The organism is Psychrobacillus sp. FSL K6-1267, assembly GCF_038003265.1.
Lineage (GTDB): Bacteria > Bacillota > Bacilli > Bacillales_A > Planococcaceae > Psychrobacillus > Psychrobacillus faecigallinarum.
Genome location: NZ_JBBOOR010000001.1, coordinates 4,094,137 through 4,151,807 on the forward strand (window position 1 = coordinate 4,094,137; position 57,671 = coordinate 4,151,807).

Annotated in this window: 58 protein-coding genes and 1 riboswitch (2 of these 59 only partly in view); of the genes, 13 read left to right on the forward strand and 45 right to left on the reverse strand. The window is 36.1% G+C overall.

Annotation, left to right across the window (positions count from 1 at the left end):
- On the reverse strand, positions 1-235 hold the 5' end (the start) of the coding sequence (locus MHB55_RS21035) for an MFS transporter (protein WP_340863928.1). The gene continues 965 nt to the left of window position 1, outside the view; only the first 235 of its 1,200 coding nucleotides appear in the window; its start codon is at positions 233-235; the stop codon falls past the left edge of the window.
- Positions 236-715: 480 nt separating this feature from the next.
- Here MHB55_RS21035 and tatC point away from each other — a divergent pair, with 480 nt between their 5' ends.
- Both tatC and tatA read left to right on the forward strand, forming a co-directional pair.
- Positions 716-1,480, forward strand: a complete 765-nt coding sequence (tatC, locus tag MHB55_RS21040; protein WP_144540129.1) for a twin-arginine translocase subunit TatC — start codon at positions 716-718, stop codon at positions 1,478-1,480.
- 102 nt (positions 1,481-1,582) lie between these two features.
- Positions 1,583-1,786 (forward strand): twin-arginine translocase TatA/TatE family subunit, encoded by a 204-nt coding sequence (gene tatA / locus MHB55_RS21045; RefSeq protein ID WP_144540131.1) that lies wholly within the window; start codon positions 1,583-1,585, stop codon positions 1,784-1,786.
- A gap of 55 nt (positions 1,787-1,841) precedes the next feature.
- Here tatA and MHB55_RS21050 read toward each other — a convergent pair whose 3' ends face one another.
- Together MHB55_RS21050 and MHB55_RS21055 are read right to left on the reverse strand one after the other, a co-directional pair.
- The gene (locus tag MHB55_RS21050) at positions 1,842-2,840 is read right to left on the reverse strand and encodes an EAL domain-containing protein (protein ID WP_313955912.1); all 999 of its coding nucleotides are present in this window, start codon (positions 2,838-2,840) and stop codon (positions 1,842-1,844) included.
- A 208-nt stretch (positions 2,841-3,048) separates the two neighbouring features.
- Positions 3,049-4,215 carry a TraB/GumN family protein gene (locus MHB55_RS21055; protein WP_144540133.1) on the reverse strand — a complete coding sequence of 389 codons (1,167 nt, stop codon included), beginning with the start codon at positions 4,213-4,215 and terminating at the stop codon, positions 3,049-3,051.
- Between the two features lie 326 nt (positions 4,216-4,541).
- Here MHB55_RS21055 and MHB55_RS21060 point away from each other — a divergent pair, with 326 nt between their 5' ends.
- The gene (locus tag MHB55_RS21060) at positions 4,542-4,880 is read left to right on the forward strand and encodes a heme oxygenase (protein WP_144540135.1); all 339 of its coding nucleotides are present in this window, start codon (positions 4,542-4,544) and stop codon (positions 4,878-4,880) included.
- Between the two features lie 53 nt (positions 4,881-4,933).
- Here the strand turns inward: MHB55_RS21060 and MHB55_RS21065 are convergent, their stop codons facing one another.
- The 7 genes from MHB55_RS21065 to safA form a co-directional block, all read right to left on the reverse strand.
- Positions 4,934-5,647, reverse strand: coding sequence for a GNAT family N-acetyltransferase (locus tag MHB55_RS21065; protein WP_144540137.1), 714 nt, complete (start codon positions 5,645-5,647; stop codon positions 4,934-4,936).
- Positions 5,648-5,658: 11 nt separating this feature from the next.
- Positions 5,659-6,633: a sensor domain-containing diguanylate cyclase gene (locus MHB55_RS21070; protein WP_144540139.1), complete on the reverse strand. Its 975-nt coding sequence runs from the start codon at positions 6,631-6,633 to the stop codon at positions 5,659-5,661.
- A 16-nt stretch (positions 6,634-6,649) separates the two neighbouring features.
- The gene (locus MHB55_RS21075) at positions 6,650-7,453 is read right to left on the reverse strand and encodes an alpha/beta fold hydrolase (protein ID WP_144540141.1); all 804 of its coding nucleotides are present in this window, start codon (positions 7,451-7,453) and stop codon (positions 6,650-6,652) included.
- Between the two features lie 164 nt (positions 7,454-7,617).
- Complete coding sequence (locus MHB55_RS21080) at positions 7,618-8,352, reverse strand: ATP-binding cassette domain-containing protein (RefSeq protein WP_144540143.1); 735 nt, start codon at positions 8,350-8,352, stop codon at positions 7,618-7,620.
- Between the two features lie 17 nt (positions 8,353-8,369).
- A complete protein-coding gene (locus tag MHB55_RS21085) occupies positions 8,370-9,131 on the reverse strand; it encodes an amino acid ABC transporter permease (protein ID WP_144540145.1) in 762 nt (253 codons plus the stop codon).
- 112 nt (positions 9,132-9,243) lie between these two features.
- Entirely contained in the window at positions 9,244-10,080 is an 837-nt protein-coding gene (locus tag MHB55_RS21090) for a transporter substrate-binding domain-containing protein (protein WP_154312025.1), read from the reverse strand.
- A gap of 128 nt (positions 10,081-10,208) precedes the next feature.
- Positions 10,209-10,391, reverse strand: a riboswitch (Lysine riboswitch).
- 907 nt (positions 10,392-11,298) lie between these two features.
- Positions 11,299-11,907: a SafA/ExsA family spore coat assembly protein gene (gene safA / locus MHB55_RS21095; protein ID WP_340845125.1), complete on the reverse strand. Its 609-nt coding sequence runs from the start codon at positions 11,905-11,907 to the stop codon at positions 11,299-11,301.
- Between the two features lie 300 nt (positions 11,908-12,207).
- On the opposite strand from safA, the gene pgeF reads away from it, so the two are divergent.
- Entirely contained in the window at positions 12,208-12,969 is a 762-nt protein-coding gene (gene pgeF, locus MHB55_RS21100) for a peptidoglycan editing factor PgeF (protein ID WP_191697355.1), read from the forward strand.
- 278 nt (positions 12,970-13,247) lie between these two features.
- Here the strand turns inward: pgeF and splB are convergent, their stop codons facing one another.
- The 5 genes from splB to MHB55_RS21125 all read right to left on the reverse strand — a co-directional run bounded on the left by splB (position 13,248) and on the right by MHB55_RS21125 (position 16,293).
- The gene (splB, locus tag MHB55_RS21105; protein WP_340863929.1) at positions 13,248-14,276 is read right to left on the reverse strand and encodes a spore photoproduct lyase; all 1,029 of its coding nucleotides are present in this window, start codon (positions 14,274-14,276) and stop codon (positions 13,248-13,250) included.
- Positions 14,277-14,290: 14 nt separating this feature from the next.
- The gene (locus tag MHB55_RS21110) at positions 14,291-14,512 is read right to left on the reverse strand and encodes a transcriptional regulator SplA domain-containing protein (protein WP_144540155.1); all 222 of its coding nucleotides are present in this window, start codon (positions 14,510-14,512) and stop codon (positions 14,291-14,293) included.
- 107 nt (positions 14,513-14,619) lie between these two features.
- Positions 14,620-15,129 (reverse strand): QueT transporter family protein, encoded by a 510-nt coding sequence (locus tag MHB55_RS21115; protein WP_225216060.1) that lies wholly within the window; start codon positions 15,127-15,129, stop codon positions 14,620-14,622.
- 132 nt (positions 15,130-15,261) lie between these two features.
- Positions 15,262-16,017: a 3-oxoacyl-ACP reductase gene (locus MHB55_RS21120; RefSeq protein ID WP_144540157.1), complete on the reverse strand. Its 756-nt coding sequence runs from the start codon at positions 16,015-16,017 to the stop codon at positions 15,262-15,264.
- Between the two features lie 51 nt (positions 16,018-16,068).
- Positions 16,069-16,293 (reverse strand): DUF2829 domain-containing protein, encoded by a 225-nt coding sequence (locus tag MHB55_RS21125; RefSeq protein ID WP_144540159.1) that lies wholly within the window; start codon positions 16,291-16,293, stop codon positions 16,069-16,071.
- A 314-nt stretch (positions 16,294-16,607) separates the two neighbouring features.
- Here MHB55_RS21125 and MHB55_RS21130 point away from each other — a divergent pair, with 314 nt between their 5' ends.
- Positions 16,608-18,023: a LysM peptidoglycan-binding domain-containing protein gene (locus tag MHB55_RS21130; protein ID WP_144540161.1), complete on the forward strand. Its 1,416-nt coding sequence runs from the start codon at positions 16,608-16,610 to the stop codon at positions 18,021-18,023.
- A gap of 139 nt (positions 18,024-18,162) precedes the next feature.
- On the opposite strand, the gene MHB55_RS21135 is transcribed toward MHB55_RS21130, so the two are convergent.
- The 3 genes from MHB55_RS21135 to ahpC form a co-directional block, all read right to left on the reverse strand.
- Positions 18,163-19,722, reverse strand: coding sequence for a malate:quinone oxidoreductase (locus MHB55_RS21135; protein WP_154312021.1), 1,560 nt, complete (start codon positions 19,720-19,722; stop codon positions 18,163-18,165).
- A 462-nt stretch (positions 19,723-20,184) separates the two neighbouring features.
- Positions 20,185-21,747: an alkyl hydroperoxide reductase subunit F gene (gene ahpF, locus MHB55_RS21140; RefSeq protein WP_340863930.1), complete on the reverse strand. Its 1,563-nt coding sequence runs from the start codon at positions 21,745-21,747 to the stop codon at positions 20,185-20,187.
- Between the two features lie 263 nt (positions 21,748-22,010).
- The gene (ahpC, locus tag MHB55_RS21145; protein WP_144540167.1) at positions 22,011-22,574 is read right to left on the reverse strand and encodes an alkyl hydroperoxide reductase subunit C; all 564 of its coding nucleotides are present in this window, start codon (positions 22,572-22,574) and stop codon (positions 22,011-22,013) included.
- A gap of 185 nt (positions 22,575-22,759) precedes the next feature.
- Between ahpC and MHB55_RS21150 the strand changes: the two genes are divergently transcribed.
- Positions 22,760-23,959: a hypothetical protein gene (locus MHB55_RS21150; RefSeq protein WP_340863931.1), complete on the forward strand. Its 1,200-nt coding sequence runs from the start codon at positions 22,760-22,762 to the stop codon at positions 23,957-23,959.
- Between the two features lie 208 nt (positions 23,960-24,167).
- Complete coding sequence (locus MHB55_RS21155) at positions 24,168-24,758, forward strand: hypothetical protein (RefSeq protein ID WP_191697351.1); 591 nt, start codon at positions 24,168-24,170, stop codon at positions 24,756-24,758.
- Positions 24,759-24,889: 131 nt separating this feature from the next.
- Here MHB55_RS21155 and MHB55_RS21160 read toward each other — a convergent pair whose 3' ends face one another.
- The 4 genes from MHB55_RS21160 to MHB55_RS21175 form a co-directional block, all read right to left on the reverse strand.
- Positions 24,890-26,449: a polysaccharide deacetylase family protein gene (locus MHB55_RS21160; RefSeq protein ID WP_340863932.1), complete on the reverse strand. Its 1,560-nt coding sequence runs from the start codon at positions 26,447-26,449 to the stop codon at positions 24,890-24,892.
- 145 nt (positions 26,450-26,594) lie between these two features.
- Positions 26,595-27,467: an RsiV family protein gene (locus MHB55_RS21165; RefSeq protein WP_313955913.1), complete on the reverse strand. Its 873-nt coding sequence runs from the start codon at positions 27,465-27,467 to the stop codon at positions 26,595-26,597.
- Positions 27,467-27,964 carry an RNA polymerase sigma factor gene (locus tag MHB55_RS21170; protein WP_144540175.1) on the reverse strand — a complete coding sequence of 166 codons (498 nt, stop codon included), beginning with the start codon at positions 27,962-27,964 and terminating at the stop codon, positions 27,467-27,469. The genes MHB55_RS21165 and MHB55_RS21170 overlap by 1 nt, the downstream gene beginning before the upstream one ends.
- An 879-nt stretch (positions 27,965-28,843) precedes the next feature.
- Positions 28,844-29,650 (reverse strand): SDR family NAD(P)-dependent oxidoreductase, encoded by an 807-nt coding sequence (locus tag MHB55_RS21175; RefSeq protein ID WP_340863933.1) that lies wholly within the window; start codon positions 29,648-29,650, stop codon positions 28,844-28,846.
- Between the two features lie 267 nt (positions 29,651-29,917).
- Between MHB55_RS21175 and MHB55_RS21180 the strand changes: the two genes are divergently transcribed.
- Positions 29,918-30,463 (forward strand): ECF transporter S component, encoded by a 546-nt coding sequence (locus tag MHB55_RS21180; RefSeq protein WP_144540179.1) that lies wholly within the window; start codon positions 29,918-29,920, stop codon positions 30,461-30,463.
- Positions 30,464-30,638: 175 nt separating this feature from the next.
- Positions 30,639-31,253 carry a hypothetical protein gene (locus tag MHB55_RS21185; protein ID WP_144540320.1) on the forward strand — a complete coding sequence of 205 codons (615 nt, stop codon included), beginning with the start codon at positions 30,639-30,641 and terminating at the stop codon, positions 31,251-31,253.
- A gap of 325 nt (positions 31,254-31,578) precedes the next feature.
- Here MHB55_RS21185 and MHB55_RS21190 read toward each other — a convergent pair whose 3' ends face one another.
- Complete coding sequence (locus MHB55_RS21190; protein WP_340863934.1) at positions 31,579-32,268, reverse strand: SDR family NAD(P)-dependent oxidoreductase; 690 nt, start codon at positions 32,266-32,268, stop codon at positions 31,579-31,581.
- A gap of 136 nt (positions 32,269-32,404) precedes the next feature.
- Here MHB55_RS21190 and MHB55_RS21195 point away from each other — a divergent pair, with 136 nt between their 5' ends.
- On the forward strand, positions 32,405-32,821 hold the full coding sequence (locus tag MHB55_RS21195; protein WP_340863935.1) for an Rrf2 family transcriptional regulator: 417 nt from the start codon (positions 32,405-32,407) through the stop codon (positions 32,819-32,821).
- Positions 32,822-33,051: 230 nt separating this feature from the next.
- Here MHB55_RS21195 and MHB55_RS21200 read toward each other — a convergent pair whose 3' ends face one another.
- Together MHB55_RS21200 and MHB55_RS21205 are read right to left on the reverse strand one after the other, a co-directional pair.
- Complete coding sequence (locus MHB55_RS21200) at positions 33,052-33,894, reverse strand: aldo/keto reductase (protein WP_340863992.1); 843 nt, start codon at positions 33,892-33,894, stop codon at positions 33,052-33,054.
- 22 nt (positions 33,895-33,916) lie between these two features.
- The gene (locus MHB55_RS21205) at positions 33,917-35,110 is read right to left on the reverse strand and encodes an MFS transporter (RefSeq protein WP_340863993.1); all 1,194 of its coding nucleotides are present in this window, start codon (positions 35,108-35,110) and stop codon (positions 33,917-33,919) included.
- Between the two features lie 202 nt (positions 35,111-35,312).
- Here MHB55_RS21205 and MHB55_RS21210 point away from each other — a divergent pair, with 202 nt between their 5' ends.
- Entirely contained in the window at positions 35,313-35,684 is a 372-nt protein-coding gene (locus tag MHB55_RS21210; protein ID WP_340863936.1) for a winged helix-turn-helix transcriptional regulator, read from the forward strand.
- 437 nt (positions 35,685-36,121) lie between these two features.
- On the opposite strand, the gene MHB55_RS21215 is transcribed toward MHB55_RS21210, so the two are convergent.
- From MHB55_RS21215 to MHB55_RS21225, 3 genes are all read right to left on the reverse strand, one after another.
- Complete coding sequence (locus tag MHB55_RS21215) at positions 36,122-36,778, reverse strand: zf-HC2 domain-containing protein (protein WP_154312015.1); 657 nt, start codon at positions 36,776-36,778, stop codon at positions 36,122-36,124.
- Positions 36,765-37,256, reverse strand: coding sequence for an RNA polymerase sigma factor (locus tag MHB55_RS21220; protein WP_191697342.1), 492 nt, complete (start codon positions 37,254-37,256; stop codon positions 36,765-36,767). Before MHB55_RS21220 ends, MHB55_RS21215 begins: the two co-directional genes overlap by 14 nt.
- A 286-nt stretch (positions 37,257-37,542) precedes the next feature.
- A complete protein-coding gene (locus MHB55_RS21225) occupies positions 37,543-37,983 on the reverse strand; it encodes a cell wall hydrolase (protein ID WP_154312013.1) in 441 nt (146 codons plus the stop codon).
- Positions 37,984-38,190: 207 nt separating this feature from the next.
- On the opposite strand from MHB55_RS21225, the gene MHB55_RS21230 reads away from it, so the two are divergent.
- On the forward strand, positions 38,191-38,820 hold the full coding sequence (locus MHB55_RS21230) for a TetR/AcrR family transcriptional regulator (protein ID WP_340863937.1): 630 nt from the start codon (positions 38,191-38,193) through the stop codon (positions 38,818-38,820).
- A 112-nt stretch (positions 38,821-38,932) separates the two neighbouring features.
- Positions 38,933-39,667 carry a glucose 1-dehydrogenase gene (locus tag MHB55_RS21235; protein WP_340863938.1) on the forward strand — a complete coding sequence of 245 codons (735 nt, stop codon included), beginning with the start codon at positions 38,933-38,935 and terminating at the stop codon, positions 39,665-39,667.
- A 155-nt stretch (positions 39,668-39,822) separates the two neighbouring features.
- Here MHB55_RS21235 and MHB55_RS21240 read toward each other — a convergent pair whose 3' ends face one another.
- The 17 genes from MHB55_RS21240 to ssb all read right to left on the reverse strand — a co-directional run.
- Entirely contained in the window at positions 39,823-40,323 is a 501-nt protein-coding gene (locus MHB55_RS21240; protein WP_340863994.1) for an MBL fold metallo-hydrolase, read from the reverse strand.
- Positions 40,320-40,799, reverse strand: coding sequence for a 23S rRNA (pseudouridine(1915)-N(3))-methyltransferase RlmH (gene rlmH, locus MHB55_RS21245; RefSeq protein WP_144540239.1), 480 nt, complete (start codon positions 40,797-40,799; stop codon positions 40,320-40,322). Before rlmH ends, MHB55_RS21240 begins: the two co-directional genes overlap by 4 nt.
- A gap of 69 nt (positions 40,800-40,868) precedes the next feature.
- Complete coding sequence (locus tag MHB55_RS21250; protein WP_340863939.1) at positions 40,869-41,054, reverse strand: CxxH/CxxC protein; 186 nt, start codon at positions 41,052-41,054, stop codon at positions 40,869-40,871.
- Between the two features lie 167 nt (positions 41,055-41,221).
- Complete coding sequence (locus MHB55_RS21255; protein ID WP_151111912.1) at positions 41,222-42,442, reverse strand: S1C family serine protease; 1,221 nt, start codon at positions 42,440-42,442, stop codon at positions 41,222-41,224.
- A 497-nt stretch (positions 42,443-42,939) separates the two neighbouring features.
- Positions 42,940-43,728 carry an MBL fold metallo-hydrolase gene (locus tag MHB55_RS21260; RefSeq protein WP_154311990.1) on the reverse strand — a complete coding sequence of 263 codons (789 nt, stop codon included), beginning with the start codon at positions 43,726-43,728 and terminating at the stop codon, positions 42,940-42,942.
- 12 nt (positions 43,729-43,740) lie between these two features.
- Entirely contained in the window at positions 43,741-44,547 is an 807-nt protein-coding gene (locus MHB55_RS21265; protein WP_144540247.1) for a two-component system regulatory protein YycI, read from the reverse strand.
- Complete coding sequence (locus MHB55_RS21270) at positions 44,534-45,886, reverse strand: YycH family regulatory protein (protein ID WP_186318237.1); 1,353 nt, start codon at positions 45,884-45,886, stop codon at positions 44,534-44,536. Before MHB55_RS21270 ends, MHB55_RS21265 begins: the two co-directional genes overlap by 14 nt.
- The gene (gene walK / locus MHB55_RS21275; RefSeq protein ID WP_144540251.1) at positions 45,883-47,700 is read right to left on the reverse strand and encodes a cell wall metabolism sensor histidine kinase WalK; all 1,818 of its coding nucleotides are present in this window, start codon (positions 47,698-47,700) and stop codon (positions 45,883-45,885) included. The genes MHB55_RS21270 and walK overlap by 4 nt, the downstream gene beginning before the upstream one ends.
- Positions 47,701-47,704: 4 nt before the next feature.
- Positions 47,705-48,409: a response regulator YycF gene (yycF, locus tag MHB55_RS21280; protein ID WP_144540253.1), complete on the reverse strand. Its 705-nt coding sequence runs from the start codon at positions 48,407-48,409 to the stop codon at positions 47,705-47,707.
- 406 nt (positions 48,410-48,815) lie between these two features.
- The gene (locus MHB55_RS21285; RefSeq protein ID WP_154311989.1) at positions 48,816-50,291 is read right to left on the reverse strand and encodes a M23 family metallopeptidase; all 1,476 of its coding nucleotides are present in this window, start codon (positions 50,289-50,291) and stop codon (positions 48,816-48,818) included.
- 345 nt (positions 50,292-50,636) lie between these two features.
- Positions 50,637-51,923, reverse strand: a complete 1,287-nt coding sequence (locus tag MHB55_RS21290) for an adenylosuccinate synthase (protein WP_154311988.1) — start codon at positions 51,921-51,923, stop codon at positions 50,637-50,639.
- Positions 51,924-52,061: 138 nt separating this feature from the next.
- Positions 52,062-53,417, reverse strand: a complete 1,356-nt coding sequence (gene dnaB / locus MHB55_RS21295) for a replicative DNA helicase (RefSeq protein WP_144540259.1) — start codon at positions 53,415-53,417, stop codon at positions 52,062-52,064.
- A 12-nt stretch (positions 53,418-53,429) separates the two neighbouring features.
- A complete protein-coding gene (rplI, locus tag MHB55_RS21300; protein WP_154311987.1) occupies positions 53,430-53,879 on the reverse strand; it encodes a 50S ribosomal protein L9 in 450 nt (149 codons plus the stop codon).
- A complete protein-coding gene (locus tag MHB55_RS21305; protein WP_154311986.1) occupies positions 53,876-55,852 on the reverse strand; it encodes a DHH family phosphoesterase in 1,977 nt (658 codons plus the stop codon). Before MHB55_RS21305 ends, rplI begins: the two co-directional genes overlap by 4 nt.
- A gap of 12 nt (positions 55,853-55,864) precedes the next feature.
- Complete coding sequence (locus MHB55_RS21310) at positions 55,865-56,806, reverse strand: YybS family protein (RefSeq protein WP_340863940.1); 942 nt, start codon at positions 56,804-56,806, stop codon at positions 55,865-55,867.
- 345 nt (positions 56,807-57,151) lie between these two features.
- On the reverse strand, positions 57,152-57,388 hold the full coding sequence (gene rpsR, locus MHB55_RS21315) for a 30S ribosomal protein S18 (RefSeq protein ID WP_142540806.1): 237 nt from the start codon (positions 57,386-57,388) through the stop codon (positions 57,152-57,154).
- A gap of 46 nt (positions 57,389-57,434) precedes the next feature.
- Positions 57,435-57,671, reverse strand: partial view of a single-stranded DNA-binding protein gene (gene ssb / locus MHB55_RS21320; RefSeq protein ID WP_144540265.1) — the 3' end only. It continues 264 nt past the right edge of the window; the window shows 237 of its 501 coding nt (coding positions 265-501); its start codon lies beyond the right edge, outside the window; the stop codon is at positions 57,435-57,437.

Here is a 57,671-nt window from a genome sequence, read left to right on the forward strand (position 1 = left end):
AAATGGACCCAGCGACAAGCTTCTTTTGCGTGTAAGCTTTGTTTAAAAGAATAGCTGCTGGTACTGTCATTAGCAAAGCGATTAAAGGTGGAAGGGAACTGATTAAGCCAACCTGATAATTAGTTGCCCCTAAAATAGTAATAGCAAAAATCGGGAAAAAATTATTAGAAAAGTTTAAAGCAATAGTAGAAGCCATACCATGGTAAATACTGACCTTCTCGTTATACGTTCTCATGCTTTCATTCCGCCCATTTCATGTGAGATAGATAGAATTATATACTTCCTTTTCAGGAAAACAAGAGTGTTTATACAAATATTTACCTGGCGATAATAAAATATAAATGAATAATAGATAGAGACTAACCGACTATATAAATTGTTTCTCGAGAATACTTAAGTCAGAGTAATTTAAGTGCGTAAAAGTCATGAGAATAATTTCAACATCATGATTGGAGAATTATTTTAGTATATTTCTTCATAAAAAGTACACAAAAATACAACTTTGAATATTTCATTTTTTTTATTAAACCCTTAGAATATAAGGAGTTATCAGTTTTTCCCTTATATAACAAATATAAAGTTATCTAGTTTACAAATTCATGGGAAAGAGTATAATGGGTAGTTGGTACAGGACAAACATGTAACAAATTGCTTTTTAAGTACTAAATATAAACACTGCTTCCCTTTGTTTAAATAAGATGGGGTGATAAACATAATGGCAATTCCGCAAGAGCCAGAGCTAACGCTTGTAGAACATTTGGCTGAGTTAAGAAAAAGGTTAATTGTAATTGCGGTAACCTTTGTCCTATCTCTTGCCTTAGGATTTTGGATGGCTCCTAAAACATTAAATTTCCTAAAACAACAGCCTACAGCTGCACACGTAGAATGGAACATTTTTGGCTATACCGATGGACTGCTAATTTACGTTAAATGTGCATTAGTTTTAGCCATTTTAGTAACTTTGCCCATAGCTATGCACCAAATATGGCTATTTGTTAAGCCAGGTTTGTTGGATAAAGAAGCAAGAGGTACGATTTACTTTATACCAGTCTCTTTTTTCCTATTTCTGGCCGGTATTAGCTTTAGCTACTTTATTTTATTTCCTTTAATGTTAGACTTCATGTCTAATATTAATGAGTCTATAGGTGCCACAGAAACCTATGGAATGCAGCAATATTTTACATTTATGTTCAATTTAATTATTCCAGTTGGAATAGTTTTTGAGTTACCAGTAATTATTTTATTCCTTACGAAGCTAGGAATTATTACTCCAGATCGACTACGAAAGATGCGAAAAGTTTCGTACTTTGTATTAGTTGTTGTAGGGGTATCTATTACGCCTCCTGACTTTATTTCTGATTTCATCATTATCATACCTTTATTGTTATTGTTTGAAATTAGTATTCTTGTATCAGCTTGGTCTTATAAGCGTCGGTTAGCCAAAGAAGCTCTTTTAGAAAAAGAACTTGAGGAAAACTAATGTGAATAAGCTTTACTAGCATGCTACAATAGCATTGCACACATAACTAACACTCATGTCACTTGAATAGATAGACAATTATATCCATTAGGAGGAAATCACATGCCAAATATCGGCGTACCAGGTTTAATAATCATTCTAATCATTGCATTAATCGTATTCGGTCCATCTAAATTACCTCAATTAGGTAAAGCAGTAGGACAAACACTTAAAGAATTCAAAAACTCTACAAAGGACATTGTGGACGATGTAGCAGAAGAATTTAAATTAGAAGACAAAGATACAAGTGCTAAAAAGAAAGCATAATAAAAAAACCGAGCATATTATTGCTCGGTTTTTTTTATAGCTTTGGTTACTTAAACTATTTAGAATCTTCCAGAGGATGTGGGAGAGGTTTCCCAAAATAGTATCCTTGAAATAATTGATATCCTTTCTTTTTTAACCATTCCCAATCTTCTTTTTCTTCTATCCCCTCTGCCAATGGGATGGAATAGATTTCTTTAGCTTTATGTAGAAATTGTAAAGCAACTTTTTGTTTCTCTATATTGGTAGCTACTCCTTGAACATATTTCATATCTAGCTTCATATAGTGAGGCTTAATCTCTTCTAACATTTGGAGCGTACTATGCCCTTCTCCTACATCATCTAATGCATATTGAAACCCTCTAGCTTTATAAAAGGCCATAATCTTTTTTAAATGATTGATATCCTCTACTTTTTCTGTTTCAACAACTTCAAAAACTAAGTTTCCAGGATTAACACCGAGGCTATTTGCTACCGCAGTGGTGGATCTTAGACAATGCTCAGGAGAGTATATAGAAGTAGGTATAAAATTTATAAATGCTTTTGTATTATCTAGTTTTGCTGCGTACTTTACTGCTGTCATTCTACATATCCGATCTAAAGCATATAAACGCCCTCTCTCTTTAGCAGCGCCAAAAACTTCTCCAGGATATAGGATATTCCCTTCCTCATCTAAAAATCGAGAAAGCATCTCATAGGCATAAATATTTTTCTCTGTATCTACAATTGGCTGATAGTAGCAAATTACTTGTTCATTCTTAATCACCTTGTCAATCCACTTAACCTCTAACATTTCCTCAATTTTATGGAAAGGTTTCCAGTCTTGTTTAGGAACTCGAAAGGAAATATGAGAGATATCCATATGGTCTTTACTAAAGTCTATAAAATCCTGCGCATCATCTTCTTTAAGAGTGAAATAACGGCCGTTCTCTTCTAATCTTAATGCCCTCTTTTGGATAAAATCCATTACATCTGGCAACACTTGAAAATTAGTTTCACCTTCGATTTTAAACTCCAATACTAAGTCTCTTACCATACAGCCACTACATTCCACCATTAATCCCTCCGACCTATTGTTTATCCCTAAAAATTAAGCATTTTTTCCTGTTAACTAATATTATAGTAGAACTCATCTGCCAATCATAATCAGAAGTCTTCCACTTTTAAAGATACATAATGTTGAAACATCATAACAAAAAGAAAAATCTATTGCTTAAAAATAGAAAAAGGAGGAGCGAAAATGACCGCTACTCCTTTAGTGATAATTATAGGTTTTTAAAGAACACTCTGATGACATCAGCACCACCGATTATTGTACCAAGTGAACCAAATAGATTAGTTAGAACTAAAACGAGTAATACACGTGTAACTTTATTCTTCCAGAACCCTTTTATCGTAAACACGTCTTCGGACAGTCTCTCAAAGTCGCCAATTGTGGGGCGTTTCATATAAGCTTGGACCAAGCCAGAAAACCAACCGGAGGCTAATATAGGATGCAATGCTGTTATTGGAGCCACTATGAAAGCTGTAACAATTGCTAAAGGATGTCCTAAAGCTACAATTGCCCCAATTGCTGCCATCGTTCCCGTCCAAATAATCCAGCTCCATGCCTGATCCCATCCTGCTGTTGGGTTTGCTATAAATGTATAAGCGATCAATGCAATGATAAGGATAGGAAGCGACCATCCAATTATTTTAGGTAAAATTGATTTAGGTGGGACTGTAGAAAGTCTTTCTAAATCCTGATGTTTGTAAATTTCTTTTGTAATACCAGGAACATGTGCCGCTCCTAATACTGCTACAATTTTTTTACCCGGGGCTTCCTTAATCTTTTGAGCTAAGAACTGGTCTCGTTCATCAATTAAAGGTGTTTTCAGCCTTGGAAATGACTCTGTAAATTCTGCAAGTACTGCATTTAAAGTGTCCTGCGATTTCATCTTCTCTAGCTCTTCTTCGGAAATGGTGTCTTTACTAAAGATGCTATAGAAAACCGATGTAAGAAGCTGAGACTTACCTAACCAACCAAGATTATGCCAGATACGAGAGAATGTTATTTGGATATTACGGTCAGCTAGTACAAGTTCTGCTCCGGTTTCTTTTGCACTTTCAATTCCTTGAATCATTTCTTGGCCTGGTTTAATGTCGAACTGCTTGGCCATACGATTTTGGAAGGAAGAAATAGCTAAGTTCATCAATAATAAAGTCGCTTTCTTCTCTTTTATGATTTTAAAAATATCTGTTTCTTTCCATTTGTTATTATCAGTAATAGATTGATATCTTTGTTCATCTAACTCTATACACACGGAATCAGGATTTTCTTTTTCAATCACTTCTTTAACCTGCTCAGCGCTCAACCTAGAGACATGAGCAGTACCAATTAAAATAATTTCCTTGCCATCAACCTCTAAACGAGTTATATTTGCTTCCGACATAAACTACTTCCTTCGTGTAAATGTATTTCTTTTACATAATCGTCTGTTTATTGATTATGAAAAGTCTTGTATCTATAATAATGAAGCACTTGAGCATAAAATTCAATTTGTTTATGTGAAAAAGCTAGAAGATCTAATCATATTCTTACTAGGACGTATCTAGTTCTCCTCCTTTTAGTAGAATTCATGCTAGCTCGTCTACTTTACCCCTTAAGCTTCCTCATTAAAAGATCTGCCGATGAATATCTGTTTAGATACTATGAAAAGATATATCGTATAGGAAATGTTATAATTACACTCAAATAAGTAAAAAAGGAGAATGTCTAATGATTATCGTAACAAATCGTATTAAAACAAAACCAGGATTTGCTGAAAGAATGGCTCCAAATTTTACAAAGCCAAGTCCACTTCAAGAAATGGAAGGCTTCATCAAAGTAGAGGTTACTATTACACAAGGTACAACTGAATATGATGAAATGAATGTAAATATGTATTGGGAAAATGAAGAAGGTTTCCAAGCTTGGAGAAATAGTGATATCTTCAAGGAAGCCCATAAACGTCCAGAACCTGGTTCTGCTGAGGCTTCTAAAGAATCTCCGCTATTAGGAAGTGAATTAATAATTTCTAAAGTGGCTTCTACTGTAGAAGCTATTTCCACTAAATAAGTAATATTAAAAGGAGCGAGTGATTTAACATCACATGCTCCTTTTTGCTTAACCTAGTTTAATTTATCTATCCGATAAATTCCTTTTTTATCTCTTAATATGCAACCATTTGCTTGGAAAATTCTTATCATATATTCATTGTTTTCGTCTGTACTTCCTACATAATAAGTGGCGTTCATTTTTTTTAATAATTCTAGAGAATACAGATGAAATACTTTTCCGAAACCTTTGCCTCTCTGTTCTGGTACTACTCCAAAGTAAAATAGCCTGCCTTCTTCGACCGTTCCGTCTTCTATATGCGGAATACTGATACCCATGGGTTCTTCACCTTTAAAGAAAATATGACAATAATGACGCCAATTAGATCCTAGCTCATTCACAAAGGCTTCCATTATCTGTTCAATGGAAAATAAATTATTTTTGTTTGCAGATCCACTTCTGCATTTATCGTATAATAGGGCAAATTCCTCGTCTACAAGCGAACTTCTTGAAAGAGTTAACACATGAAAAGCATCATCTAGAGTAAAATTTTCATCTAGTAGACGTGTATATTCCACAATAGAGGAAACCTTATAAAAGCCTTCATTCATTAGCTGTTGTTCGTATTCTTCATCCATTAGAAGGGAAAGGTAATTCACCTGTTCGTCCTTCCAATCTTTTAAAAGACTTTTCAATTTTGACCAGTATTCATCTTTAGACATATCCATCTTTATTTGGTCAGCTAACCAATATTCCTGGTCTTTTTTAATAACACTAAAAGCAACCATTTATATTCCCCCTATAAGTCGTTTATATGGGTAACTCTATTTCGACCATTCCTCTTAGAATAATACAACGCATGATCCGCCTTCTCCACCACTGTTGTACGAGTATCCTCAGACGTGTAAGTTGCAACTCCTACACTTATCGTAATTTCGTCAATTGGCCAAGTAGTCTTTTCAATTTCCAACCTTAAACGTTCCGCCTGATGGTTAGCCTCTTGTGCATTTGTTAGTGGGAGAAGTACAATAAATTCCTCTCCGCCGTATCTAAGCACCGTATCTTTCGGACGTACAGTTTCTTCTGCTATCTTGGCCAACCTTTCTAGCACCTGGTCTCCCATCGCATGACCCCAAGTATCGTTGACCTGCTTAAAATGGTCAATATCTATTAAGCATAAGGAAAAGGACTGTTTGTTCTGCTCAAATTGCATAATCATCTCTTCTAGCTTGATATGAAAATAACGACGATTTTTTAAACCAGTCAATTTATCCGTTATGGCTAATTTCTCTAGCTTACCATTTAGTTCAATAAGTCTTTCTTGCTTTTCCTCTATTTCCTCATGCAATTCCTCTAATTTAGAAAGCGCCAGTTCCTTTTCTCGGAACGCTTCCTCCAACTGTTTTTTTGCTAGTCTAATTTCTTGTTCATAGCCTATTCTCTTCCCCATAGAAACCATTACACAATCAATTACCTCTATACCTTCTCGATTTGCTTTTTTTCCATTTAACAATACTGGAACGCTTTGACCATCCTTATGCAGTAGACTTAGAAATAACTCTTCGACGTGTCCGTATAATCGAATATAGGGATAAAAATAAGTATGAAATATAAACTTATTAGTCTTAGACATAATTGTTTCTATATGCTTTTGAGCAATCTCTTCATACATAAACCCTGTCATTTGAAGGAAGGTTTTATTCATATCGATTAGCATACCTTCTTGGCTGATAGTAACGTAACCACAAGGCGCAAGATTTAAACGCTCATCCATACATATACCATTCCCTTCACTGCATTTGGTAAAGATACTCTTTAATCAGCTGTATTGTTTCATGTGGGTGACTTAGATGAGGATAATGTCCCTTCACATCCATTATTTTAAAATCACTTTTCTCAATATGGCGATGTAAGTATTCACCTACCTGAATAGGAACAATACTATCTTCTGAGCATTGGATGATTAATGTTGGAATAGATGATTTCTCTAAATCCTTACGATGGTCGGAAAAGAATGTCACCTCCGCAAATTGCTTTGTAATCTTCGGGTCGGTTGAGCTAAAACTTTTTTCTACTTCTTTTGCCACCGCAGGGTGCACGTCATTAGCGGCTACTATTGGAGCCATATAGCTTGACCATCCTATAAAATTCATCTCCATCATATCTAACATTTCATAAATATCTCTTTCTTCGAATCCTCCAAAATACTCTCTATCATTAAGATACCTTGGGGATGGACCAATCATAACCAAACTTTTAAATGCCTCAGGTTTTTGAATGGCAGCTAGCATACCAATCATGGAGCTGACGGAATGTCCCACAAAGATTACTTCGTGAAGCTTCAATGCCTCTATTATATCTAGCACATCTTGGACATAGCCTTTAAGTGAACCATATTTCTCAGAATTATAAACCTCTAAATTTGAATCTCCTGACCCAACATAATCAAACAAAACAATCTGATATTCTTCTTCAAATGAAGGGACAATATGTCTCCACATGGTTTGATCACAACCGAAACCATGGGCAAACATTATTACTTTTTCCTTGTTCCCTATTACTTTTACATTATTTCGTTTTAGTACTTCATTCATGAAAACACCTCTAGTTTTTTTCCTTATATAAAAGGCTTCCTCTTCTTTTAAAAGGGAAGCCTTACATAGATTTGATAATTTATCCATTGCATATATTACCAATATACTATTTTATCTATTTTTTTTCTACACAAAAAGGTGAATTGATACTAACAACCTAGAGTTTATTTCAATGTTCTTTTTAAGAATTCTCTCGTTCGATCTTGTAGAGGATTGTTAAAAATTTGCTCTGGAGGGCCTTCCTCCGCAATAACTCCCTTATCCATAAAGACTACTCGATCGGAAACCTCCTTGGCAAATTCCATTTCATGAGTAACAATTAACATTGTCAAACCAGTGTTCGCAAGCTCTTTCATTACTTTTAACACTTCCCCCACCATTTCTGGGTCAAGTGCTGATGTAGGCTCATCAAAAAGCATTACATCAGGCTCCATAGACAAGGCTCGTGCAATAGCAACTCTCTGCTTTTGACCTCCGGACAATTGCTTTGGTTTAGCATTAACGTAGCCATCCATGCCTACAACGTTTAAGTATTTCAGTGCAATTTTCTCGGCTTCTTCCTTAGAACGCTTTAATACCTTTACCTGTCCAACTGAACAGTTACCTAACACATTGTGATTATTAAACAGATTAAACTGTTGAAAGACCATTCCAAGCTTCGTTCGGTAGGAATGGATATCGTGCTTATTATCGAGAATATTCTCCCCTTGATAAATGATTTGCCCACCACTTGGCTTTTCCAACAAATTAATGCAGCGGAGAAGAGTCGATTTTCCCGATCCAGAAGAGCCAATGATGCATACAACCTCGCCTTTTTTAACAGAGAAATCGATATCTTTTAATACTTCATGTGCTCCAAAGGATTTGCTTAAATGTTGAATTTCAATTACCTTTTCCATAGTTGCTCCTCCTTTGCTTACTGATTTTCATGTGGACCTTTTGGTAGGACTGCCATTTGCATCGGTTGACCAATGACTGTATAGTTTTCAGGTCCATCCAATTTCTTCTCAAAATGACGTAATATCAAGGTAACGGCAAATGTCATGATGAAATACAAGATACAAGCTACAAAAAATGACTCAAAATATCTAAAGTTATTTCCTGCAACTGATTTTGTTTGGAAATACAGCTCAGTGACTCCGATTACATTCAACACAGAGGTATCCTTAATATTAATGATAAATTGGTTACCTGTTGCAGGAAGTATATTGCGGATAACCTGAGGTAACACAATATGAAGCATCGTTTGAATATGCGTCATCCCTATTGCTTGAGAGGCTTCAAATTGACCCTTGTCTATGGAAATAACTCCGCCTCGAACAATCTCCGCCATATAAGCACCCGTGTTAATAGAAACAATGAAAATAGCAGCGAGTAGACGATCCATGTCTAATCCAAAGGCCAATGAGGAGCCGTAAAAAATAACCATTGCTTGTACTATCATTGGTGTGCCACGGAAAAACTCTATATAAATAGAGAGCATTAAGTTAACCAGCTTAAGAAAGTATCTTTTAATCCCCTTTTCTGGCATAGGAACAGTTCTTATAACTCCTGCCAGCAAACCGATGATAGCTCCGAAGATTGTTCCAATAATGGATATTAAGAGGGTTACTCCGGCTCCTCGTAAAAACATTGGCCAATTATTTGTAATGATGGATATAATCCATTCTAAACTCATAGTCTTCCTCCTTACATACTAGCTGACCCCATAAACACACTTACCAAGGAAAGTAAGTAAATGCTGTAAATAATGAAACGGCTGCAAAATAGTAGCAGCCGTTGTTATATGCTTATTCTGCAGCTGGTTGATTTAAAATAGCATTGTCCATAATTTCTTGTCGCTCTTCTTCTGAGATTCCTGCTAAAATTTTATTGATTTTGTCTGTTAAGTCACTTTCCTTTTTCAATCCTACTGCAACGGCTGTTTCCTCTTCATCTGCCACGAATCCTTCTGTAAATTCGATCATTACAAATTTATCATTTGCTGATGAAGCACTAATCCCTTCTGGACGTTCAGATACATAGCCGTCAATCATTCCAGATTCTAGTGCCACACGCATTGCAGGAAAATTATCTGATGCCGGTTGTTTTTTTACTCCTTCAATTTGGTCAATAACTCCGTAGTGAGAAGTATTTAATTGGCCAGTAATTTTCGCTCCCTTAAAGTCTTGAATAGAGGTAGCATTTTCAAATGCCCCGCCCTTTTTTACCACCATGACAAAGTTGGAAGTATAATAGTTTTCGGAGAAATCAATTGTTTTTTTACGCTCTGCAGTTGGTGACATCCCCGCAATAATTGCATCAATTTTGCCGGATGTTAGGGCTGGGACTAAACCGTCCCATTCCGTTTTAACAACAACGAGCTCTTTACCTAAGCCCTCAGCTATTTTTTTAGCAATTTCTACATCGTAACCACCAGCATATTCTGCATTACCGTCAATTTTTACGCCACCATTTTTGTCATCCATTTGAGTCCAGTTAAATGGTGCATATCCTGCTTCCAATCCTACTGTAAAAGTATCTAGATCAGAAGCTGATCCAACGCTTTCTTCCTCTTTTGTTCCACAAGCTGCAAGCAGTAAAATGGTTGATAGTAATAATGTTAAAGTGAATAGTCTTTTTTTCATCTCTATTAATCTCCTTTTTTAAAATTAGTATATGTATGCAAGCATACAAAAAGGACAACCGTACAAAAAAAGACCTGAGATAGACTCAGGTCATATATGTATGGTTGCCCTAAATCCTCTACTTTTCCCCATGAGATAGCACACCATTATAAACCGGGACGTTTATAACGGACAGTCCTGCAATTATTCACTGCAGACCCAGCATGTAATAATGAGTTTATTACAAACTTCGGCGACATTTCCTTCTCCCTAGCATCACAGCTACTCAAGCTCCACTAAGGACTGTTAAATATCGCGCCTCTACCTCACTTCTATAAAGCGAGGTTATATTCAATTATTGTTCATAGTCTACAACAGAGATTTTCATCTGTCAACATGTGTTCTATTGATTAAACAAAATATTACTATTATTAGATTGTAATCTCTTTAGAATTATTTCATTACCCATTTAAAAAAAGCTAATAATCCGAGGAATTGCTAAGAAAAGTCTGCTAAAGTAAACGCATTTTCAACTTTATCATACTTTTTCTTTTTCCCTTTGGGCATAGGTTCCGAGGGGGAGCGATAAGCCATCACCGTCGCTTGCGCATCTTTTATGAGGTCTTATCTGTCTCAGTCGTCCCACAAGAGGCGCCGCCTGCCGCTCCAATCATAAGTTTTATAGTAAAGAGAAAGGAATATAGATAAAACTAACTCATTTATTTAAAGCTATTAATAAAATACTTTTCACTTTGACTATTTGATTAACAAGTGATGGTTGATTTCCGCTCTCAGCGGACGCTTTCCGTGGGGTGAGGATAAGCCATCACTGTCGCTTGCGCGTCGTTTGTGATGTCTTATCTGTCTCACTCATCCCACCGGAGTCTCCGACTGCCGCTCCAATCAAATAAAGCCCGCTTTAAAAGCCTCCATATACATTCTAGGATCTCTTAGACCATTCGTTGATTGGTTGAAGCCCCTTTCTAGGAGAATTTCCATTTTGAACGGGACGAAAAATGTTTCACATGAAACTTTATATTATAAAAAAAACATGAGATAAGCTGGTTTCACATTACATGCGACAGTATGGCTTATCGCTATACTCCACAGAAAGAATTCGTTTAAAGCGCAACTTTAGCTATTTATAATTTATGCTTTTCATTTTTCTCACCTTATCGGAAAACCGCAAAAAAAGAGCGCAAATGACTTGGCTACCACCGTCATTTGCACTCTTTTCACTTATTTTTGTATAAACATTTGTGTCCAGTAGTTACCGTCTTTTACATAACCTACACCAATATGAGTATAGTTTTTGTTTAAGATATTCGCTCTATGACCTTCACTGTTCATCCAAGCATCTACTACTGCTGCGGCTGTTTTTTGACCCATAGCAATATTTTCTCCTGCAGATTTATAGCTTATTCCAAAATTCTTCATCATTGTAAATGGAGTTCCGTAGACAGGACTAGTGTGACTAAAATAGTTTTTATCGTGCATATCCTGTGATTTATATTGCGCTACTCTTCCAAGCTCCCAATCATATTTTAATGCTGAAAGACCCGCGTTTGCTCTTTCCACATTTACAAGTTTAATTACTTCTTGTTCTATACTATAAGAATCGTTTGAAGGGACATTGATTTTTTGACCTGGATAAATAAGGTCCGCATTTTCTAATTGAGGATTTTCCTTGATTAATTCTGAAACACCTGTTTGTGTCTTCACAGCAATTTTCCATAAAGAGTCTCCTGATACTACTGTATAGGAATTAGCTGCAAATGCAGTGATAGGCATTAATAACGTTAGTAATAGTAGTCCTACAATAGCTACTTTAATTTTTTTCTTAAACATTGTAATCTTCCTTTCCTTCTTTAACTCTACTAATATAGTAAATTAAAAAAAGAATGGAAATCATCCCTTAATAATTGGATGCAATTTTACAGGTATATTACAAAGGAACTCAACAGAGAGACAAAGCTCGGTATTAAACGAATTCATGCTTATTCGAAGGTAATATTTTTGAAATATTCAAGGAGGAAAATTCCTTTATAGACAAAATCTTTTCCGATTATCCCTTCCTTACTCGAACTGACCATTCTGCTCTCCTATACAACTTCCAAGGATTATACTATATTAAAAGTGGGTGATTATATGAATATTAGGAAATATTTAAATAACGAGCGTTTTATCTTAGGAACGACAATGAAAGACGTTACTGCTTTAGAAGAGAACAACATGGCTTTACACGTTTGTGAAAATCCAAAGAATATATTGGAAAATCGCAAGAGACTGGCGGAGCAACTCCAATGTAATTTGGATGATTTTGTTTGCGCCAATCAGACACATAGCGCCAATTTCCATAAGGTAACTGCAGCTGATAAGGGGCGTGGAGCAAGGCTGTTAGATACTGCCATTAAGGATACAGATGCTCTTTATACATTTGAACCAGATCTTTTGTTATGTAGTTTTACAGCAGATTGCGTCCCTGTCATTTTCTACAATGAAAAAAATAATCTGGTGGGAGTAGTACACTCTGGCTGGCAAGGAACGGTCAAAGAAATTACAAGGAAGCTGTTTGAGTATTTAAAACAACACGAACACTGTAACCCAAATGACTTTCATGTACAAATTGGCTCTGCACTCAGCCAAGAAAAATTTGAGGTAGATGAAGATGTCTATAAAAAGTTTAAAGATTTAGGCTATGCGAACGACTTTATGTACTATAAAAATGAAACTGGTAAATTTCATATCGATAACCAGCTCACCGTCCAAAAGCAATGTGAGCTTGCTGGTATTCCACTTGAACGTATTTCAATCGATCGAACATGCACATTTTTAAACCCTGATGGTTTCTCTCATCGAGAAGACAGAAATACAGGTAGACATTTAAGTTTTATCATGCGGAAGAAATAACCTTTCAAACACATCACTAATTGAGCTGATGTGTTTTTTTATTGAAGACATCCATTTGAATTAAATTTCTTTATATATTAATTTAAATTTCTTTTTGGCTGGGGGAAGTCTATCTTTTTTGGAGCTACTAGAGAACACTAACATTACTTCACCATTTGAGAACGATAGTATAGAGAATGCTTTACTTTTTGTTGAAAAATGGTTAATAAAAAAAGGTTATTTCATATAAATTATAAAATAGCCTGATTCCCGTTTTGAGGAATCGGGCTATCTGCTTTTTAAGTAAAATATTCAAATTTAGCATTAGGAAAAAACTTATCCATATAACTGTAGAGATGTTCTTTAATATCTTCCTCTTCTTCTTTTTGATAAATATATTTCCCTATCCCATATTTTCCCCACTTTATTCTTCTGGATTCTTCATCTAGCTCAAGCTTGGTCATAGGATAGTTTTTTTCGATTACTTTTTTAGCTGGTTTAGTAAAGCGATGCTGTATGAATTCAAAGGTTATATTATCGCGGGCGTCCTTTGGAAGTTCAGCATCTAATCTTTCAAACATATGATAATATCCTTCTTTCCAACCTTCATGAAGGTAAATTGGAGCTACGATAAATCCCAAGGGGTAGCCTGATCTAGCAACCTTCCCAGCTGCCTCAATACGCTTATCCAGTGGAGAAGTACCTGGTTCGAAATTTTTAATCACATAATCAGCATTCACACTAAAGCGAAATCTCGTGTTCCCATTATGCTTTGCGTCCAATAAGTGATCTACAAAGTGAAACTTTGTCACAAATCTAAGCCTGCCAAATTCTGATTGACCAAAATGTTCAATTGCCCTTTTTAATGTATGTGTAAGATGGTCGATTCCCACTATATCAGAAGTACAGGATGCTTCAAATCTTGTGATTTCTGGTGCACGTTCCTCAATATACTTGTCAGCTGCTCCGAGAATTTCCTCCACATTTACATACGTTCGAATATACGGCTTGCTTCCCATCGTCGTCTGTAAATAGCAATAATGACAATGCCCCATACATCCCGTGGCGAAGGGAATTGCATATTCAGCTGAAGGCTTAGAGGAATCAAATTTTAATGTCTTACGTATACCAACTACTAGCGTAGACTTAGCAATACGATATTTTTGAAAATCATTATCGCCTGGAAGGTTTCGTATTTGGTTGTGGGAAGTCGTATAGTGAATTTCTTTTCCCAGCTTTTCAAATTTCTCTTTCAGCTCTCTACCTAGAGGATATTCAAGCGCCTTTGGCTCAAAATATACAAGCTGGGGTGTAAATGGTTTTCTCATGTCCAACCTCCGTCTTATTGAAAATAATGACGATATGCTTGTTCCGCTTCATAGGCGCTTGCATAAATGGCCATGTCAGTCGTTAAAGGGTAATATGTTTCATAAACAAAAACAGCCAATTCGTCAGGGTTTTCTGGGTTATTTACTACTGCCGCCGATTGAATGTTAGCTACGCTTTGAATATGTGGGTTACGGTAAAAAATATAAACAATATCACCTGCTGTATAATCTTCCATCTGCTTCTCTCACTCCTAGCTTTCCACCTAGCTTGGTTTTCCTGAGAGAATTTATGTAATAAATAAAAGTGAAAAAACCACATTCGCTTAAAGCGAATATGGTTTAGTTATTTAGACAAGTCTATTCTCTTATTTAATAAATATATAGCAATTCCACCAACAGTCATCGAGAACAATTCACTTAGCCCGACTGTTAAATAGGTATACCAAAAAGGAAATTCCAGCATAATAGCTAACTGCCCTGCAACTGTAAACATGGAAAGCGCAAAGATAATAGCTGTAATCGCTATTTTCCATATTTCACTGGTCAATCTCTTAGTGACCTTCCGACAAAGTATCAATACAAGGAAAGTTGCAATTCCACCAATAGGCACATCGAGCATCCAGGTTGGGGACATAAAATTAGCAAGGACTACACCTAATGTAATTGCCACAACATAGCGCTTATTGTATAACGCCAAATAATTAAACATCTCAGCTAAACGTAGCTGGATGTTTCCAAAGCTAAAAACAGCTAAAAGTACTGTTACGGCAACATATAAAGCTGCAACCATAGCTGTCTTCGTTAACTCATTTACCGAGGAACGACTTGAGTCCTTCAAAAAGGTAGTATTCAATTTACATTCTCCTTTATAAAATAGCAAACTGCTATTTTAGTAATAACTACGACCAAAGGATTCCAAGTGCCGTAGTGCAAGCAAAATTGCTTACTCGGATAGTATATCAGGAATTATTGCCATTTAATATAATTATTTGGCAATCCATCCTCCATCAATGGGTACGACTGCTCCATGAATATAATCTGCTGCATGACTAGCAAGGTAAAGAGTTAGGTTTGCCACTTCTTTTGGCTGTGCCCACCTTCCTGCAGGTGTTTCATTGGCTACCCATTTTGCTATTTCTCCTTCTCCTGCAAAATCAGCATTATTCATTGGGGTCTGAATCGCCCCTGGAGCAATAGCATTTGCTCTTATGCCCTCACGGCAGTAATCTATATCCAATTGCTTTGTGTATCCTATAATGGCGTGCTTAGAGGCTGTATAAGCTGCTCCTCCACCTCCTGCTACTAATCCGGCAATAGAAGCCATATTGATAATGACTCCTGATTTTCTTTCAATCATTTGAGGGAGAACTGTGTTTGTTACCAAATAGGTTCCTTTCACATTGGTGTCCATGATTTTATCCCAAAGTGTTTCATCTGTTTCTAGAGTCTTTGAATAATTGTCTAAAACCCCAGCTGTATTGAGTAAAATATCTATTTGCTTAAATGTCTTGAGGGCTATCTCAAATGCTTCCTCTACGCTCTTTTTATCGCTTACATTTCCAATGTAGTACGAAAAACAAGACTTATACTGGTCTTTTAATGATTTAAGTCCGGCTCCATCAACATCTAAACCAAATACGTTGGCCCCACACTCGATAAATGCTATAGCTTGAGCTCTCCCTATACCAGAAGCAGCTCCAGTAATAAGAACCGTCTTCCCTATGTACTCCTCAAATTTCAATATGATTCCTCCTAAATATGAAAAGTCCACGATATCTCGTGGACTTTTAGTTTATTTGCTTACAATAACCCAATCCTCAGCCAATAAGTCACAAACTGTTGGGGTAAACATTGTATATCCTTCTCCTTCTACATTAATCAAAAAGTAAGGATTTAGATTTTCTCCATCATGCTTGCTTTGTCCAACTAGCATTACGTACAATTCCGCACCACCCCAGCCTTGTCTAATTACTTTTTCCCCAGATTTTAAACGTGGTAATATCTCTTCAAACATCATTGTTATTCACCCTTTATCTTCCCTATATACTTTCTAACCAAAATTATACTAGATTGTAAAATGGCAAACAACTAAAGGAATAGCTGCTCTTTTCATCTCCTTTAATTTTATACAGATCTTGTATGTAGAAGATGTGATTATTTTAGTCAATATTCTTTAAGCACCTAAAACACAGAATTTTGTATATTAGTCGATTGGTCCGGTCGTTTTTGATTTTGGAAATCTATTGATTTGATAAAAATAATAAGTTTCACATTTATATTCGTTTAACAAAACATATACTTTATTAAACCTAAGAAAAAAGGAGCTGCCCATTGATCATATATGTCGTCAATAATGGTGATACGCTTTGGGGAATTGCTAATCGTTATCAAATAGATGTAAATGCCATTCAACAAGCTAACCAATTGCCTGATCCAAATAATCTTCTAGTTGGCCAATCTCTTGTCATCCCTATCTATGGGATTTACCATACGGTTCAAAATGGAGAAACTTTATGGTCGATTGCACAACAATACGGTGTTTCTGAACAATCTATTCTTTCTTCTAACAGACTGCCTAACCCAAATCTCTTATATCCTGGTGAGCGAATTTTTATTCCTCCTATTATTCATGTGGTACAGCCCGGAGAAACGCTACGGCAGATTGCTAGCCTTTACGGAACTACTATCCAAGCTCTAATCAGTCAAAACTCTCTCCAAACTCCCGGTCTCCTCTACCCAGGAACACAATTGATTATTCCTAGACCAAAGCCTATAACTGAAGTGAATGCCTACACCTATCAGAAAGAGGAAGATGCCGTTCAGACGGTCAACAGTCTTCAATCTCTCCTGACCTATATTAGTCCCTTTGCATACAAGTTAACAGAGAATGGGGATTTAGAACCCTTAAAGGATGAACTTGTATTAGAAGCAGCTGTTTCCAATGATATTGTACCGATGATGGTCATCACCAATTTTTCTTCCACAGAAGCTGGCACTAATCTAATGCATGTCATTTTCTCTAGCCCAGACATATTAACAAAATTAATGGCAAATATACTTCAGATCATGGAGGACAAAGGCTATCGAGGTTTGAATATTGACTTGGAAAATGTGTTACCGGAGGATAGAGATGCTTATACTGCCTTTCTCCAGCTAGCAGTAGACACACTACATCCTAAAGGTTACTTTGTTTCAACAGCTGTTGCTCCTAAATTTAGCGACACTCAGTCAGGTTTACTTTATGAAGCACATGATTATGAAGCACATGGGAGAATTGCAGACTTTGTTATATTGATGACGTATGAATGGGGTTGGCGCGGCGGACCTCCTCAAGCAATTTCTCCTATCAATCAAATGAAGAAAGTAGTAGAGTACGCTTTGACTGTTATGCCAGCCGATAAAATATTTTTAGGCTTTCAAATTTATGCACGAGATTGGCGAATACCTCACGCGCAAGGACAAATTGCGGAGACATTTAGCCCTCAGGAAGCTGTTAGAATAGCTACTGAGCATAAAGTAAGAATTCAGTTTGATTCAATCGCTCAATCTCCTTTTTTTACCTATACCGATGAGCAAGGTCAAAAGCACGAGGTTTGGTTTGAGGATGCCCGTAGCGCTCAAGCTAAATTTAACTTGGTCAAACAATACCGTTTAAGAGGTATTAGCTATTGGGTGCTTGGCTATCCCTTCCCTCAAAATTGGGTATTGTTAGATGATAACTTTGAAGTAAAGAAATTAAAAGAATAAGCGCTGGACCTTGGACTAAGAGGTAAGTCGCTTTTACTGGACGAACATTTGAAGTACACTTACTTCCTTATTCTAAAACAAAAAACCTACCATCTTTAAATAAATGGTAGGTTTTTTGCACATTTATATGGATAAAAGCTTAGATGATATCATCGATTGCTTCTTTTACATCTTCCAAAGGTTCGATGTTCTCTATCGTTTTTCCTTCACCTTTAAGTTTAAGCGTTTCGGCTGTTTCCGCATGTACTTCCTTAAGTAGTTCTGGATTATTCATTAAGGACAGACCATAAGAAGGAATCATTTCTTTAATCTTTGGTTCCCAATCATTTATATGCTCTGGGAAGCAACGTTTAAGGACATCCAACATAACTGGAACAGCGGTAGAAGCTCCTGGAGAAGCTCCTAATAATGCGGCAATAGAACCATCCTCAGCTGTGATAACCTCTGTACCAAATTGAAGAGTTCCTTTTCCGCCTGCTTCCGTATCCTTGATAACTTGTACACGTTGACCTGCTACAACTAAATCCCAATCCTCTGCTTTAGCATCTGGGATAAATATACGTAGCTCTTCCAAACGTTGTTCTTTTGATAACATTACTTGTTGGACTAAATATTTTGTTAAAGACATTTCTTTTGCACCCGCAGCTAGCATTGTAAATAGGTTATGTGGTTTAACAGAAGTAACTAAATCCAGCATAGATCCTGTTTTTAGGAACTTTGGTGAGAAACCAGCGAACGGTCCAAATAGTAGTGATTTTTTATTGTCAATAAAGCGAGTATCTAAATGCGGCACAGACATTGGTGGAGCTCCAACTGCAGCCTTACCGTATACCTTTGCATGATGCTTCGCTACTACGTCTGGATTGTTACATACCATGAAGATCCCGCTAACTGGGAAACCGCCAATATGTTTTCCTTCTGGAATACCTGATTTTTGTAGAAGATGCAGACTTCCTCCGCCACCGCCGACAAAAACGAATTTTGCAGTATGAGACTCGATTTTCCCCTCTGCGTTGTTCTTCACTTTCACTTCCCACTTACCGTCTGGCGTACGATTCAAATTTTCTACACTATGCTGGTAATTCACTTTTACATTTTTGCTCTTTAAGTGTTCAAATAGCATACGTGTTAAAGCGCCAAAGTTTACATCTGTCCCAGAGTCAATTTTAGTTGCAGCAATTGCTTCATTGGCCGCACGGTTTTCCATGATTAGTGGAATCCATTCTTTCAATTGTTCCGAGTCGTCAGAGAATTCCATTCCCTCAAACAATGGGTTCTGTGTCATCGCTTCAAAACGTTTCTTTAAAAATTCAACGTTTTCTTTCCCCTGAACCATACTCATATGAGGTAAAGGCATTATAAAATCCTGTGGGTTCTGGATTAACTTACTTTTTACAAGATGTGACCAAAATTGCATAGAAACTTGGAACTGTTCGTTTACATTGATTGCTTTTGTGATATCGATAGAACCGTCTGGCTTTACAGAAGTGTAGTTAAGCTCACATAGAGCTGCATGTCCTGTACCAGCGTTATTCCATTCATTTGAGCTTTCTTCTCCTGCACTATCGAGCTTCTCAAATACTTTTATATCCCACTCCGGTACTAATTCTTTTAAAAGTGTCCCTAAGGTCGCACTCATAATACCGGCACCAATTAAGATAACATCTGTTTTAGTTTCTGTGTTGCTCACTTTTACCATCCCTATACTTTATATTTGCAGAAACAATGTTAACGCTACCAAAACAAATGGTTAAGTTAACAACGTTTCTGACTCTATATAACCATGACTTTGCTTGAAATTTGTTTATAAGTTCAGAATATCTATTCTATTATAATATAATTGTCCCTTTTTTTAAAGTATGTAGAAATTGTGAATTAATTCTGATTGAATCAATTTCATCATTCCTGTTTTTACGAAAAGAAAACGAACAATAAAGAAAGAAACAATGATATATACATGCTTTTCTTAGAGTATAATGTACTTGATTTCCGCTCTAGGCGAAAACTTTCTTCCAGGTAAGCGATAAGCCATCACCTTTGCTTACACGTGGTTGAGGAGGTTGCTTGATATGCATTAAAATACCCTCTCGAATTGGAAAGGGTATTTTAAAAAGTAATTCATATTACTTCCTGACATATATTTTATTCATAAATAATTGTATTAAACTTTAACAAGTTCAGAATTTGAGGGAGCTATGTTACGAATCATATAATCAAATGCTCCTAGCGCTGCTGTTGCACCAGTTCCCATTGAGATGATGATTTGTTTGTACGCTGTGTCTGTACAGTCACCAGCAGCAAATACTCCTGGCATGCTTGTTGCTCCATGCTTGTCTATAATTATTTCTCCATGTGCGTTTAAATCAATTGTACCTTGTAAAAACTCGGTATTTGGTAATAGACCGATTTGAACAAATACGCCTTCTAATTCAATGTGATGTACTTCTCCTGTTACACGATCTAAGTACGTAAGACCGTTTACTTTATCCGTACCTGTAATTTTCTGTGTGGAAGCATTTGTTAGTACAGTTACATTAGATAAGCTATGTAAACGCTCCTGTAGGACTTGATCCGCTTTAAGCTCATCATTATGCTGAAGTACTGTTACATGATTAACTATTCCTGCTAAGTCTATTGCTGCTTCAACACCCGAATTACCGCCACCTACAACGGCAACATTTTTTCCTTTGAAGATTGGACCATCACAGTGTGGGCAGTATGCTACCCCTTTATTTTTGAATGCTTCTTCCCCTGGTACATTTAATTGGCGGTATCTGGCTCCTGTTGAAAGGATAACAGTTTTTCCTTTTAACACTGCACCATTTTCAAGCACTACTTCCACCTGCTCTTTACGTACTATGCTGGATACGCGTTGAGATTTCATCACTTCAATTGGATAATCTGCTACATGCCCTTCTAAGCTTGAAACGAATTGAGGACCTTCTGTTGCTTTTGTACCAATGATATTTTCAATTGATAATGTGTCATTTACTTGGCCACCAAAGCGCTCTGCCACAATTCCCGTACGAATTCCTTTACGTGCTGCATAAATAGCTGCGCTTGCACCCGCAGGACCGCCACCAACAACAAGAACATCAAATGGTTCTACATCATTAAATTCAGAGCCATCTGATCTGTTTCCTAATTTATTTAATATGTCTTCAATTTCCATACGACCGTTTGCAAAATTTTCACCATTTAAGAAAACTGATGGAACAGCCATAATATCTTTAGCTTTTACTTCTTCTTGAAACGCGCCCCCTTCAACCATTACATGGGAAATGTTCGGGTTTATCACGGCCATAATATTAAAAGCCTGCACTACATCCGGACAATTATGGCAAGTTAAGCTCACGAAAGTTTCAAAGTGCATTGGATCTTTAATTGCTTGAATACGCTTGATAACTGCATCATCAACTTTCGGAGCACGGCCACTTACTTGAAGTAAAGCCAAAACTAATGAAGTAAATTCATGTCCTAAAGGTAAGCCAGCAAAAACAACACCTGACTCCTCACCAGCTTTGTTTATACTAAAACTTGGCGTGCGCTCTAATTGCACATGCTCGACTGAAATGCGTGATGACATCTTTTCTAATTCTGTTACTAGCTCTAATGTATCTTGAGATACTTTATCATCACCTACACTAACCTTTAATACAAGATCGCCTTCAAGCAACGCTAAATATTGTTGTAGTTGTGCTTTAATTTGATTGTCTAATACCATCTATTCTTTGCTGCTATACGAGTGGTTTTGATAGGTTAAGGGTAACTGCGTTCTATCAGTATTTAGCAGTGCATCTAACTCAAAACATATCTAAATCACTTACTCTCCAGGCATAGCAGACCTGCCACCTCTCTTTTCATCTCATATTTTAGACAGAGAGCATTTGTCTATTTCCTTCTTACTAAAAATAGAGCGACAAAAATCAACCATAAAGATAAGATTGTTTTTGTCGCCTATATGATTATCTTATAAATTACTAAATCTTAGATTTTACCTACTAAGTCTAAGCTTGGAGTTAGAGTTTCAGAGCCTTCTTGCCATTTAGCTGGGCAAACTTCTCCTGGATTATTGCGAACATATTGAGCTGCTTTAATTTTGTTTACTAATGTCGAAGCGTCACGACCGATACCACCAGCATTTACTTCGTAAGCTTGTACGATACCATCTGGATCAATAATGAACGTACCACGTTCTGCTAAACCATCTTCTTCGTTTAATACGTCGAATGCTCTAGAGATTTTATGTGTTGGATCACCAATCATGATATATTCAATTTTACCGATTGCTGCAGAAGAATCATGCCATGCTTTATGTGTAAAATGAGTATCAGTTGATACTGAGTAAACTTCTACCCCTAATTGTTTTAATGTAGCATATTCATTTTGTAAGTCCTCTAATTCAGTTGGGCAAACAAATGTAAAGTCTGCTGGATAGAAGCATACTACACTCCATTGTCCTTTGAAGTTTTCTGAAGTTACGTCGATGAATTCTCCCTTTTGAAATGCTTTTGCAGAGAATTCTTGAATTTCTTTACCTATTAATGCCATAATAATTCCTCCTGTTGTCTCTTATTGGTGCTTTAGCATCATAATTATTTTAGAATAATTACAATTCAATATGTAGAATTATCATATACATTTGTGCTTCAGTCAACCTGTAAGGGTAACTAATGAATTTAAAATGTTTTTAAAAAGCTGAAATGTAAGGAATACACGTGAAAGTAGGTCAAATAATGATACAAGATTTTATAAATAAAACGATTGTTAAAGAAGTACAAGAAGACGACATAATTTATTATTATACAGAGAAAGAGGAGCCTTTAGCAGAAACTATTTTATTGGATGGATTTATCTCCAATGTTACATTTTTTGATCCGAAGTCTCATCCTTTTTCAACCTCTGAAGAAAAACAACATTTCCTGAGCTATGTACAAAAAGTATTTGAAAGAGAACATTTAGTTTTAGACGAAATAATAGACTTCGACTCTCATTACATGGTGCTTCTTACTTTGAGAGAGCCGAGATATAATATTCCAGTCCATTCAACTGGAATGAATTTAACGATTGGAAAAAACGGGACATTAGAAGAAGTATCTTTTTCAAATGAACAAGTGCACTTTGCATATCCAGAAAAACTCATTTCAAAGGACCAAGCGAAAGTAATTATTCAGCAACAACAATTAATGACGTTGACTATACGCCCAGATATTGGCTGGCATTATGTATATGCTCCTGACTTTAATCTAGTTGGAGTAGAAACAGACGGTAAAGTCCGTTATATGACTGATATGCCCGAAATGGAAGGCGCTTGCTTTGAACCATTGCCAACCGTAGAAGCAGTGGCAGATTTGAAAGTATTTTTAATAGCGGGACGTAATGCAACACTTGATGTCTATGAAACGGAGGATATGAAGAGTTGGGAGATTTTTAGTGATGAAGAGGAGAAAGCTGTGGCTGGTAATCCTTTGGAAAAGGCATGTATCGCTTTAAGAACAATTGTTGGAGATGAATATAACCGATTTTACTTAGAAAAAACACCCAATTTACATAAGGCTCTAGGAATTGAAATAGAAAATGACTTATTTAAATCGTATCGTTTTGTGTATGTGAATAATAATATCTCTTTAGACTTTCTAGCAACCGAAGTAATTGTTAATACAGAAACAAGCAATATTCAGTCAATAAATCATTCTCTCATCCCTTATGAAAAATTCAAAAATTTAAGAAAACCATCCATTAGCTATAAAGAGGCTAATGCCATTGCTCAACGATTAGTAGATGTAGATTTAGCACTTGAACGGCAACACATAGATTCAATTGTATATTCCTTCGTTTACTTGATTGATTATCCAAGTTCTCCGACTAAAGGACATATTCATTATATTGATGCATGGACAGGAGAAGTTTATTTCGTTGAAACAGGATTTCAATAATATAAGGGCTTAGAAATATTGCTCATTTCTTCTTTGCAGAATTTATCCCATCTCAATAGCTTTAACCTAGTAATTTGTAGTACCCTTCAGTTATGGATATGTTTTCCTCGTTGGGTATGTTTTTGCAACCACCTGTTTGGAGGATTTAAATAATTTATTCGGGGTATCTATAAGACTTACGAGCTATTCGTTAGGAAGTGATACTTTTATGTTTGGACTATCGGATCTCTTGTCATTGATTATTTCAGCATTTATTATCTTACCTGTCGTAGTATTTCTGCGAGAGTCTGGCTATTTAATCGTCAGCTGGTTATTTGGCGTTGTTAAGCCAAGGCTAACAATTGGTTCTGGGCCCAGGCTTATTAAACTTGGAATGATTGATATACGCAAGTATTATCATCTGTATAGCTGGTTTTCATACGATGACTTAAAGCGTAAAAGTAAGTTTGCTTACGTTTGTATTTATTCAGGGCCAATATTGATAAATTTGTTTATTGCCCTCCTCATTAATTTTTTAATTGCCAACGGATGGGCAGAGGAATACAAAACTTTTTGGGATCGCTTTGTTTTTTATGCTTTTTATTACGTGGTATTCGATGTAGTACCCATGACAACTATCAACGGTAAGCCTAATAACGGAATGATTATCTATGAAATGATTCGTTATGGAAAAAGAGTCGATTTTAACGATGAGTCCTTCCTTCCAGCTACTTCAGATGTAGAGGAAGAGTATCATGAACAGATGGAGCAAATGGAGGAAATAAAAAAAGAACGAGATGAGGAAAAGCATAATCGCTAACCTATAATATAATGATAATTCTCACGAGCCAGATGTAATGTCCCAGAGGAATAAGAAAAGATAGATACTCCATTAAAAAAAGCCGATTTAAGATTAAATCTTAGATCGGCTAGTTTTTTTATAAAACCTCATTAAAGTGAATCTCTATTCGTATAAACCTGTCCAGCATAATGGATACCTGGCGCATTTAAATTCAATAATTCGCTGACGGTTACAAACTCATAACCCTGTTTCGTTAAGTAGTTTATGACACTCTCTAAAGAAGCTGCTGTCGTTTCATAAATATCATGCATTAAAATAATACTTCCATCGCAAGTAGACTTTTTAACCATTTGCAAAATACTAGCTGGATTTTTTGTTTTCCAATCAAGTGTATCTACTGACCATAAAACAAGAGGATTATTAACTGCAGCTTTCACATCCTGATTATATGCTCCATATGGTGGGCGAACCAGACTAGGAGCTTCTCCTGTTATTTTAATAAGTTCATTGGAAGTACTTAAAATCTCTTTTTCTATTTCTTTCATCGATAGCTTTGTCAAAATAGGATGGCTCCATGTGTGGATACCAATTTCATGTCCTTCTTCATACTCTCTCTTAATAATATCAGGATACTTTTCTACTCTATTACCTAATACAAAAAAAGTAGCTTTAATCTTGTGTTTGTTTAATATGTCTAAAATAGCAGATGTGCTTGATTTATTTGGACCATCATCAAATGTTAATGCTATGTATTTTTTGTTCGGATCTAAAGGTTTTATAGATTGGGTATTTCTTTCAACCATAGTCGAACCATTAAAAGCATCAGAATAAATGGAACGTAAAAATGAATCTTGAACAATTCCCGTTAATAGACTATATGGTATGGATACATGAAATGGTTCTAAAATACTGTCATCCAATACCCCTTCACTAAACTCAATTTGGAACCCTCGATCTGTAAAGTAAAAAACTTTGTAGTTTTCTTCAGTAGCAGATATTTCTTTAACTAGGGTTACTTCTTCTGGTGTATAATTTTGATCCTCATTTTTTTGAAGTACTCTTTCCAGGCTTTCTTTTAAGTATTGGATAGAACCTTCATTAACCATTATATCTTGTAGGCTTAGGGCCTCTCCTGTACTTCGGTCTATATTTAATGAGATTGTTTCTTTTTTCCCGTTTTCTCCAACAACATCGGCATGAATAATCACTGATAATAACTCTTTAGAGACATATTTTATAGATAAATCTATGTTTAAAGTAGGGACTTTTTTATTCGTATCTTTCTTAAATATATCCTTAATAAAATTTTTATCTTTGTTTTCTTTAGCGATAGCTGCTTCTATAAACGTATCTCTTTTCTTTTGGACAAACTTTTCTATAAACTTATCCGCATCGTTATCTGTAGACAGATATTTAACCGTATATTCATATACTTCATTTTCAACTGTTTCCGTTTTAATTTGAATACCTTCATATTCAGTTTCTTGAGTACTCACTTGTGCTTTCACTGCTTCATTAGATGAAAAAGAAGTATCCGATATTTCTATAGTAAAAAACAAAACAAGAAAAAGTAATAATAATAAAAAAACAAACACTGGTTTTTTTCTAATTTTTCTTTTAACTTTGACCTGTTCATTTTTTCTGTGAGAGTACGAAGTTGACGGTACCCTTCCTTCCTCTTCATATGTTTTCCTTCCTGTCTTACTCATGTTAAACCACCCTATTTATACAATTGAATTATTATTATCGTCTTTATAGTCGTAAAGTGTAGCTATTCGTACAAAAGAGAGGAGATGTTTGCATCTAGCGTACATCTCCTCTTCTAACATTTTATGATTTGTGTTAGTAAGCTATTTACTGGATGTATTCATCATTCATGCGAGTATCTTTTATTAGCTCCGTTGGAATTTCGAATTCAATGACACCCATATAGCCAGGTGCCACCTCATACTTGTCAAAGACTATTACGAGCTTGTTCTTAGCAGTAATATAAAAATTTTGTTCCGGACGGATGGAAGTAAAGGTATCTACTAAATCTTCATCTGCTAAACCTGCACCCTCTACCCAATACACTTTTTCCTGATTCGTTGCTAGCATCTCTTCTTGCATTTTCTCCTTAATATAGTCACTAATTATTGAGATATAACTATCATCTTTAAATAAGCTTGGAAGAGTCAGTACAATTTCTTTTTGCTTATCGATTGTATCGTACTGCATCACTGTAGAAGATGATCCTACGGTATTGACTACATAACGTCCAATCGATAATAATTTTTCTGTATCTGTTGCTACAATGTAGCCACTGTCTACTCCTAAATGTCCTCCCTCAACCTGTTGCATCCCTTCCATCTCCTTTTCAAATTGCTCATATAGCGCCTTTCCTTCTTTTGCGTATTTTTCGTTAAGGGCATTAATCGCATCTGAGTTTCCTGAGATTAGCGGAACGTCAATATTAGCTGAATACGTATCCTCTTGCTTTTCGTAATGGACAAAGGTCAGTACATGGACAACATCTCCAAGTACCGGCAACTCTCCTAATGCCTTAGCCATGGTAGGACTCATATTAAGGCTTGCTATAAATAGAGCAGCTGCAGCCGTCATACCCAGAAACCATTTTGGCATTTGTCTCTTACGATTCTTCTTCAAACTGGCTTCTACTACAGCATCCAAATTTTCTGGGATAGGTATATTTTTGTATTTTTCTTCTAACTTTTTCAGCTTGTCCATCATGTCAACTCCTTTTCCGTCAATTCGATTTTAAGTAGCTTCAATGCTTTGTAGATTCTCGATTTAACAGTATTGATATTTACATCCAATATGTACGCAACATCCTCTATTTTTAAATCCTCAAAGTAGCGAAGAACAATGACCTCTCTTAAAGTAGAAGGTAAACTTTCCAGTGCCTCATTCAAATCCATATTTTCATATGTATCATTTTGGTGTGGCGTTAGAAACTCTAATTGTTCGTCATTCATAACTTGTATGCGCTTGTTTTTTCGTAGGAAGTCAATAGCTGTTCTTACGACAATTTTATAAAACCAACTTTTCAGTTGCTGTTCGTCTTTTAATGTGTGTAGAGACTGCAATGCTTTTTGAATGCTATCTTGTACTATATCTAGTGCATCTTGTTCATTTTTCATATAGCTATATGCAAGCAAATAAAATCTCTCTTTATTTGCCCGGATGAAAGTCACAAATACTTGTTCAACATGTTGATGCTTCATCTCTAAGAGCTCCTTTTTCAGTATTTGTTAGTGTATACATAAGATAGACGGATACATAGCCTAAAAAGTTGAACATATAATCATTTTCTTTACTAAATAGTTTTCTCCGAATAAAGAATTAAATGAATCAATTTCATAATTTCTTTTTATGCGTTCAAAAGAAGAGGAAATAATGAGATATACAAGTTTTCTAAGAATATAATTTAATTGATTTCCACTCTAGGCGGACGCGTTCCGCGGGGTGAGCGATAAGCCATCACCGTGGCTTGCGCCTCGCTTGTGTTGGCTTATCTGTCTCACTCATCCCGCCGGAGTCGCCGCCTGTCGCTCCCATTAACGGAAGAGGAATTTTTTAGGGAAAACACTAACGATTAAGATAGGAACAATGATTTATACTTGTTTTTTTAAAAATATAATTCAATTGATTTCCACTCTAGGCGGACGCGTTCCGCGGGGTGAGCGATAAGCCATCACCGTGGCTTACGCCTCGCTTGTGTTGGCTTATCTGTCTCACTCATCCCGCCGGAGTCGCCGCCTGTCGCTACAATCAATAAATATGGGATGTTCGCGTTTAGTTGGTACTGTGATATTAATGAAATTAACACCATTATTTAGTGTTTAAAACTTTTTTATCTCAGGTTAAGAAAACGAAATTCATTCTTTATAAAAATACTCCCAATAAAAATGATATGGATGTTTTATTTGAATAACAGAAATAGAATCCAAAGATAAACTCGCCAATTGGAATGTAGAAAATAATCTAATGAAATAAAAAAAGCCCATAATGACTTCTATTCAAATGTAGTAACTACACATACACTTGAATAGAGAAAATCATTATGAGCTAAACTCATCTTACATAATTTGAACACGGAAAATTTATTTTTGTGCCTTATTCATTAAGTCCTTAAAATCTGGAACACTTGGATTTGCTATATAATGTCCGCCTTCTACTTGAATTGTTTGCCCCGTTATAAACTTGGACTCATCGGAAGCTAGGAATACTACTGTATGTCCTATATCGTCAGGCTCACCATGGTATGGCAAAGCATTATACTTAGCGAAAATATCCAATACCTCAGCGCTCATATTATTCTCAGCTGCAGGTGTTAAAATCAATCCTGGTGCTATTGCATTACAGCGGATTTTATCTTTGCCATATTGTGCAGCAATATATTTCGTGAGATTGACAACAGCCGCTTTCGATGCACCGTATGCAGAACGTACAGCATCTCCTGTAAATCCAGCCATAGATGCTGTATTGATAATCGAACCACCACCAGCTTCCACCATATGCGGGATAGCAAATCTACTACCAAGCAACACACTCTTAATATTGATATTCATCAGTCGGTCCCACTCATCTAAATCCAGATTTACAACATCTAGATCCTTCTGAAGATTAGTTAATCCAACATTGTTAAATAGTATGGATACTGTACCAAAATGTTGAACTGTATATTCGATAGCTTCCTTTATGGAATTTTCATCTCCTGCATCAAGGAATATTCCTACAGCCTCCCCACCATATTTCTTTATATTTTCAGCTGCCTGCTTTGCGCCTTCCACATTGAAATCAGCAATGACTACTTTTGCTCCCTCTTTTGCCAATAATGATGCTGCAGATAATCCAATACCTGATGCTCCTCCTGTTACTATAGCCACTTTATTCTTTACTCTTTCCATGAACTAACACTCCTTTTTATTGCGGATATCCGTCTATTTTATCAACTATATCATCAACTGCATTCTTTTCCACTTAGAGTGGTTTAAGACATGTATAAACAACTATTTCTATCATTACTTACCAAACTGACCACTACGTTTTTTGCAAAATTGATACTTTTAAAAAGATCAATCATTTGCTAAGTTTAGCTTGAAATAGGAAAACTTTTTAAAGGCAATCTCTGCAATTATTTATAATACCTCTAAAAAAAAGGACGGTTTAGAACTATGCAAAAAACAACAAGCTATTCAAAAACAAATACTTTTGATTTAATCTTATCCGCAATGTTAATCGCACTCGTATTTGTTGCAACTCTTACATTAAATATTAAACTACCTATCGCAGCTAATGGTGGGTTAGTTCATCTTGGAACAGCTATGCTATTTATCGCATCCATCTTATTCGGCCCTAAAAAAGGGGCACTTGCTGGAGCTATAGGTATGGGTTTGTTTGACTTAATATCTGGTTGGACTTTGTGGGCACCCTTCACAGTGGTAGCACGTGGTTTGCAAGGATATATCGTTGGGAAAATAGCATGGTCGCTCGGTCGTAAAGGTAATAGTATTACTTTCAATTTACTAGCCATTTTTACTTCAATACCAGTTATGTTAGGGGTTTATTATATTTGCGAAAGGGTCTTATTTGGTAGCTGGGTTATACCACTGGCTTCAATTCCAGGGAACATAGTTCAAAATGTAGTTGGGATTCTTGTAGCCATTCCAGTTTGTATTTTATTGAAAAAAGTCTCTGTTTTGAATAATAGGAAACGCTAATTCTCTGCGCTAAGAATAAAACATTAAATTATCGTCCTAAAGTCAATTTATATTTTATGAAATTTAGCTATTATGTCCAAGCTCACTTATTTCACTTTCATATACTACTAATAAAAAAGGAAGTGAGATAGTGAGAAATAATACATTTATCTCTTCACGCAAAGATGAAGAGATAATGAGTAATAATGAGCATCCCTCTACAGTAAAAATAGAAAAAGCACACCAAGAGTGTATTGACCGTGCTTATCGTATCCCCATATTTTTAAGTACTACAACTCATTTAAATGAAAACCAACAACGGTTTTTAAATCGTTTAATTTTTGAAATTGAAAATGCTTTGCTTTTTCCACGTACATTACCTCTAAGCGAAAGTTATCCCGAATCTATCCTAACTGATATTCGTCGATTAGTTTCATCAAGCTATGGAATGTTGGCGGTAAACTTTCGGCGTTTTAAAATTCAAACGGTCGATGTTAATACAGGGCCCCTTCCCCCACCCACTCCATTCTGGGAAGGGTCCGTTTACTCTCAAGTAGAGCCTTCCATGGCGTTTCAGTTTGGTCTCCCCTTATTATTAGTAAGGGAAGAAGACACTGACACTAATAATGGGATTTGGGCAGGAGGAATTGCTCCACTCAATCTATTCATAGTTTGGCGTTCTGAAACTCAAACTGTTGATCAATTTTTTGAAACTCCTGAATGGAGATCAGCCTTTGCAAATTGGAGTGCCCAAGTAAGAAATGCGTTTTATATTCAGACAGAACCGACGTTCAGATACAGATGTGATTAAAAACAAGTACTTTAATTTTATGTAGAAAATATACGTGACCTTCGATTTTCATAGGTTAAGTGATTGTTTGGTGCAAAAAAGGTAATACACTCAGATTTAATAGAATAATTAGCTGAACTAACTCGCCAATAGCATGAAATTTATAAAAAATCCGATTCATAAAATATTGCTGAATCGGATTTTTTATATATCTTTAATGACATAGACATATATACTTTGAGAAATGTGATACCATTTGAAATCTTTATTATTTCGATTACTTAGAACTCCATCCACCATCAATGATTAACTCTTCACCAGTAACAAATTTTGATTCATCTGAGGCTTAATACAAATATCCATTAGCAATATCAATTGCTTCTCCTGCAAATGGTGGTAATGGAATAGTTCCTTCAAATGCTTTTCCTAAAACCTCACGAGATGTTACGCCATGACGTTGTGCTGCACCGGTTAAGATTGCACCAGGGTAAATAGAGTTTACACGAATATTATCTTTTGCGAAGTTAATAGCTGCATGTTTTGATAAGGCTCTAACGCCACCTTTTGCCGCAGCATAAGCAGCTGCACCATTGTCAGCACTACCAATAATAGCTGCTAATGAGACACAGTTTACGATTGACCCACTACCATTCTCTTGCATATGAGGAATAACTGATTGCATTCCTAAAAACACAGACGTTAAATTTAGGTTAATTGTACGATTCCAACCATCTAATGTTTCTTCTAAAAGAGTTTTGTGAAATGATACACCAGCATTATTAACTAAAATATCAATTTTACCAAAAGCTTCTTTTGCTTTATCCATTACATTTTTCCATTGTTCTTCCGAAGTGACATCTAATTCCACACATAAAATTTCACCTTCTATTGCCGCTGTCACGTCTTTTAATTGATCAATTGCGATGTCTGTTGCGACAACCTTTGCTCCTTCTTTTGCAAATAGGTTACTAGCAGCTAGTCCCATTCCTGAAGCAGCACCAGTAATAATAGCTACTTTGTTTTCTAAACGTCCCATCATAAACCCTCCCCAGCTTTAATTGTGATAATAATTCACAATTAAAATTTAACAAATTATTTCACTTTAAGTCAACTATTCTTTCTTTAATTTACTTGAAGGCATTGCTAAAATAAATTTGATAGGAAGTGAAATTATGGATAGCCTTTTACAATTAAGCTACTTAGGAAAAACAAACTTCATAGTTGCCATTAAATCATTAGCTCTATTAGCAAATGCAAATGAGCTAATAACAAGTAACACATTAACTGAGAAATTAGGCATTGAATCGAGCTTTATACGAAAAGTATTAGCTAAATTAATGCAAGAAAATATTGTAGAGGGTTACGGAGGACGCTACGGAGGATATAAACTGCTAGTTAACCCTGAGGAAACTACCTTGTATGATATTTATGTTGCGATTGCAAAAGACGCACATCCAAATGAAGTAGCAAAAGAAATTGATGATATGGACCAATTTATCTTAGAAATAGTGCTAGAATCACAACAGAAAATAAAAGAAATTTTGAGTAAATACTCTATTAATGACCTTGCATTAGGAAAACATAAATAGTATTAAAAACATACTTTAAGCAGGAATGTAAATAACATTCCTGCTTTCTTATAAATTAGGTGCATTTGATTTTAAATCCCCCTAATGTTTGTCTGACTAATCTTAACAAGTAACTGACGTTGATTTCGTCCTCTATCTTGCTCTTATGGTCTCTTATCTGCAAAAAAGGAGAAGCTACAGTTGCTTCTCCTTTTTAAAGTCTATGCTTTACAAACTCAGTACATCTACTATTAGAAGTCAAAATTGTCTGGATCTGGTCCAACACGATAATTTTGATTCAAGCCATCAATGATTTGCATCTCCTCTTTTGTCAATATAAAATCAAATACATTCGAATTTTCTATTATTCGATGCTCTTTTGTTGATTTCGGAATAATGACAATCTCATGTTGAAGATCCCAGCGTAAAATAATTTGAGCAACTGATTTATTATACTTGTCCGCAATTTCCTGCAAAACTTCGTTATCTAGCAACTGTCCTTGCATTAATGGTGACCATGCTTCAAGCTGAATATTGTTGTCTTGACAAAAAACATGTAAATCTTTTTGAGTTAACCGAGGGTGGAGCTCTACTTGATTAACCATTGGTTTAATTTCAGCGTTCTTCATTAATTCTTCCAAATGATGTATTTGAAAATTACTTACACCAATTGCTTTTACTCGCCCTTCTTTATATAGAGTTTCCATTGCTCTCCAAGCTTCTTTATATTTCCCTTCAACTGGCCAATGAATCAAATATAAATCTAAATATTCTAAGCCAAGCTTCTGTAGACTCGTTTCATATGCGTTAATTGTTGACTCATATCCTAAATCTGCATTCCAAACTTTAGAAGTAACAAATAGCTCTTCTCTTAAAATACTCGCTTCTTTTAAGCCTGCTTGTATTCCTTTTCCCACGCCTTCTTCGTTCTCATATATAGCGGCAGTATCAACACTACGATATCCATGTTCAATAGCAGTTTTTACTGCATTTACTAATTCAGGACCTTCTTCTACTTTAAAAACTCCAATTCCAAGCCAAGGCATTTTCACACCATTATGCAAAGTTGTTGTATCTTGTAAATTTTTTACCATCATCTTTAAAACCTCCAATAATTTATATTTTACTAACTTGATCTCTTCGCTCTAAAGCTCTGCTAACTCCCGTTAAGAGTGCAGCCAATAAAACCATGAGAGCTCCGATCCAAGTGGTATGGATTAGTCCTATTGAGTCTGTAATAACACCTCCTAAATAGGAGCCAATCGCAATTCCGGCATTAAATGCAGCAATATTAATTGCAGATGCCACGTCTGTTGCACTGGGAACAAAGCGTTCAGCCAGCATTACAACATATACTTGTATGCCTGGAACATTCATAAATGCTAATAAGCCCATCAATAGAATTGTAATTAATCCCGCAATTTTAAATGGTGCTGTAAACATTAAAATAAATAAGATAATAGCCTGAACTATAAACATATAGAACAATGCACCAATTGGATTATGATTCGACAACTTACCACCAATCATATTGCCAATGGCAATTGTGATTCCATACGCTAATAAAATAATAGCCACAGCTCCTTCTTTAAACCCAGTGATATCCAGAAGCAAGGGAGATAAAAAGGTGAACACCACAAATGTTCCACCATATCCTAATGCCGTAATGATGAATAAAATTAATAATCTACCATTGGTCACAAGCTTAAGTTGATCACGAAAAGTAGTTTTTGCTCCTTTTCGTAAATTAGATGGAACCAAAATACTATTTGCAATTAAGGCAATTACACCAATAATGACAATAATAATAAAGGCGCTTCTCCAACCTAGCTGCTGTCCAATAAAGGTGCCAAATGGCACACCTGTAACTGTCGATACTGTAAGACCTGTAAACATTATTGAAATTGCAGTAGCTCTACGGTTTTCTGGAACTAAATCGGCAGCTATTGTCGAACCTATTGACATAAAGACCCCATGTGAAAATGCTGAGATTACTCGTGCCAATAGTAACAATTCAATTGTTGTAGAAACTGTAGCAATAGTATTGCCAACACTAAAAACAATCATAATCCAAATTAATAGAGTCTTACGAGACATACGAGATGTCAAGGATGTCAAAATAGGAGCTCCAAATGTTACACCTAAGGCATATAAAGAAACCGTTAACCCAGCAGTGGTCACCGGAATACTTAAATCAGTTGAAATAAGAGGTAGCAATCCGACGCTGATAAATTCAGTTGTTCCAATTGCAAAAGCACTAACCGCTAAAGCGAGTAAGGCTAATGTACTTTGCTTTTCATTTATATCCATATTCACTCTTTCCCCCCTTTTGGTTATATAATTGAAAACTTACTTTAATGAAAAGTAAGTTATAAGTGAAAGTATGGTGTGTTACTTCAACAAATGTTATTATGATACATATCATTCATAAAGAAAAGTACGCACTTAAAAGTAATATAGATACCAAAAAGTAATATAGGTACTTTTTTGTTCCTATAAAAGGAGAATTAATATGCAAAGAAAGAAGTACAATATCTCTGTCGAAGCAACATTGGAAGTAATAGGAGGGAAATGGAAATGCGTTATCCTTTGCCATCTAACACATGGCAAGAAACGTACAAGTGAATTGAAACGTCTAATGCCAAACATTACACAAAAAATGTTAACCCAACAATTACGAGAATTAGAAGAAGATAAGGTTATCAACCGTATCGTGTATAATCAAATCCCTCCTAAAGTGGAATATGAGCTCAGCGAATATGGCCAAAGCTTAGAAGGTATCTTAAATTCACTATGTGTGTGGGGAGAACAACATATTACTAATGTATATGGGGATAAATTTGCTGTGTTAGAGAAAAGTGTTTTAAATGATAACTTAAAGTAACATTCAAAGAAACTATCGATTACAAAAATTTATAATCTGTCTTTTATGCTAATTAATCGCATACTTTCTATGTACAAAGCTTCTCTTGTATTTAATTTGTGTTCTTCCAGTAATACTTTATCCTTTTTCCAATCACTAATTCATTAGAGGCATCATCTCTTATTGAAATATAATGAATAACTCTCAAATAAAAAGCTAGAACATCTTTTCGGATGTTCTAGCTTTTTTTATGATACGGTTGAACAATCTTAAGCAAAAGCTTATTCAATTCTGATGTCGTTTGGAAATAAACTAACAATGCTATAACCAATTTCTAAAACAAATTTCTTTCGATCTAAGATTTTTTTAAATACACATGCATTATTTTTTTATCCATTCATGCTTCTTTGATTTGTTACTATTAAATCCATATGGTCCTAAAATAAAATGCATTTATTCTATCTCTCCCAAACTAACGTCATCTCTTGCAAAAGTTCTTTCCATGATTGCTCTTTTGTAATGATTACTTTTTCCAAATCAAAGTCCCCGTAATATACAGCATCTACAGTTTTACTATCCGGTAACGTAGATTGCTCAGGACCTATTCTTTTATCCTCTCGGAAAAAATTGCTCGTAGGTGAATTAGCCATTGTTTCAACATAACTGATTAGGCTGATATATTTTGTTTCTCCATCTATTTCAACTTTCATCGGGTGCGTCATATAAGTCCCCGCGTGACTTTCCCCAAAATAATTAGAAACAAGTGTCCCATCTTCTTTCTCTTCAATCACAAATAAGTCCTTTGAATAAGGAATAAGTTTTTGATAGTGAAACACGTATGAGAATACAGTAAAACACAATAATGTAGTCATTAAAACCGATCCACCAATAAGTATCATTTTTTTTCGATTCCATTTTTTATTAAGCTTTTCAAACAATGTCACTTTATTTTCGATCGGCACATACAATGTTTCCGTCATTTGCTCGTACTCCTTTTGGCAAGCTTGACAGGTTTGTAAGTGTTGTTCTACCAGCTCTTTTGTATCTTCACTTACGACGTCATCTACATAAAGCGGTAACAAATCTTGAATAATTGTACATTTAACTTCCTTCATCTCGTTTCGCCTCCATATACGCTAATATTTTCTTTTTCGCACGGTAAAACGTTACTCTGGCCCAGCCATCACTTTTTCCAAACAACTGACCTATTTTCTCAAATGACAGCTCACCAAACGTACGAAGGGAGAAGACTTCTTTATAAGGCTCTTCCATTGTGTGCAAAAAATGATGAATTTCAAAAGCTTGTTCTTCATTCACTAAATACTCTACGACTCGAACATCATCTGGCACTGATACTTCCACCTGATTGACTTCGCGTTGCTTTTTATTGTAATGGGTAAAATATGTATTTTTAGCGATTGTAAAAAGCCAGGCTCGTATATCTTTTTTGCCATCAAATTGGTGCATAGACCTCAGTGCCTTAAAAAATGTTTCCTGTGTAATTTCTTCTGCTATATTTTCATCTATCGCCAGTGATCTCGTATACAAATAAACGTCATGAAAATATGCTTGATAAATTTCCTCAAAGTCCATTGTCTCCCCTCCTTTAACTAAATAACTAGCGAAATATTAAAACGTTACAAGATTTTGCAAAAAAAAATAGACATATTCATTTTATCTGAATATGCCTAACTAATGATTAATAATATATGAGGTTGTTGAAGTACTTATCATTTTAACTTCATTTATTGTGATGTATCTAAATGATGTTTTTATATGGAACTGGAAATATTATTCTCGAATCTATTTCTAGGATGCTAAGCTAGCATTAAACAAGATTTACTAAAACTTCAGATTTAATTAAGCTCCCTTATTTAACCTATCCTATATAAACACTTTCACATGTTCCAGCTGCCGGTTCATAATAACAATGATTTTTATACTGACCAGAAAAAGGCTGTCCGTACCATGTCGGAGGACACGGAGCGTAGGGATTAAAATACCAAAGTGCATACTTCGCTGGGTGTTCTCTCCAATAGTCCAAAGTTTGCTTTGCTAACCTTTTTTCAGAAGTTCTCGCTCTTTCATAGAATAAATTACCTTTTTGAACAGCTTCAAAAGAATAATTTCCTCCTTGTACCTGAAAAATGACTTGCTCAATAGTTCTTACATCTTGAAAGTCTAAGCAATCTGCTTTAGTTCGATTTACAATTACATTTCCAACATATAACATCCCTTGTTTTCCTTCACCCTCGGCTTCTGCTCTCATCATCCTTGCCATTAGATCAATGTCTTTATCTCGGTATTTAACTCTTGCCATTTTTTCACCCCTAAATATTGTATGAAAAAATGCCTGAATTGATGTCATTTTATACCCTTTATCCAACAACCCCATTATTTTAATGAATAACTTAATAAAAATAAATAACAAGTATCGTGACGCCCCATATGAATTGAATACAAGTTGATACCTCTAAACATGTTACAATTAATGCATGTAGATGTAGAACAGTTGGAGTGACGAAAATTGAGTAAACGAGAACAACAAAAACAACAACGCCGCCAAAACATTATCCAGATTGCAAAGGATTTATTTTTGGAGCAAGGCGTACAAACAGTACAAATGCAAGATGTCGCGACAGCATCTGGCATTGGGATTGCGACTTTATTCCGCTATTTTCCTAAAAAAGAGTATTTAATGATTGCGGCAACGAATGCGATCACAGATGAAATGGCCACGGATATTGGGCAGATTATCGAGAAGAGTATAACGGCATATGAAAAAATCGAACAAATTTTAGAGTATTATATGGGCATAATGAAGGACCCACAACTACGTTTAGCGAAGTATTTCGACTCCTTTGATTTGTATGAAAAAACAGCTGAAGAATCCCCGGAGCAATATGCTGAATATTTATCAGCACGAAGCAACTTAGCCTTTGTTTTATTAAAAATAAGTGAGCAGGGTAAGCAGGACGGCTCGTTAAGACCAGGTATTGATTTGGATGTTTTTGTCATGACAATGGTGCAAAATTTTAGCATATTTACTTACAAATCAAGCCTAACAAAGCATGATACGAATCTTTCAACGCTACTCTCTGCGGACAAGCAGCTTTTGATGATGAAGGATGTATTTTTACGCTATATTCAACCATAATAAGTAACGGACATATGAATTGACTTTCGAACAAGAAAGTTGTTTACTAGTAAGTATAAAAGATGATAGTCGACTATCACTTTATATGAATCTATTTTAGGGGGCCATTTACATGAGTCGTTTATCAGGTAAAATCGCAATTATTACAGGTGCAGCACAAGGTATGGGTGCAGCACATGCAAAATTATTTGTCGAACACGGTGCAAAAGTTGTTTTAACAGATTTAAATGAGGAAAAAGGAAATGCATTCGCAGCTGAATTAGGGGAAAATGCCCTTTTCGTTAAACAAAACGTAACATCTGAAGAAGATTGGGCAACAGTTATTGCTAAAGCGGAAGAAGCTTTCGGTCCAGTAAACGTATTAGTAAACAATGCCGGTATTACGATGGCGAAAAACATGCTTGATATTACAGTAGAAGAATACCGTCGTATCGTAGACATTAACCAAGTGTCAGTATTCTTAGGCATGAAAACAGTAGCAGCTTCAATGATGAAAGCAGGTGGCGGTTCAATCGTCAACATTTCTTCAATGAATGGCTTAGTTGCTGGTGCTGTAGGTTATACTGATACAAAATTCGCAGTTCGTGGTATGACGAAAGCAGCGGCAATCAACTTAGCGCCAATGGGCATTCGCGTAAACTCTGTACACCCTGGCGTAATCGCTACTCCAATGGTTGTACAAGAAGATACAAAAGCAGCTGTTGAAGAATTCGCTAAACATATTCCATTAAAACGCGTAGCACAGCCAGAAGAAGTATCTAATATGGTACTATTCTTAGCTTCTGAAGAGTCTAGCTACTCAACAGGTTCAGAATTCGTTATCGATGGCGGATTAACTGCACAATAAGAGTAGTACATGAAACCATCTATATAAGATTTGTAAAAATGTCGATTTTCTATAACTTAGAAAATCGACATTATTTTTTTATCTAATTAATATCCACACTTATTTATGTAGGGTTCTCCGTAATATTTTAAATTCATCGATAACGCAGCGATAATTTAATAACCATTTGCAAAATTGGAGATTGTCTCCATTTCATCTTCGGTAAGTTCCCTTTTTACGTAGTTTTCGTATTCCTTCATTATTTTCAGCTTATCACCATTACAAATATCTGTATATTTCGCAATGGTCCGAAGCTTAGCAACTTCCATTTCAAATGTCTCTTTTGAAATTGGTTGTTGATGCGAAGGTATATATGTTTCTGCATCAAATGATTCTAATTCATCTAATAATCTTAAGGTTTCATTTATTGTATAGTGTACTTTTTTGGCATACATTCTTGGATAAATGCAGTCCCCAAGGAAGAGAATCTTCTCTTCTTTAATATACACAATGACAGAATCTGCAGCATGGTCCCCTCCAACATGTTGTACGATACAAGTCACTCCACCAAGATTTATTTCTGCTCTTCTTTCAATCGTAATATCTGGCAAAGTAATCATAATATCACGATGATTCGTGTATTCTTCTTTAATTGCTTTGGTATAAAACCGAGCTATTTGTGGTACGGTTCACCCTTCATTATCCTAAAAGCTCGATAAATCTGCTCCACCAATACAAGCTTCATGAGCTGGTGTGGCAGGGTCATTTTGGAGAAGGAGAGCTTTTCGTCACTGCGCTTCATTACTTCCTCATGCAAACCTAATGATCCACCTATTACAAAGGCTATTTTGCTTTTTCCATAGGTCATCAATGACTCGATATCTGTAGCTAGCTGCTCGGAGGATTTCATTTTTCCTTCGATTGCTAGGGCTATCACGTATGTGTCTGCTCCGATTTTTGCTAGGATACGGTCTCCTTCTTTTTTCTTAACGATTTCCATATCTGCATCGCTTAGATTTTCAGGAGCTTTCTCATCTGCTACTTCTATTAACTCCATTTTAGCGTAGCTTCCAAGTCTTTTTGTATACTCTTCTATCCCCATTTTCAAATATTTTTCTTTTAACTTTCCTACAGATATAATTTGTATATTCACAGGTTATCCACCTTTACATTTCATTTACAAACAAGTTATTAACAATACTTATCCACATATCCACAATAGTTATCTACATCTTGTGTCATCATTTTCATGAGCCACAAGATATATTGCAGAAATGTTACAATAGGTACAACTTGTGGATAACATTTCTTCCTCGTTTAATTTCTCCATCATTGGAAATGTTTTTTTCTCTGCTACAAACATGTCTAAAGCGTGATTTATATGGGTTTCGCAACTGAATATTCTCACTATTTATCTCCTCTTCTCATTTAAATTATTCAACATAGTTATACACAATTCATCCATTGTTATCCACAATCTATTTTAACAAAGAAAAAACGAGTAGGAAAGACAAGCTTTTCTTTCACTACTCGTTGTGTAAAACTTTTGTTAATAAATTTTAGTTATCCACATCTTTATAAGTCAGTGGAATCTTTTAATGTTAAAGTTAATTCTACTATTTCACCTTGTCTATAAACCTTAACCTTTAAATTATCTCCAATTTCTGTTTCGTTGTATAGATGCTTTCTCAAGTCAATCGAGTTCTCGACTTTCTCCCCATCCATCTCTACGATAACATCATATGTTTTCATCCCCGCATTAGCAGCTGGAGTTCCTTCATACACTTCGTCTACTACAACTCCGGTAGTTACTTCTGCTGGCAATTTTAAAGTATCGCGTTGATGGAATGCGGGAACATTTGTTAAATCCATTAATGTAATACCCATAGACGGTCTTATAACTTTTCCATTTCTCTCTAAGTCCTCAATGATTGGTAAAGCTGAATTCACCGGAATTGCTAAGCCGATTCCTTCTATGGTCGATTCGGAGATTTTCATAGAGTTAATTCCTATCAGCTGGCCAGCTAAGTTGATTAATGCTCCTCCACTGTTTCCGGGATTTATCGCAGCATCTGTTTGTAGAACTTCTGCTTGCCAGTCTTCAACACCATCTTCATTAATATCTACCGGTATTGCACGGTCAGTACCAGAAACTACTCCAGTTGTAACTGATCCATAGAAGTCTAAACCAAGGGGATTACCTATAGCAATAACAGTCTCTCCTTGTTTCAACGTATCTGAATCTCCGAATTCAAGTACTGTTTCAATACCTTTATCGTCTATTTCTAGAACTGCAAGATCTGTCCACATATCGCTACCTACTAGCTTAGCTTCAGCCTTAACTCCATCCTTTAAAGTTACCTCCAAAGCTTCGGCTCCCGCTATTACATGGTGATTAGTTACAATATATGCTTTTCCGCCTTCTTTTTTATAGATAACTCCTGATCCAGTACCTGCCTCCTGTTCGGAGGAATTTTGACTCCAAAAATTTCTTGCCGATTGGATATTGGAGATACCGACAACTGCATCCGAGGCTTTTTCGACGGCTCCTGTTACATCTGTCGTTATATCAACACTTAGTTGTTCTGTTTTAGCTGCCTTATTTGTTGCCGTTTCACTTTCTGTTTGTGCTGGTAAATTGTTTACGACGGAAGGGGTTATAAACCAAACAAGAAGTGCTCCGACTAATACACCTGCCAAACCACTGAAGAAATATCCTGCAACCCCTTTTTTCTTTGCTTTATTTCTTACTTTTGGTGGTTCTTGTTCAGGACCATATGAATTATAGTAACCCATTTGCACTCTCCCTTTCATTAAACAATATGTTTGTGTTTTTAATTTACCCATTAAACATTAAAATTAAATGAAAATTAACTAAAAGTTATATAAAAAACACAAATAGCAATAGCAAATAGAGAATGGTTTGTTAATAAACCTTAAAGAGGGTGGCGGACGTTGCGGAAACTGCGGGAATCCTTGCGGAGATGAGCATAAACCTTGCAGAGACGACTCCAAGCATTGCGCAAAAGAAATACAATGTTGCAGAGATGACGCAGAACCTTGCAGAGAGCCCAGAAGTTTGCGAGACGAACCCAAACCTTGACGTCTGATCCTACCAAAAAGGAGAGAATTGCTATTGGTAATTTTATAAATAACATTCGGTCTGGCAGTCGGCGATGACTTATAGCTTGCCAAATCGGAACGCTTCCATCTAAAATGGAAAATAATAATAATAATAATAGGAATTCCATATAAAAAAGCTCCAAAAGCTTATAGGCTCTTGGAACTTGTAGTTATACTAAAACTAATTCAGTTGGCTGATTGGCATCTGTATCATGTAAGTGAACGAACTCACCGGCAATAATACCGCAGGATTGCAAGGTTTGGGTCACACTCATTCTTGCCAGATCCTTCATGTTGTTGTCTTTACTTAAGTGAGATAGGTACACATTAGTTGGTTTAATATCAATTACCTCACTCATAGCAACTGCAGCATCCTCATTAGAAACGTGACCCACGTCACTTAAAATTCGGCGTTTGACTGACCATGGATAACGGCCCATCTGTAGCATACTGACATCATGATTGCTTTCAAAGACAAAAGCATCTGCTCCTTTAATATGTCCCTTCATGCGATCACTCACATACCCTGTATCGGTTATTAAAACAAGCTTTCGCCCATTTTCATGGAATATATAAAACATTGGATCTGCAGCATCATGGGAAACGGCAAAGGATTGGATATCCATGGAGCCAAATGACTTCACGGTTTCCATATCAAATTGAAAACGCTGCTCTAATGGCACTTTTCCAACAAGTGAATCCATTGCTCCCCATGTTTTTTCATTGGCATAAATCGGCACGCCATATTTTCTGGCAACTACTCCGAGTCCCTTAATATGGTCGCTATGCTCATGGGTGATGAAAATTCCAGAAAGATTTTTTATATCTCTTCCGATTCCTCTAAAGAGCTCATCCATTTTCTTACCGCTTAGCCCTACATCTACTAAAAATGAATGTTGCTCATTTTCCACATAGATTGCATTTCCGCTGCTTCCACTAGCTAGTACACTAAACTTCATCATCAAAACTCCTTATTTTACTGCTGATGAATCTTCTTCTGTTGGTATTTCAATAATTCTTCCTTCTACCGCATTTACAAAATGCTCATCAATTTTTCCATCCTCACGCTCAACTAGTATTCGCCACGTTGGTGCAAATACTTGCGTATCAGCTTGTTGTACCAATGTAGAATACCCTAAGCTAATATCAGTTACTGTTGAGTTTGCAACTAACAAGCCTTTGGAATATAAATTGGACATTGCTTGAATGGTAGGTAAAAGGTTTTTGGACTCACTATAATCTTCCAGATTATCTAACATGGTTTGTTCATATCTTACAAGCTCATTTTCCTCATTCCAATAGACTACCAATCTTGCCTTTTGATTATAATACACAAGACGGTCGTTTACCTTTTGAAAAAAAGTAGCATTTCGATTTTCCTCATCTATTTTCCATAATCCATATGATGAACCCTTTATTATATTGTCTTGCACAAGTTTTTCAAGCTTGTTCTCCTCGGTAATTGGAAGTGGTTCAATAAACGTACCGACAATTTGGGATTCCGGCTTAAACTCAATCGTTTGATTTTCTAGTTCTTCTATTTCCTGTGATTCAAATTTATGCACACTACCAGAAACATAATAGGCATCTTCCACCATAACACTAGAAGCTTTGGAAACATTAATATTGTCTATTGCCAAACGTTCCTCTACAGTTGTTGAGCTTAAAACTTCTATGTTCTGACCCTCAGTATATCGGTTCAAATATAATGTAAACAAAAAGACGTTTAATATGGAAAACACTATGATAAAAATAGTCTTTGTTTTACTCCAATCCAAAGGTACCACCTCCTAAATCTTCTGGAGATAGTCTTATCCATACACCATTCACTAAGTAATACCAGGATGGCACAAGTGTAAACAAAGGCTGGTCTGCGTCCCTAGAGAGATAATAACCTTGTACCATTTCTTCTATCATAGAAACTTGTTGATTTGGAACTAAGCTTAATAACTCATATGCTTCTCGTCCCGAAAGCAACTCTATATCTTTAGAGGAGAACGGCTGATCATTTAATGTAAAATACGGTCTATTATATCGATATACTCGATTACTTCCCCAAGATTGCATAATTTCTGTGGACATAATATGACTGAAAACAGGTAATCCCTCAAAATAAAGCTGAAAATTTACTTGATTGGATTCCTTATTCATCCTACTAAAACGAAAATCATCTGTCCAGCCGTCATGCTCATTCACAAAACTCAAGCTATTATATAGAAGCTCTGACGACTTACCGAGGAATTGACCTTCTGCAGAAGGAAGTACATAATTTAATCGCATTGACATAGGGTCTACCGTCATTAAAGCATTATCATCCGTATACTGTTCGCCAGATCCTACTGGATTACTTCGGCGTACGACCAGACTTGGTATGTTAAAAAGGGCATCCTTAAATCTATTAATATCAATATCTTCTATCAGATAAGAATACTGAACAATCTTTTCTGGATTACCAGTAGTAAATATAGAATATTTACCACCTCTAGCTATTTCAGTGTACACCTGCATAGCATTTGCGGTTTTAATCATATGTTCAGAAAAACTATTGATATCTTCCTTTGACACATCTGCTGAGTAAATTTTGTTTTGAGTAGTACTGATAAAGTATAGGGTTAAGCCCTGACTTGAATTCTTTTCACCCTCCGTACCTTCAGCGTCGGAAGAGTTCCAGTCTATAACTAAACGGTTGAAGGAGGTATTAGGAAAAATAGGATCGACAAATTTTAAAATGGAACCATATGACTCAATAGGGACATCCGCTTGAAAGAATAAGGTACTTGCATATGGTTGATTTATTAACTCGTTCACCTGCTGAACATTGGTATTGTTACTAAAGAGCTTAACCGTTCCAATTTCCCAGTTTTTCATAGAATTAATAACGCTATTGATATCTACGAGAGAATTAGAGCCTTTCAGATTATCAGGCTGACTGATTAGTAGACGATATGGTCTTACTACCTCTTCCATTTTCTTTTTCTCTGCAATTGAAATATCAACTACTGGAGTATCTGTTTCTGGATAGTTAGGTGAATAAGTCCAAATTGTAAAGGTAAGTGTAAGACTTAGCAGGATGAGTATGAGTAAAATAATCGATTTTACTGGTTCTATATACTTCAATCCCACTCACCTTCCTCGTCTAACAGTATCTCTAATGTAAAGAATATAGTCGTCCCATGGCCCTCTTCACTTTCGGCCCAAATCTTTCCGCCATGGGCTTCTATCATTTCCCGGGCAATTGCGAGACCAAGGCCTGTCCCTCCCATAGAGCGTGCTCGTGCTCGGTCTACCCGATAAAATCGATCAAAAATTCGATTTACATTTTCTGATGGTATACCCATGCCATCATCTGAAACCATAACTTGTAGTAAATCATTTTTAACTATAATACCAAATCGAATATTTCCTCCGTCAGGGGAGTATTTTAGGGCATTAGAAATAATATTATCAATTACTTGAGTCAGTTTATCTGTGTCGATATCTACGTAGTAAGGAACTTCCGGCAGCATACGTTGAAATGTAACGTTCTGAGATTTAGACAGCTCAAATCGATCAATAATCCTATTAAAAAACTTGTTAAAGTTAACAATTTCTTTGTTAAGATCATAGTCCCGACTATCCATCTTAGATAATTGAAGTAAGTCATTCACCAAACGAATCATTCTCTGTGTCTCTGTTTGAGTGACCTTCAAAAACGATGGTGCTATCTCGTCATCCTTCCATGCTCCATCTGCTAGAGCCTCCAAATAACTGCTCATAGTAGTTAAAGGGGTTCGAAGCTCGTGTGATACATTTGCTACAAACTCTCTTCTTTCCATATCTATCTTTTCTTGCTCTGTATTATCATGTAAAACGGCTATCAAACCGTTCACAAACCCAGTCTCCTTTTGGATAACTGAAAAATTAGCACGGAGTATAAATGGACGGTCCTGTGTACTAAAATCTAAATTCATCGATTCCTTAGAATGGATTAAATCCTCAAAGGAGTGAACGCTATCAATGCCAAGCACCGAAATAATGGGTCTATTCAAAACCATCTCTCTTGGTATGCGTAATAGCCTTACTGCAGGATCATTTATCAAAATGACTCTTCCTTTTCGATCGGTAGCTATTACCCCATCTGTCATGTTTGTTAGAACAGAGGCAAGCTTTCTACGTTCTGCCTCTGTAGTCGACTGGGCTTCCTGTAGCCTATTGGTTAAATGATTAAAAGCATGCGCTAATTGACCAATTTCATCATTTCCGTAAACTCTTACCTTTCGAGAGAAATTACCCTTTGACATCGCTTGGGCTTGTTTTCTCATCTCAGATATAGGTCTTGTAATCGTTTGTGCTATTAAAATCCCTAGTACTATCGTAATCACGAGTGCCACCGCGGTACCTACTGCTAGGATTTGATTGATTTCGTTCATTTGACTAAATACATTTTCAATATTCGATTCAATATAAACAGTTCCAACCACTGAACCATTATGAATTATCGGTGTAACTAATATCCAAATACGTTTGTTGGAATCTAGGACGATACTATCAAACGTATCCTCCGCACTAATGGATTTATGAACTAGCTCGTCCATGGACTTTTGACCAACTATCGATTGATTGTTTGAATCTGAGGTGGCTCTTATTTGATATTTAGCATCAATAATCCGAACCTCTTTTAGGTCATCCGAATTAAGACCAGACAGGATAGAACGTAAACTTTGTTCTAGTGTTTGGTCTTCTTCTGCCCGTATTTTAATAATTTCCTCGCGCGCACTAAATTCTAATATCCCTACTCGATCTTTAACGGATTCTTCAAAGTTCTCTTTAAGTCTCTCCTCTAACTCTTTAACAAAATATAAGCCGATGATTTGCATAGCAATAATGATTAATAATACATAAATCATCACTACTTTAACATGAACTGATTTAAAGTAACCAACCTTATGCATCGTTTTACTCCTGTTCAGGGCTTCTTAAATAGTAACCAACACCTCGTCTAGTCACAATCCAATTTGGGTGACTAGGATTATCTTCGATTTTTTCGCGTAGCCGTCTGATTGTAACGTCGACTGTACGAACATCTCCAAAATAGTCATATCCCCACACTGTCTGTAATAAATGCTCTCTTGTCATTACTTGTCCTATATGCTTGGAAAGATAATGTAAGAGTTCAAATTCACGATGAGTCAATTCAATTGTTTCATCTCGTTTCAATACCAAATAAGCATCCGGTTGAATAGTTAGAGGACCAATAGTAATATCATTAGTCACTACTTCATTATCTTCTTGAATGGTTTGATGTCTTCTCATATTAGCTTTTACTCGGGCTATTAACTCCCTTGTGCTAAATGGCTTTGTCACATAATCATCCGCCCCTAGCTCTAACCCTAATACCTTATCTATCTCTGAATCTTTCGCAGTTAGCATAATAATAGGAAAGCTAAAGCGTTTGCGAATTTCTCTACAAACTTCCATTCCATCCCTATTAGGTAACATTATGTCTAAAAGCATAAGATCAGGTTGAATCTCGTCTACTTTTTTCAAAGCCTCGTCCCCATCATACGCACAGAAAACCTGATAGCCTTCTTTTTTTAAATTAAATTGAAGTATGTCTGCAATTGGTTTTTCATCATCTACTACTAAAATCTTCTTACTCACTTGTTAAACCCCTTTCGCCCTTTTCTGCTATATTTTAATCAAATACATTATTTTAAACAATTAATATATCATTACTCTATCATTCTTTTTCTCTCCATGCATCCTTAAAGAAAAGATCCTAGGAAGGATGTAGTATATGAGAAGTCGAGCTTTGTCGAAATATTTCCCAGGAAATTTTTATGAAATAAATTTCCTTCTAACTACCGTCTAGCAAAGCCAGATAGAGAAATGTAAGTGTCTATGTGCCTTTCCTAAGAAGTAAAGAGGAAATGTGAAGGATTGCCTCCCAGCGCCCAATGTTATTCCTCATTTTACTTGGATGGCAAGGTGCACAAATCTAGCACCTAATTAGAAGGATATCATATATAAAAAGACAGCCGGCTAGCGACTGTCTCTAACTTATTATTTAGTTTAACATAGATAATGGATCAATCGTTACTCCATTCTTCTCCACTTCAAAGTGCAAGTGAGTTCCAGTAGAGCGTCCTGTACTTCCCATTACGCCAAGTTTTGAACCTTGTGGCAACACATCTCCAACGCTCACGCTAATAGAGGAAAGATGTGCATAGGTTGTTTTGTAGCCATTTTGATGATTAATAATTACACGATTTCCGTACGTTCCATCCCAGCCAGCTGCTTCCACAATTCCGTTATCAGCAGCCTTTATGTTAAATCCATTAGGACGAGCAATGTCTATACCTTCATGCTTTCGACCCCAACGATATCCCATTTTGCTAGAAATGTATCCCCCTTCGGCTGGCCACGCAAATTCTCCTGACCCTCGAGAAGGGATAACCTTTGTACCTTTAAGTACGATACTGTCTTTTGGTTGTTCGAGTACAGTTTCTTCCGTAACGGACTGGTCAACTTGTACACCGTTTTCCTCACGAACCAAATAAGTAGCTAATCTTTTCCCATCGGAACCCTCTTGCTTTACCTTTGTATCGCCTTTATACATTTCATCTGTTTCTTTGACTTGTTTTGTATGAGGAATTACTTCCTCTACTTTTTTCTCATAAACTACTTCTATATTTATAAGTGGCTTTAATACTGTGACATTAATCTCTTGACCAATCTGTAATACACTTGAATCTGTAAGTTCAGGGTTAATAGCTAAAAGTTCTGCTGAGGTTAAATTGTGTTTATTAGCGATAGTACCTAACACATCACCAGATTGAACTTTATACGATTCCTGTTCTAGTGTGCCTTCTAAAAGCAACTTCACAGCTTCATCAGCAGAAACAATCTTTTCTGGTGCTACATTAGCAGTTACACCTGAGACTTCCTGTTTTAAAATTATATCTGCGATTCGTGTTTCATTTACTTGTAATTCGGGTAAATTTTCACTAACACTTTTTTTAGCTTCCAGTATAGCTAACTCTTCTTCCGTGATAAACTGCAGCTTTAATTTTTTTATCGCTTCATGGTAGGCTTCAATGTCTTTGACGTAGACCGCCATCTCGTCATTGACTGACAAAGCAAATGCTGTTGCTTCTACTTTAACTATCTCGTTGAGTTTTTGAAGTGTTGTTTCGTCATCCGTCGAGGGAGTAAATACTTGTTCGGCTACTACCTTCAAGTTAGATCCTGCTTTTAAAGGAAGAGCGCCATACTGTGAGCTACTCTCTTGAACTTTTTGTTCCAATAAATTTTCCATTTCTTTTTTATCGGAAAGTGCTCCTATGTACTGACCTTCTGAGTATATATGATAAATTTCTTTTAGTGCTTTGTCGTTTCCTTCATTGGCAAATGCCATATTAAAGGTTAGTGATGATGTTAGTAAAACCGTTATAGTAGCTTTTTTAACCACATTTGATTTTCTGTTTGAAAGAACAGCAAGTGATTTATTCTTCTGCTCCTCATTCTTTCTATTCCAAAACATGATAAAGCTCCTTCCAAACTATTTAAAAACCTTAATTCCATTTTTACACTATTTTAATTTAACATATTTGAAATAGGGAAGTGTAGCAATATTTAATCTTGTAAAGAAATTGTATTTTAACACCCATTATTTTCTATTTTTTCTTTTATATTGGTAATATTAATCTTTTTACTAGTTTCTTTTTCTAATATTCTTTACTTTTTCTCCATTAATTTCTTTCTCATACATAATACTACTGGAATCTTTGTTATATTTGTCACATTAATAGATTTATAAATAAAAATTCTTACAAAAATCAACAAAAAAACCGTCAAAATTTTCTTTTTGACGGTTTTTTTTAGAAACTTATTTCCAAACACTAGAAATAATATTCGTTTGTGTGCGATCTGGTCCTACAGAGAAGATAGAAATAGGAACTCCTGTCAACTGAGAAATGCGTTCTAAGTAATGTCTTGCTGTTTCTGGAAGTTCATCAAGCGTCTTACATTTTGTAATATCCTCATTCCAGCCTGGCATTTCCTCATAGACTGGCTCGCATTCCGAAAGAATTCGTAAATTTGCTGGATATTCCGTAATAAGCTCATCCTTAAATTTATAGGCAGTGCAGATTTTCACGGTTTCTAATCCGGTTAGTACATCAATTGAATTTACCGTTAAATCCGTTAAACCACTTACCCTTTGAGCATGGCGGATTACAACTGTGTCAAACCAACCGATACGGCGTGGTCTTCCTGTTGTCGTTCCATATTCTTTTCCTACTTCTCTTATTTGGTTGCCCACTGCATCAAAAAGCTCTGTGGGGAACGGTCCATCTCCTACACGAGATGTATAAGCTTTACAAACTCCTACCACATGAGAAATTTTTGTTGGCCCCACACCTGCTCCAATTGTTACTCCACCAGCAACAGGATTAGAAGAAGTAACAAAAGGATAAGTTCCTTGATCAATATCAAGCATGACTCCTTGTGCTCCTTCAAAAAGTACTCGTCTGCCTTCATCGAGTGCATCATTCAATACTTTGGAAGTGTCGGTTACATACTTTTCAATCTCTTGTCCATAGCTATAAAACTCTTCTAATATTTCTTCTACAGTAAAGCCTTTTGTTTCATAGAATTTCTCAAACATTCTATTTTTTTCTTCTAAGTTACGTTCTAGCTTTTCTTTAAACACTTCATAGTCCAGAAGGTCTGCTATACGAATCCCTACTCTGGCAGCTTTGTCCATGTATGCAGGGCCAATACCTTTACCAGTTGTGCCTATTTTGTTAGCACCTCTACGTGCTTCCTCTACTTCATCTTGTTTTATATGATAAGGAAGAATCACATGGGCACGATTAGAAATACGTAAATTTTCAGTAGTTACTCCTCGATCATGCAACCCTTTTAATTCTTTTACCAACGCTCGTGGATCGACTACCATTCCATTCCCGATCACCGAGATTTTATCCTTATAAAAAATACCGGAAGGAATTAAATGTAACTTATAAGTCTCTCCTCCGAAAATAATTGTATGACCTGCATTATTTCCACCTTGGTAACGTGCGATTACTTCTGAGTGTTCCGATAAAAAGTCAGTAATTTTGCCTTTTCCTTCGTCTCCCCATTGGGTTCCTACTACAACTACTGATGGCATTGCCAACACCTCCGTCAGACATCTTGTCCTGTTTAAAAATCAGTGTTATTGTACCAATCATCTTTACCATAGTCAACCAATTTAACGAAAAAACACGAACGAATTGATAATTTAATTATCAATTCGTTCGTGTTTGCTTTATGCTGGTGGAGCTTGGTGTTGGCTCCAATCAATATTAACAAATTTATTGAATTCCTTCACGAATGCTAAAGTGACGGTTCCAGTTGGACCATTACGTTGTTTAGCAATTATAATCTCAATCATGTTCTGGTTCTCTGTTTCCTTATCGTAATAATCCTCACGATATAAGAAAGAAACGATATCCGCATCTTGCTCAATCGATCCAGATTCACGTAAATCGGACATCATTGGTCTCTTATCTTGTCGTTGCTCTACACCACGGGACAGCTGAGACAAGGCAATAACAGGAACCTTTAGCTCACGGGCAAGACCCTTTAAGGAACGAGAGATTTCAGAAACCTCTTGTTGACGATTCGCCTGGCTTCCGCCACTTCCTTGAATAAGCTGCAAATAATCAATTAAAATCATTCCCAAACCTGATTCCTGCTTCAGTCGTCTACACTTTGCTCTTATTTCATTTACTCTTATACCAGGTGTATCATCTATATAGATCCCAGCATTTGATAGACTACCCATCGCCATCGTAAGTTTGCGCCAATCCTCTGTAGTAAGGGCCCCTGTTCTAAGCACCTGAGCATCAATATTACCCTCTGCACAAAGCATACGCATTACAAGCTGTTCAGCACCCATCTCCAAACTAAAGATTGCAACGTTCTCGTCAGTTTTCGTAGCCACGTTTTGGGCTACATTCAACGCGAAAGCTGTTTTCCCTACAGAAGGACGTGCCGCTACAATGATAAGATCATTACGTTGAAATCCTGCTGTAATACGATCTAAATCACGGAAACCAGTAGGAATACCAGTTACGTCACCTTTTCTAGTATGCAGTTTTTCAATATTGTCATAGGTTTCTACCAATACATCTTTAATATGTTTAAAGTCACCAGCATTCTTTCGATTGGCAACCTCCATCATTTTTCTTTCTGCTTCGGATAAAAGCGCTTCTACCTCATCTTCTCGCGTAAACCCATCTTCTACTATGGTCGTAGCCACTCGTATAAGACGGCGAAGAATTGACTTTTCCTCCACAATTTTTGCATAGTGGCCTATATTAGCGGCAGTAGGAACAGCATTTGCTATTTCACTGATGTAGGAAATGCCTCCTACATCTTCAAGTTCCTTCTTAGAAGATAATTCTTCTGTGACAGTTACTACATCAATTGCTTTCCCTTGATCACTCAGGCGAAGCATCGTTTGGAATATTTTTTGATGAGCTACCCGATAAAAATCTTCTGGCATAACGATCTCTGCTGCAGTTATTAAAGCTTGTGGTTCTAAAAATATTGCTCCAAGGACCGATTGTTCAGCTTCTTGATTATGTGGGGGGACACGGTCCAATAATGGATCGCTCATAAAATTCTCTCCTTACGCTTCTTCAGATACATGCACCTTTAATGTTGCTACTACCTCGTGGTGTAACTTAACAGGTACATTTGTGTATCCTAAAGCACGAATTGCATCATCTAATTCCATTTTACGTTTATCTATTTTAATCCCATGAACTTTATCTAATTGTGCAGCAACTTGTTTAGTAGTAACAGAACCAAATAGTCTGCCATCGTTACCTGATTTTGCTTTTAGTTCAACTGTTAGCTGTTCTAACTTTTCTTTTAATTTTTTTGCTTCGGCTAATTCTTCTGCTGCTTCTTTTTCAGACTTCTTCTTTTGTCCCTCCAAAGCGCTAATTGCAGCTGTATTTGCTTCCACAGCAAGTTTATTTTTGATCAAAAAATTGTGTGCATAACCATCTGCTACATCCTTAATCTCGCCTTTTTTACCTTTACCTTTAACATCTTTTAAAAATACTACTTTCATTCTGCGTTTCCTCCTTCGATTGTTTCCATTATAGCTAGTTTTAATTGATTAATAGCCTCTGGAACTGTTATATCTGTTAGTTGGGTAGCGGCATTAGTTAGATGCCCTCCACCATTTAATTTTTCCATCACTATTTGAACATTTACTTCACCAAGTGACCTTGCACTTATTGCTACGGAAGAATCACTTCTACGACCCACTACAAAGGAAGCTGATACGTTATTCATTGCTAAAAGTATATCTGCAGTCTGGGCAAGCAGCACTTGACTATAGTTAGTATCTTCATCCCCATGTGCTATAGCAATTCCTTCTCTAAAGAATTCAACGTTCTGCACAATTTTGGAGCGTTCAATATACGTGTCTAAATCCTCTTTTAAGAGGCGTTGGACCAAAATAGTATCTGCTCCATGGGTTCTAAGATAAGAGGCCGCCTCAAACGTTCTAGCCCCTGTACGAAGCGTGAAACTTTTCGTATCAACAATTATACCTGCTAGCATAGATGTAGCCTCTAGCATAGTGATTTTTTCGTTTTTCGGTTGGTATTCGATTAGCTCAGTGACCAACTCTGACGTAGATGATGCATATGGCTCCATATAGACAAGCATGGTATTCGTTATAAACTCTTCTCCACGACGATGATGATCGATTACTACAACTTTTTCAGCTTTTTGAAGTAATTTTTCATCAATAACCATACTTGGTTTATGGGTATCTACTACAACTAATAAAGTCTTTTCAGTCATTTTATTGATAGCCTCTTCAGGGCTGATAAAACGTTTATATAAATCAGGCTTTTCTTTAATTTCATCCATTAGACGAAGTACACTTTTATCCAACTCGTTAAAATCAATCACAACGTAGCCATCTATCTTGTTCATCTCAACCATCTTTCTTACACCTACGGCTGAGCCAATCGCATCCATATCCGGGAACTTATGACCCATTACGAGTACCTGATCGCTGTCCTGTATCAAATCTCTCATTGCATGTGAGATCACCCTTGCTCTAACACGTGTACGTTTCTCTACTGGATTAGTTTTGCCTCCATAGAACTTCACTTTGCCATTAGGGTGCTTAATAGCAACCTGGTCACCTCCACGGCCAAGCACTAAATCTAGACTCGATTGTGCAAGCTCTCCTAATTCTACAAGAGAGGTAGATCCTGCACCCACCCCAACGCTAAGAGTTAAAGAGAATCCAAACTTAGAGGTAGTTTCCCTGATATCATCCAAAATGGAGAATTTGCTTTTTTCCACTTCCAACAAAATGGATTCATTGAAAACTGCTAAAAAACGATCAGACGATATTCTTTTAACGTATATGCCATGTTTAGCTCCCCAATTATTTACAGTAGAAGTAACAATACTGTTTAATTGGCCTCTTGTTTGATCGTCCATGCCTTGCGATATCTCATCATAATTATCGATAAATAATACACCAATCACAGTTCGATCTCCATAGTAAAGTGATTCCATTTCAACTTGCTCAGTGATATCAAAGAAATATAGAAGCTTTTCCTCTGCCTTGTAAAATACCTTATAGTCATGTTCATCTAAAGAAATGACCATTTCCTTTGAATCATCCTGCCTGAGGAGCTGCTGAAAGTCAGAAGATATGGAAAGTAACTCCTCCCCTATAATCGTATCAAATGGTAACTTTTGAGTCATATAGGGATTTGCCCATTCAATTATATGCTGATCATTTATCAAAATAATTCCTATTGGCATTTCAAGCAATGCCTCTTCCCCTACCTTTTTCATACGGTAGGAAAGAGTCTCTATATGCCTTTCTGTCTCTTCATAAACACGCTTTTCAATTATCCAAGCGTATATAAACACTCCCACAACCAAGAGAGCAAATAGTAATCCAACTAAAAGGTTGTTAGACAGAAGCAAATAAGATGCAACTCCACTGAGAAGCATAAACAATATTAGTGGATATCGTATTGGTCGTTTTCTAAAAAAAGACGCCACTGGATCAGCTCCTTATTTCTTAAATCTGTCTTTTAAATATGCTCGCAAATTAGATCCTAAATCTAAAACACCTAGGATTATTACAAATGAATTTAGTGGAATTGCTAAAAAAGTGGCTAAAATAGCACTCCACTTTGGCCAACCCTGTACATGAAAATAATACTGAATAATCGATATCCCTTGTAACAACAGTAATGCTCTTAAAAGAAAGGTCGCATTTATGATTAGCATATAGCTAAAGGTCCCTACCTCAAATGTAGTGACTAAGGAGATGATTGCTACAACTAAATAATACCACAACACTGCTTTTGGTAATTTAAAATACATATATTTAGGAAATTTTGGAACTGGTACTTTTAACTTCTTTAGGATGGGTAAAAGAATAGATACATAAACAAATGCCTGTAAAAACGCCATTAAAATAAAGAGCGTTGGCAACATTGCTTCGAATGCTATTATAATTTGTTTAACCATCTCATCGTAGTTCTTTGGTTTTTGGCCAGCAGTCTCCAGTATTTTTCCCGCTTGCTCGTAGTATATTTTAGTACCCTCTAAAAATTGCTCTATCAGGTTCATATTTAAAACTAAAATAGAAATTATGTATTGCACAGCAGTCATGAGTAGTACGAATATTCCTGCAGCCATTAGCATGTATAGCTTGGACTGCTTTTTTCGTAAAGAATCTCCTATTATAAAACCAACTGGCCCTACAACTAATCCAAGTGTTAAACCTACTATACCTCCAATAATAAAAGATATAAATATTGCTACTACCATAACAAGTAGCGATTCTTTTCTTTCAAATTTTGCACTATACCAAGCTAATGGTAAGGGTGCTATTAAGGATGTGATAATTGTTAGAATCGGAACATACACAGACATTGCTATGAGAATAGCAAATAGTGCAATCATTAAAGATCCAAACGTTAAATAGCTTGACTGATTCTTTTGCATGATCGACCTTCCTTTATTATAATCATCTATCCATTGTAACAGATTTTCAAGTACAACTAAAATTACATGATATGAAAAGCCTATGTGACCCCATACAAAGATAGTTTCTTATACCACATACATATTCTCTTATAGTTTATGAATCACGTATGGTTGCTTTCCTTAAGCCATCACCCATTGTTTAATCTGTTTCGCTAAAGTTGTCTGAAGGTGTTAAAACCAGTAACAATACATTAATAGGGTATAGACAATAAATTACTAAATCCAAAAGGTTAAATGATAGTTCCTATCCTTTAAAAAAAGAGAACAAAAAAAGACCGGTTTCCCGGTCTTCGTTTTATATACTTATCTCTCTTCAGAAGAGAATGGAAGTAAAGCCATGATACGAGATACTTTGATAGCTCGTGTTAACTTACGTTGGTACTTCGCGCTAGTTCCTGTCACACGACGTGGAAGAATTTTCCCACGTTCTGACACGAATTTTTTCAACAAATCTACATCTTTATAATCGATGTGTGTGATGTTGTTAGCAGTGAAGTAACAAACTTTACGGCGTCTTTTGCCTCCGCGACGTGGTGCCATAATAGGTTGCCTCCTTTTCGATTAAAGTAAAACGTGCAATAAGATTTTAGAATGGTAGGTCGTCATCAGATACTTCAATCGGACCACTACTATTTCCAAATGGGTCTTCATCTACACGTGTATAGTTTTGCTGATTCATTGGTTGGTTTTGCTGATATGTCGGATAAGAGTTCTGTTGTTGTCCGCCGCCATATGATTGTCCACCTTGGCCACGATCACCAGAGCTACCGCGTGGTTCTAAGAACTGAACGCTGTCTGCGACAACGTCTGTCGTATAAACACG

What these genes read in the sequence shown, in the direction of transcription:
- MHB55_RS21180 (WP_144540179.1), top strand. Translation starts at nt 29,918, where the DNA reads ATGCAAAAAACAACAAGCTATTCAAAAACAAATACTTTTGATTTAATC.
- MHB55_RS21225 (WP_154312013.1), bottom strand. Translation starts at nt 37,983, where the DNA reads ATGGCAAGAGTTAAATACCGAGATAAAGACATTGATCTAATGGCAAGG.
- MHB55_RS21310 (WP_340863940.1), bottom strand. Translation starts at nt 56,806, where the DNA reads ATGCAAAAGAATCAGTCAAGCTATTTAACGTTTGGATCTTTAATGATT.
- MHB55_RS21110 (WP_144540155.1), bottom strand. Translation starts at nt 14,512, where the DNA reads ATGGAAGATTATACAGCAGGTGATATTGTTTATATTTTTTACCGTAAC.
- MHB55_RS21290 (WP_154311988.1), bottom strand. Translation starts at nt 51,923, where the DNA reads ATGCCATCAGTAGTTGTAGTAGGAACCCAATGGGGAGACGAAGGAAAA.
- walK (WP_144540251.1), bottom strand. Translation starts at nt 47,700, where the DNA reads ATGCATAAGGTTGGTTACTTTAAATCAGTTCATGTTAAAGTAGTGATG.
- MHB55_RS21170 (WP_144540175.1), bottom strand. Translation starts at nt 27,964, where the DNA reads ATGAAGCATCAACATGTTGAACAAGTATTTGTGACTTTCATCCGGGCA.
- MHB55_RS21285 (WP_154311989.1), bottom strand. Translation starts at nt 50,291, where the DNA reads ATGTTTTGGAATAGAAAGAATGAGGAGCAGAAGAATAAATCACTTGCT.
- ahpF (WP_340863930.1), bottom strand. Translation starts at nt 21,747, where the DNA reads ATGGTATTAGACAATCAAATTAAAGCACAACTACAACAATATTTAGCG.
- MHB55_RS21080 (WP_144540143.1), bottom strand. Translation starts at nt 8,352, where the DNA reads ATGGAAAAGGTAATTGAAATTCAACATTTAAGCAAATCCTTTGGAGCA.
- MHB55_RS21255 (WP_151111912.1), bottom strand. Translation starts at nt 42,442, where the DNA reads ATGGGTTACTATAATTCATATGGTCCTGAACAAGAACCACCAAAAGTA.
- splB (WP_340863929.1), bottom strand. Translation starts at nt 14,276, where the DNA reads ATGAGAAAACCATTTACACCCCAGCTTGTATATTTTGAGCCAAAGGCG.
- MHB55_RS21210 (WP_340863936.1), top strand. Translation starts at nt 35,313, where the DNA reads ATGCAAAGAAAGAAGTACAATATCTCTGTCGAAGCAACATTGGAAGTA.
- MHB55_RS21065 (WP_144540137.1), bottom strand. Translation starts at nt 5,647, where the DNA reads ATGGTTGCTTTTAGTGTTATTAAAAAAGACCAGGAATATTGGTTAGCT.
- tatA (WP_144540131.1), top strand. Translation starts at nt 1,583, where the DNA reads ATGCCAAATATCGGCGTACCAGGTTTAATAATCATTCTAATCATTGCA.
- MHB55_RS21185 (WP_144540320.1), top strand. Translation starts at nt 30,639, where the DNA reads ATGAGTAATAATGAGCATCCCTCTACAGTAAAAATAGAAAAAGCACAC.
- MHB55_RS21150 (WP_340863931.1), top strand. Translation starts at nt 22,760, where the DNA reads ATGATACAAGATTTTATAAATAAAACGATTGTTAAAGAAGTACAAGAA.
- MHB55_RS21070 (WP_144540139.1), bottom strand. Translation starts at nt 6,633, where the DNA reads ATGGATGAGCGTTTAAATCTTGCGCCTTGTGGTTACGTTACTATCAGC.
- MHB55_RS21085 (WP_144540145.1), bottom strand. Translation starts at nt 9,131, where the DNA reads ATGAGTTTAGAATGGATTATATCCATCATTACAAATAATTGGCCAATG.
- MHB55_RS21055 (WP_144540133.1), bottom strand. Translation starts at nt 4,215, where the DNA reads ATGTCGGAAGCAAATATAACTCGTTTAGAGGTTGATGGCAAGGAAATT.
- MHB55_RS21235 (WP_340863938.1), top strand. Translation starts at nt 38,933, where the DNA reads ATGAGTCGTTTATCAGGTAAAATCGCAATTATTACAGGTGCAGCACAA.
- MHB55_RS21190 (WP_340863934.1), bottom strand. Translation starts at nt 32,268, where the DNA reads ATGGGACGTTTAGAAAACAAAGTAGCTATTATTACTGGTGCTGCTTCA.
- MHB55_RS21125 (WP_144540159.1), bottom strand. Translation starts at nt 16,293, where the DNA reads ATGATGTTTGAAGAGATATTACCACGTTTAAAATCTGGGGAAAAAGTA.
- MHB55_RS21135 (WP_154312021.1), bottom strand. Translation starts at nt 19,722, where the DNA reads ATGGTAAAAGTGAGCAACACAGAAACTAAAACAGATGTTATCTTAATT.
- MHB55_RS21220 (WP_191697342.1), bottom strand. Translation starts at nt 37,256, where the DNA reads ATGGACTTTGAGGAAATTTATCAAGCATATTTTCATGACGTTTATTTG.
- MHB55_RS21175 (WP_340863933.1), bottom strand. Translation starts at nt 29,650, where the DNA reads ATGGAAAGAGTAAAGAATAAAGTGGCTATAGTAACAGGAGGAGCATCA.
- MHB55_RS21160 (WP_340863932.1), bottom strand. Translation starts at nt 26,449, where the DNA reads ATGAGTAAGACAGGAAGGAAAACATATGAAGAGGAAGGAAGGGTACCG.
- MHB55_RS21165 (WP_313955913.1), bottom strand. Translation starts at nt 27,467, where the DNA reads ATGGACAAGCTGAAAAAGTTAGAAGAAAAATACAAAAATATACCTATC.
- MHB55_RS21155 (WP_191697351.1), top strand. Translation starts at nt 24,168, where the DNA reads ATGTTTGGACTATCGGATCTCTTGTCATTGATTATTTCAGCATTTATT.
- MHB55_RS21090 (WP_154312025.1), bottom strand. Translation starts at nt 10,080, where the DNA reads ATGAAAAAAAGACTATTCACTTTAACATTATTACTATCAACCATTTTA.
- safA (WP_340845125.1), bottom strand. Translation starts at nt 11,907, where the DNA reads ATGTTTAAGAAAAAAATTAAAGTAGCTATTGTAGGACTACTATTACTA.
- MHB55_RS21195 (WP_340863935.1), top strand. Translation starts at nt 32,405, where the DNA reads ATGGATAGCCTTTTACAATTAAGCTACTTAGGAAAAACAAACTTCATA.
- MHB55_RS21060 (WP_144540135.1), top strand. Translation starts at nt 4,542, where the DNA reads ATGATTATCGTAACAAATCGTATTAAAACAAAACCAGGATTTGCTGAA.
- MHB55_RS21260 (WP_154311990.1), bottom strand. Translation starts at nt 43,728, where the DNA reads ATGAAGTTTAGTGTACTAGCTAGTGGAAGCAGCGGAAATGCAATCTAT.
- MHB55_RS21215 (WP_154312015.1), bottom strand. Translation starts at nt 36,778, where the DNA reads ATGAAGGAAGTTAAATGTACAATTATTCAAGATTTGTTACCGCTTTAT.
- dnaB (WP_144540259.1), bottom strand. Translation starts at nt 53,417, where the DNA reads ATGAGCGATCCATTATTGGACCGTGTCCCCCCACATAATCAAGAAGCT.
- rpsR (WP_142540806.1), bottom strand. Translation starts at nt 57,388, where the DNA reads ATGGCACCACGTCGCGGAGGCAAAAGACGCCGTAAAGTTTGTTACTTC.
- MHB55_RS21200 (WP_340863992.1), bottom strand. Translation starts at nt 33,894, where the DNA reads ATGGTAAAAAATTTACAAGATACAACAACTTTGCATAATGGTGTGAAA.
- MHB55_RS21075 (WP_144540141.1), bottom strand. Translation starts at nt 7,453, where the DNA reads ATGAATGAAGTACTAAAACGAAATAATGTAAAAGTAATAGGGAACAAG.
- tatC (WP_144540129.1), top strand. Translation starts at nt 716, where the DNA reads ATGGCAATTCCGCAAGAGCCAGAGCTAACGCTTGTAGAACATTTGGCT.
- MHB55_RS21050 (WP_313955912.1), bottom strand. Translation starts at nt 2,840, where the DNA reads ATGGTGGAATGTAGTGGCTGTATGGTAAGAGACTTAGTATTGGAGTTT.
- rplI (WP_154311987.1), bottom strand. Translation starts at nt 53,879, where the DNA reads ATGAAAGTAGTATTTTTAAAAGATGTTAAAGGTAAAGGTAAAAAAGGC.
- MHB55_RS21205 (WP_340863993.1), bottom strand. Translation starts at nt 35,110, where the DNA reads ATGGATATAAATGAAAAGCAAAGTACATTAGCCTTACTCGCTTTAGCG.
- pgeF (WP_191697355.1), top strand. Translation starts at nt 12,208, where the DNA reads ATGAATATTAGGAAATATTTAAATAACGAGCGTTTTATCTTAGGAACG.
- ahpC (WP_144540167.1), bottom strand. Translation starts at nt 22,574, where the DNA reads ATGGCATTAATAGGTAAAGAAATTCAAGAATTCTCTGCAAAAGCATTT.